The sequence below is a fragment of the Bacteroidales bacterium genome, assembly GCA_023228145.1.
GTDB lineage: Bacteria > Bacteroidota > Bacteroidia > Bacteroidales > CAIWKO01 > CAIWKO01.
Genome location: JALOBU010000021.1, coordinates 1 through 51464 on the forward strand (window position 1 = coordinate 1; position 51464 = coordinate 51464).

At 38.1% G+C, this 51464-nt stretch carries 44 protein-coding genes and 1 tRNA gene; 6 read left to right on the forward strand and 39 right to left on the reverse strand.

Annotated features, from left to right (window positions below):
* Positions 1-823 (forward strand): T9SS type A sorting domain-containing protein (locus tag M0R16_10180; protein MCK9613248.1); only part of this gene is annotated, 823 nt, incomplete at its 5' end.
* Between the two features lie 51 nt (positions 824-874).
* Here the strand turns inward: M0R16_10180 and M0R16_10185 are convergent.
* From M0R16_10185 to M0R16_10235, 11 genes are all read right to left on the reverse strand, one after another.
* Positions 875-2449, reverse strand: a complete 1575-nt coding sequence (locus tag M0R16_10185) for a B12-binding domain-containing radical SAM protein (GenBank protein MCK9613249.1) — start codon at positions 2447-2449, stop codon at positions 875-877.
* Between the two features lie 4 nt (positions 2450-2453).
* Positions 2454-3563, reverse strand: a complete 1110-nt coding sequence (locus tag M0R16_10190) for a 3-oxoacyl-ACP synthase III family protein (protein ID MCK9613250.1) — start codon at positions 3561-3563, stop codon at positions 2454-2456.
* Positions 3544-4224, reverse strand: coding sequence for an enoyl-CoA hydratase/isomerase family protein (locus tag M0R16_10195; protein ID MCK9613251.1), 681 nt, complete (start codon positions 4222-4224; stop codon positions 3544-3546). Before M0R16_10195 ends, M0R16_10190 begins: the two co-directional genes overlap by 20 nt.
* A 6-nt stretch (positions 4225-4230) precedes the next feature.
* Positions 4231-4971: an enoyl-CoA hydratase/isomerase family protein gene (locus tag M0R16_10200; GenBank protein MCK9613252.1), complete on the reverse strand. Its 741-nt coding sequence runs from the start codon at positions 4969-4971 to the stop codon at positions 4231-4233.
* On the reverse strand, positions 4968-5369 hold the full coding sequence (locus tag M0R16_10205) for an acyl-CoA thioesterase (protein MCK9613253.1): 402 nt from the start codon (positions 5367-5369) through the stop codon (positions 4968-4970). Before M0R16_10205 ends, M0R16_10200 begins: the two co-directional genes overlap by 4 nt.
* 34 nt (positions 5370-5403) lie before the next feature.
* Positions 5404-5799, reverse strand: a complete 396-nt coding sequence (locus M0R16_10210) for a hypothetical protein (protein ID MCK9613254.1) — start codon at positions 5797-5799, stop codon at positions 5404-5406.
* A 16-nt stretch (positions 5800-5815) separates the two neighbouring features.
* The gene (locus M0R16_10215; GenBank protein ID MCK9613255.1) at positions 5816-7081 is read right to left on the reverse strand and encodes a radical SAM protein; all 1266 of its coding nucleotides are present in this window, start codon (positions 7079-7081) and stop codon (positions 5816-5818) included.
* Positions 7082-7271: 190 nt separating this feature from the next.
* A complete protein-coding gene (locus M0R16_10220) occupies positions 7272-8774 on the reverse strand; it encodes an NAD(P)/FAD-dependent oxidoreductase (protein MCK9613256.1) in 1503 nt (500 codons plus the stop codon).
* Between the two features lie 29 nt (positions 8775-8803).
* On the reverse strand, positions 8804-12661 hold the full coding sequence (locus M0R16_10225) for a 1-acyl-sn-glycerol-3-phosphate acyltransferase (GenBank protein ID MCK9613257.1): 3858 nt from the start codon (positions 12659-12661) through the stop codon (positions 8804-8806).
* Positions 12662-12679: 18 nt separating this feature from the next.
* Positions 12680-13885, reverse strand: a complete 1206-nt coding sequence (locus M0R16_10230) for a DUF2062 domain-containing protein (protein MCK9613258.1) — start codon at positions 13883-13885, stop codon at positions 12680-12682.
* The gene (locus tag M0R16_10235) at positions 13882-15489 is read right to left on the reverse strand and encodes a C45 family peptidase (protein ID MCK9613259.1); all 1608 of its coding nucleotides are present in this window, start codon (positions 15487-15489) and stop codon (positions 13882-13884) included. Before M0R16_10235 ends, M0R16_10230 begins: the two co-directional genes overlap by 4 nt.
* A 366-nt stretch (positions 15490-15855) precedes the next feature.
* Between M0R16_10235 and M0R16_10240 the strand changes: the two genes are divergently transcribed.
* Positions 15856-16371, forward strand: a complete 516-nt coding sequence (locus M0R16_10240; protein MCK9613260.1) for an isoprenylcysteine carboxylmethyltransferase family protein — start codon at positions 15856-15858, stop codon at positions 16369-16371.
* Between the two features lie 49 nt (positions 16372-16420).
* Positions 16421-16494: transfer RNA gene (locus M0R16_10245), tRNA-Arg, on the forward strand.
* Between the two features lie 314 nt (positions 16495-16808).
* Here M0R16_10245 and M0R16_10250 read toward each other — a convergent pair.
* The 3 genes from M0R16_10250 to M0R16_10260 all read right to left on the reverse strand — a co-directional run bounded on the left by M0R16_10250 (position 16809) and on the right by M0R16_10260 (position 19813).
* Complete coding sequence (locus tag M0R16_10250) at positions 16809-18248, reverse strand: hypothetical protein (protein MCK9613261.1); 1440 nt, start codon at positions 18246-18248, stop codon at positions 16809-16811.
* 100 nt (positions 18249-18348) lie between these two features.
* Positions 18349-18993: a DUF6266 family protein gene (locus M0R16_10255; GenBank protein MCK9613262.1), complete on the reverse strand. Its 645-nt coding sequence runs from the start codon at positions 18991-18993 to the stop codon at positions 18349-18351.
* 346 nt (positions 18994-19339) lie between these two features.
* A complete protein-coding gene (locus M0R16_10260; GenBank protein MCK9613263.1) occupies positions 19340-19813 on the reverse strand; it encodes a hypothetical protein in 474 nt (157 codons plus the stop codon).
* Between the two features lie 214 nt (positions 19814-20027).
* On the opposite strand from M0R16_10260, the gene M0R16_10265 reads away from it, so the two are divergent.
* Positions 20028-20264: a hypothetical protein gene (locus tag M0R16_10265; GenBank protein ID MCK9613264.1), complete on the forward strand. Its 237-nt coding sequence runs from the start codon at positions 20028-20030 to the stop codon at positions 20262-20264.
* A gap of 1064 nt (positions 20265-21328) precedes the next feature.
* Here the strand turns inward: M0R16_10265 and M0R16_10270 are convergent.
* The 25 genes from M0R16_10270 to M0R16_10390 all read right to left on the reverse strand — a co-directional run bounded on the left by M0R16_10270 (position 21329) and on the right by M0R16_10390 (position 50600).
* Entirely contained in the window at positions 21329-22624 is a 1296-nt protein-coding gene (locus tag M0R16_10270; protein ID MCK9613265.1) for an efflux RND transporter periplasmic adaptor subunit, read from the reverse strand.
* A gap of 11 nt (positions 22625-22635) precedes the next feature.
* Entirely contained in the window at positions 22636-24081 is a 1446-nt protein-coding gene (locus tag M0R16_10275) for a TolC family protein (GenBank protein MCK9613266.1), read from the reverse strand.
* A 4-nt stretch (positions 24082-24085) separates the two neighbouring features.
* Entirely contained in the window at positions 24086-27904 is a 3819-nt protein-coding gene (locus tag M0R16_10280; GenBank protein ID MCK9613267.1) for an efflux RND transporter permease subunit, read from the reverse strand.
* A 28-nt stretch (positions 27905-27932) separates the two neighbouring features.
* Complete coding sequence (locus M0R16_10285) at positions 27933-28817, reverse strand: T9SS type A sorting domain-containing protein (GenBank protein ID MCK9613268.1); 885 nt, start codon at positions 28815-28817, stop codon at positions 27933-27935.
* An 8-nt stretch (positions 28818-28825) separates the two neighbouring features.
* The gene (locus M0R16_10290) at positions 28826-29068 is read right to left on the reverse strand and encodes a hypothetical protein (GenBank protein ID MCK9613269.1); all 243 of its coding nucleotides are present in this window, start codon (positions 29066-29068) and stop codon (positions 28826-28828) included.
* Between the two features lie 23 nt (positions 29069-29091).
* A complete protein-coding gene (locus M0R16_10295) occupies positions 29092-29640 on the reverse strand; it encodes a cation transporter (GenBank protein ID MCK9613270.1) in 549 nt (182 codons plus the stop codon).
* A 230-nt stretch (positions 29641-29870) separates the two neighbouring features.
* On the reverse strand, positions 29871-30239 hold the full coding sequence (locus tag M0R16_10300; protein MCK9613271.1) for a hypothetical protein: 369 nt from the start codon (positions 30237-30239) through the stop codon (positions 29871-29873).
* 134 nt (positions 30240-30373) lie between these two features.
* Positions 30374-30556 (reverse strand): ArsR family transcriptional regulator, encoded by a 183-nt coding sequence (locus M0R16_10305; GenBank protein ID MCK9613272.1) that lies wholly within the window; start codon positions 30554-30556, stop codon positions 30374-30376.
* 180 nt (positions 30557-30736) lie between these two features.
* Positions 30737-31636: a cation diffusion facilitator family transporter gene (locus tag M0R16_10310; GenBank protein ID MCK9613273.1), complete on the reverse strand. Its 900-nt coding sequence runs from the start codon at positions 31634-31636 to the stop codon at positions 30737-30739.
* 75 nt (positions 31637-31711) lie between these two features.
* Positions 31712-32341, reverse strand: a complete 630-nt coding sequence (locus M0R16_10315; GenBank protein MCK9613274.1) for a hypothetical protein — start codon at positions 32339-32341, stop codon at positions 31712-31714.
* A 10-nt stretch (positions 32342-32351) separates the two neighbouring features.
* Positions 32352-32690 carry a P-II family nitrogen regulator gene (locus M0R16_10320; GenBank protein ID MCK9613275.1) on the reverse strand — a complete coding sequence of 113 codons (339 nt, stop codon included), beginning with the start codon at positions 32688-32690 and terminating at the stop codon, positions 32352-32354.
* Positions 32691-32714: 24 nt separating this feature from the next.
* On the reverse strand, positions 32715-33917 hold the full coding sequence (locus M0R16_10325) for an efflux RND transporter periplasmic adaptor subunit (protein MCK9613276.1): 1203 nt from the start codon (positions 33915-33917) through the stop codon (positions 32715-32717).
* A gap of 19 nt (positions 33918-33936) precedes the next feature.
* A complete protein-coding gene (locus tag M0R16_10330) occupies positions 33937-38310 on the reverse strand; it encodes a CusA/CzcA family heavy metal efflux RND transporter (protein ID MCK9613277.1) in 4374 nt (1457 codons plus the stop codon).
* Positions 38311-38510: 200 nt separating this feature from the next.
* Positions 38511-38651 (reverse strand): hypothetical protein, encoded by a 141-nt coding sequence (locus M0R16_10335; protein MCK9613278.1) that lies wholly within the window; start codon positions 38649-38651, stop codon positions 38511-38513.
* Positions 38652-38793: 142 nt separating this feature from the next.
* Complete coding sequence (locus M0R16_10340) at positions 38794-39099, reverse strand: hypothetical protein (GenBank protein MCK9613279.1); 306 nt, start codon at positions 39097-39099, stop codon at positions 38794-38796.
* Between the two features lie 53 nt (positions 39100-39152).
* A complete protein-coding gene (locus tag M0R16_10345; GenBank protein ID MCK9613280.1) occupies positions 39153-39557 on the reverse strand; it encodes a transcriptional repressor in 405 nt (134 codons plus the stop codon).
* Entirely contained in the window at positions 39554-39811 is a 258-nt protein-coding gene (locus M0R16_10350; protein ID MCK9613281.1) for a hypothetical protein, read from the reverse strand. The genes M0R16_10345 and M0R16_10350 overlap by 4 nt, the downstream gene beginning before the upstream one ends.
* Positions 39792-42608 carry an N-6 DNA methylase gene (locus M0R16_10355; GenBank protein MCK9613282.1) on the reverse strand — a complete coding sequence of 939 codons (2817 nt, stop codon included), beginning with the start codon at positions 42606-42608 and terminating at the stop codon, positions 39792-39794. Before M0R16_10355 ends, M0R16_10350 begins: the two co-directional genes overlap by 20 nt.
* A 208-nt stretch (positions 42609-42816) precedes the next feature.
* Entirely contained in the window at positions 42817-43344 is a 528-nt protein-coding gene (locus tag M0R16_10360) for a DUF4411 family protein (GenBank protein MCK9613283.1), read from the reverse strand.
* A gap of 4 nt (positions 43345-43348) precedes the next feature.
* Positions 43349-44500 carry an XRE family transcriptional regulator gene (locus M0R16_10365; GenBank protein MCK9613284.1) on the reverse strand — a complete coding sequence of 384 codons (1152 nt, stop codon included), beginning with the start codon at positions 44498-44500 and terminating at the stop codon, positions 43349-43351.
* An 81-nt stretch (positions 44501-44581) separates the two neighbouring features.
* Positions 44582-45937 carry a DUF6371 domain-containing protein gene (locus M0R16_10370; GenBank protein MCK9613285.1) on the reverse strand — a complete coding sequence of 452 codons (1356 nt, stop codon included), beginning with the start codon at positions 45935-45937 and terminating at the stop codon, positions 44582-44584.
* A complete protein-coding gene (locus tag M0R16_10375; protein MCK9613286.1) occupies positions 45924-47447 on the reverse strand; it encodes a phage/plasmid primase, P4 family in 1524 nt (507 codons plus the stop codon). Before M0R16_10375 ends, M0R16_10370 begins: the two co-directional genes overlap by 14 nt.
* 3 nt (positions 47448-47450) lie before the next feature.
* The gene (locus M0R16_10380; protein ID MCK9613287.1) at positions 47451-47786 is read right to left on the reverse strand and encodes a helix-turn-helix domain-containing protein; all 336 of its coding nucleotides are present in this window, start codon (positions 47784-47786) and stop codon (positions 47451-47453) included.
* A gap of 73 nt (positions 47787-47859) precedes the next feature.
* Positions 47860-49323 (reverse strand): hypothetical protein, encoded by a 1464-nt coding sequence (locus M0R16_10385; protein MCK9613288.1) that lies wholly within the window; start codon positions 49321-49323, stop codon positions 47860-47862.
* Between the two features lie 29 nt (positions 49324-49352).
* On the reverse strand, positions 49353-50600 hold the full coding sequence (locus M0R16_10390) for a site-specific integrase (GenBank protein ID MCK9613289.1): 1248 nt from the start codon (positions 50598-50600) through the stop codon (positions 49353-49355).
* Positions 50601-50831: 231 nt separating this feature from the next.
* Between M0R16_10390 and M0R16_10395 the strand changes: the two genes are divergently transcribed.
* Together M0R16_10395 and M0R16_10400 are read left to right on the forward strand one after the other, a co-directional pair.
* Positions 50832-51122, forward strand: a complete 291-nt coding sequence (locus M0R16_10395; protein MCK9613290.1) for a GIY-YIG nuclease family protein — start codon at positions 50832-50834, stop codon at positions 51120-51122.
* 46 nt (positions 51123-51168) lie between these two features.
* Positions 51169-51459 (forward strand): GIY-YIG nuclease family protein, encoded by a 291-nt coding sequence (locus tag M0R16_10400; GenBank protein ID MCK9613291.1) that lies wholly within the window; start codon positions 51169-51171, stop codon positions 51457-51459.
* Positions 51460-51464 lie beyond the last annotated feature (5 nt).

Consider the following 51464-nt stretch of genomic DNA (forward strand, 5'->3'; position numbering starts at 1 on the left):
TTCGGCTAACTGGGTAAGTGTCTTTGTAAAAGAATTACCAACAGCTATAGTGCAAGTGGATGACGATACTATATGCATAGGAGATACTATAACCATAAGTATTTCTTTGTCTGGTTCAGGCCCGTGGTTGCTTAAGGGATTAACAAAAACTGAATTTGGTGGCTCACCCGAGAGCTTGCCCGACACTCTTGTTAATACAAGCCCTTTCATCATAAAAGATACTCCTCATGTAAGTGCATATTACCATATTGAAAGCTTTGAAGACTATTCTACGGGTTGCTCCAATGACAGCGCCAACTGGGTTACAGTTTTTGTGAATCCATTACCTGATGTTAATCTGGGAAATGACACAACAATCTGTGCAGATCAATACATTACACTTGATGCAGGCAATATCGGCGCTGAATTCTTATGGACTCCCGGCGAGTCGATTAATCATGCAATCACATTAGATGGCAGTGTTCTGGGTACAGGTTCATTTACATACTCTGTAGATGTAAACTTAAGTGGATGCGTAACTTCAGATACAATTGTTGTTACCTTTGATCCATGCACAGGCATAAATGAAAATGGTGAAGGGGTTAGTATCAGCATTGTCCCCAACCCTTCAAATGGATTATTCCATCTCAGTGTTGAAGGAATTGAAGGTAATTCACTATTGACAATTTATTCCATCAATGGCCAGATAATTTTCAGTGAACAAGTAGATAATTCAGGCTTGGTTAATAAACCTATTGATTTGAAATCATTCCCGAAAGGCATGTATTTCCTTCACCTGATAAATAATAATCTGAACCATACAGAAAAAATTATCATTGAATAACAAAACTTCTGTAACAAAAAAAGCGGTGGTAATTCACCGCTTTTTTTATGCTTATATATTTCTGCTGTTCTTTACATGCAACTCCCACGGGCCAATATCATAACGCCTTATCATCTGTCTGAAGTGTTCTGATTCTGAGTTAAGTTCATTTATGTACTTATGATAACTTACCATTGACAAGATGTGCGACAGGCCCATATCTACAGCTGTTTTTTTCTTTCGGATAAAAGAAATCATTATCAAAAAGAACTTTCTTTTATAGGGTTCTGAAGTAAAAATAAACTCTTTGAGCAGTTTAAAAACAAGCTTTGCACGAAAGGCAACACTTGGGTTTCCATCATTATATTTTTTAGTAAAAAACCCATCACCAAAAAGTATTTTAGCTTTATGATATATTGACTCATAAGAATACATTCTTATAAGAGTTTCCAGATACTTGTCGAACAATTCAATCTGAGACATCTTTTTATAATGAATGCATGGAAACAATCCACCCATCATATCCCTGTCAATATCGTACATCCGCCCTTCAGCAGTCAGGCGTTTTTCAAGTTCTGATCCATAAGGCGCTCCAAGTATGTTAAAATTTATGTACGACAATCCTGTTTTTTGTGTGAAATAGTATAAACTTTCAAACTCTTCCGGAGTATCATTATCAAAACCGATGACAAAGGAAGCTGTGATATGAATCCCGTATGAATGTATTTTCTTAATAGCATCTTCATAAATCAGGGCATCACGGTTTTGCCTTTTCTTTGTTTCGTATAAGCTCCCGGCATTTAAGGATTCAAAACCTATCAAAATGTTAAAACAACCGGCATCGTTCATTGCTTTCAGCAGGTCCTCATCTCTGGCAATATCAATACTTGCCATACATCCCCAGGATATTTTCAGGGGTTTTAAAGCCGTCATTAATTCGTGAGCATATTTTTTGTTTGCAGTCAGGTTGTCATCCACAAACAGCATTTTTCTGACCGGTAACGATTTTATTTCTTCTATGACATTTTCAATATTCCGATAGCGCATTTTGTTGCCAAAAAGATTGGTTACCAAACAAAATTCACATTTGTAAGGGCAACCTCTTGAAACCTGTATCCCAACCTGAAAAACTTTTTTCATATCAACAAGGTCCCATCTTGGTAAAGGAATATTTTTAAAATCGCAATAATTGCCAGGGTTATAAACCGATTTTAGTTCATTCTTTTCAATATCCTGCAGGCATTGCTCCCAGGAACCTTCTGCCTCACCAACCACAACTGCATCGGCATGCTTGCTTGCTTCTTCAACCATATATGAAACATAAGGCCCTCCAAGTATAACTTTTACGCCGGCAGACCGGTATGCATCACATATTTCGTAAGCGCGTTTTACAGTGGTTGCCAATGCTGAAATACCTGCAATATCAGGCAATTCTTTAGGTAATTTTTCTATATCCTCATCAATAATGCGTACCTCATATTCGGGGGGAGTTAAAGCCGCAATCATGGGCATCGCAAGGGAAAGCATAAACTTTTTCTTCCCCATCATTTTACATAGCTCCGTCTGCCCGTAATAATTTACATATTGCTGTTTCGGCAAAATGAGGTATATCTTTTTTCTTCCGTTTTGCTTCTTTTTTGAAGTCATAATATCAGTAATACCTTAATGTAAAACCCGCCTGCATAAATTTGCTTACTTCTGTAACAAAACTGAGAATTATATCATTTTCTGAAAGTTTTTCTTCGCGGATAATTTTATCAAGACAAATGAAAACCATAGGCGGGCCGACATATCCCATGTCATTCATTTTGGTGTACAAAGCTTCCCTTTTGATACCCAGAGACTCGCATTCATCCATGATTAACTCAGCAATATGCTTGGATGGGAAATTCACCTGAAAATACTTCACGCTCGTAGCATCAATATCGTATTTTTCCATCATTCTTCGTAACCCTTTATAAAACACAGAACCATCGACATCATGAAAATGCAACCGTAATTGCTCGTTGAACATCTGAGCAAGATGGTGAGCTCCGGTTTCAAACTCCTTCTTTGGATTTTGCCAGTATGCCGGGCGTCTGTTCAGCATGGCTGCAGGTTTATTACCTCCTATTGACTCGATATAGGCATTCTCGACAATAAGTCCTGATTTTTCTGGTGTATTTTGCAGTACCAATGCGCCTGCGCCATCACATAAAAAATAACGGAGAAAGAGTTCTTCTTTCTTTATCAGTGGCTGGTTATAATATTCGGCGATAAGTTCGGAAGAGGAAATACCTGAGGATATTACCAGTGCATTATCGTACCGCCCTGACTTAATAAATTCGTAAGCAACAAGAAAAGCTTTATAGGCAGAAGTGCAGTTGGCATGTATTGATATTTCGCTGCAGGAAGTAATACCTAATGCTTCCTGTATCCTGACACTGGCAGTAGGCATTTGATGCTGGTGAGCGCTGCCGTATGCAATAAACTGTATGTTTTCAGGAATAAGGCCTGCATGATTCAAAGCTTCTTTCGCCGCTTTCACCGACATGCTTACGTTGTCTTCAAAAAATTCACGGGTATCCGGATCTATAGCAAAGTGATAATAGTCAATATCCAACATTTCTTTCATCAGAGGTTTAATCCGGGTAAACCATTTCGCAACAGCAAATGGAGCCTCTGATATTTTGCCCAAGTATCTTTCAACATCATCAAAAGCAACAGCATTTCCCGGAAGAAAACGCCCCGTGCCGCATATTTTAACATTTCTGTTTTTCATGACAGAATTGTTTTAGGTATTTGTACAGATACGCCTGCCGTAAGCTAAAATTGTAATCAACTGAAATGTTTTTTGCAAAAGATACTGCAGCTTCAAAAATTAAACTTTTATTAATAACAATATCCACTATGCCTAATTCCAGTGCCTCCCCGGCATTAAGGTTTTTCCCCCCTAATAATATTTCTATAGAGTTTTTTTTATCAACAAGTTCAGATAAATAGTAAGTGCCCCCGCAGCCCGGCATAAGATTGAACCCTGATTCAGGAGATCCTATAATGATATTGGGAGCTGCAAAACGAAAATGACAAGAGAGTGCCAGCTCAGTGGCAACACCAATGCAAACCCCTTTAATTATAGCAATTACAGGTATTTTTAATTTGCGAATGGTTTCAAACACAAAACTGTTGATCGTAAAAAAATCCTCTGCAGAAGAAAAATCGCTACCTGGATGAGACAGCAAATCATCCACATCTGCACCCGAAGAAAAATGCCTTCCCGAACCACTGATAATAACAGCCTGCAATGAAGTATTTTTTTGAATCTTTTCACATATAATTTTGAGCTCATGAAACATCGTTTTACCCATGCTGTTTGAAGGAGGCCTGTTTAATTCAATAAAGCATAGGTTATCATTGATATTACAAGATACAAAATTTAGCATAAACCATTATTTTTTTCTTCGTTCAATTTCTTTGGCTGCCAGTTGGCAGAACAATCTGGTTTCCGCACGCAGCGCATCTTCCATCGGAAGTGTTGCCGCGTTAGCAAGAGCTTCCATTATAGACACAATAACTTCTTTGGGCTTACTATCAAGCAATTGTTGCAAATAGTTAACAGAAAATTCAAGAACATTTTTCCCGGGGATGTTATCTACAACACCAATAGATAGAGCTTTCTCTGCACTAATAATATCTCCGGATAATAATGTCTGCACGGAAAGTGATGTGCCGATTTTTTTGTTAATCCTGAATATGCCTCCCAGTCCAGGCATAAGATTGTTAAGAACTTCAGGAAATGCAAAAACTGCCGTAGGTGTTGAAAAACGCATATGACAGGATAATGCTATTTCAAGCCCTCCTCCAAAGCATGCTCCGCTGACAGCCGCTATAACAGGTATGTTCAGATTGGATATAGCGGTAAGCAATTCCATACCTTTACCCATCTCTTGATTTAATTTGTTTTCATTTGATGCAAGTATAAATAATTCATCAAGGCCGGCACCTGCAGAAAAATGCCTGCCGGAACCCGAAATAACCATACCCTTGATATCTTTTTCATCAGCTATCTTTCTTATCCGATGAACAGGGATAAACTCCGGAGTCAAAATAAAATTCTGAGGAGGGTTGTTTATCAGTATTACCGCTATGCAACCTTGTTTTTCAATGATATAATTCGCTTCCCGTTTCAAGATTTCTGATATTTATGTATCAATGTTTCAAAATATTCAGGAATGCTGCAGGGTGTTCTGGTTTTATCAATGGGTATTAGTTTAACTTCAGAGGATGAGATTTTAATTCCTGAATCTGTATTAATCATTTTATGTACAAATATCACATAGGGCCCGCTAAACTTAATATTTGTTTTAATCATCAGGTTGTCAAAAAGACAAGCCTCACGGGAATACCTGATATGAATATCAGTTACAACCATCATCAGCTCTTCTTTTTGAAACTTTTCCAACAGGCCGGTTTTTTTCATGATATCCCAGCGAGCTTGTTCAAAATAATTCAGATACACAGCATTGTTAACATGATTATATGAATCAAGCTCATAACCTCTGACCGATAAATGATATTCAAAATCCATTAGTTCATATAATTACAAATAACAAAATAATACCTTACTTATTTCCAATAAACTCATCTACTTTATCTTTACTAATCTGCTCCCAGCAAGGGTTTTGAAACGACTCTCCATTCCATGTAAGCTTTACACGAAAAAAGTCTTCATTCATAAAGGTTAATTTTGATTGGGTATCAGGCGTACGAACAATAAAAATTAATTTTTCGGGGTTGATATTCCTTTGGTTACATAAGCGTGTTGCAAGTTGAACACAAAAGTTAGTAACGGAAGTGCCCGGATTTTCAGCATATAACTCCGTAGCAATAATTACTGAATGTTCACTACCATACACAATTTTTATTCCACAACGGGAAGGCACATCCCATTGTCCTTTAAAATCATAAATTTCATCAAAGTATGCAGATTGAATATCTTTGTTGAATTGTTTGAGCATAAAAAATTTTTTCTGTTTATCTTTTTATCTTCTTTCCAAAGCTATTGTTAGCAATTTCTTCACGTATAGGTTTATACGTTCCGTCAGCAATTTCTTTCATAATTACAGAACGGAATAATTTGAACATTTTTTCGGCCTGTGTTTCTTCTTTATAAAAAGTATCCCAGGCATAATGGTACAATTCCTGAAGGCGTTCGGGGGACATGTGTTTGGGGTTAATAACAACTTTTCCTGCATTGTAGTGATTCCAGTCGAAATCGATGATGCGGTTTTGTCTTAGCAGGTCGTCATAAGCCTTGGTATGCGGAAATGGTGTAAGGACCGTAAACTCAGCAAGGTCGAGGTTTATTTCCAATAAGAAATCTATCAGGCGTTTAATATCGTCTTCTGTATGGTCGTCTGTTCCGAGCAAAATGGTTCCTTCAACGGCAATGCCATGGTCGTGGTATCTTTTCACTCTGTTCCGGATATAATCGGAAGTATCGAACACTGCCTGATAAACAAACCATGCCCCGGCCTGTGCGGCAAGGTCAAGCACTTCATCATCATCTTCTATCGGGTGAGAACACCATTTTTTCTTAAAGGGTATCATCTCACGAAAAAGATCTAATTCCCATTGTTTATCCTGCGCCAGGGAGTTATCAACTATGAACAATCGGTTATTATTAATGGTTGCAAGTTCTTCCACAACCCTTTCTATCGGGCGAGGACGAAACTTTTTACCTCCTAAATAGGCAACCGCGCATGGGTAACAATTGTATTTACACCCTCTCGAAGCGTGAAAAAGGTCAACCATACGTAGTCCTTTATGATAATACTTTTCATCATTCAAAATACTTCTTCTGGCAGGCCCGACAAGATTTATATCGGGGTTTTCAGTCATGTAATTGTACACTTTCTGAAGCTTATTGTTTTTGAAATCATCAAAAACCTTGTCAAGGCGCCCTTCAACTTCTCCCAGGAAAATAGAGTCTGCATATTGCAGGGTTTCCTCTGCATGCAGCATGGTTGAAATCCCTCCAAAAATAACTTTCTTGCCTCTTTGACGATATTCTGCGGCTATTTCCCAGCCTCTTTTAATCTGCCCTGTAAGCATCATTGAGATGCCAATCAAATCCGCGTCATCATCATAAGTCAACGTATCAACATTTTCATCAATAAAGTTAATTTCAACATCTTCTGGCAATGCTGCGGCCATCACAACCGGCCCATGAGGCGGGAGGTTAAATGTAGTCTGTCCTTCAAGTTTTTCCCATTTAGGGTAAATTAGTTTAAATTTCATATTTGATTACAACGATTAAAAGCAGTAATTATTTAGCATTTTTTTCACTAACCTTAAAAAATTATAATTTTTAGCTTAATATATTCAGTTAAATTGCCAACAAAGATAATTTAAAAAATTAAAAACATCCCATTCAAAGTTGACACTAATACATATTAAAATATTATTAATTAAAATTAGGTTCCGAAAATTAACAAGCATCATTAATACTTTTTACAAGGTACTTCATGCCCAGCAATTCCGAACAGGTAGTTATGGAACCAATAGTTACTCCCAACACCCCGTGTAATATAATATTTTGTCCTGCCAAATATAGATTGGGGATTTTTGTTCTCGGAGAAATAAGTGTTTTTATAGGGTCGTTGCTATCTTTCAAAATTCCATACATTGAGCCGTCAACGGTACCTGTATAATCCCGGTATGTAAGTGGTGTTGACGTATAATATTTCTTGATGCATTTCCTGAAACCCGGGAATTTCCTTTCCACCAAATCTAGTAAGGATTCTGCTCTTTCTTTTTTAAATTCAAGATATTCAAGCCCCCGGTTTCTTTCTTGAGTATGTTCCCATTTTTTTACTTCATCCATATGCATATAAGTCATAATCATTGCATTGCTTGCATACTTTGTACTAGCAGAAGTTGCAGGGGTTATAAGCAAAAAGTTGCCCGGCCATTTAAAATCCGTTGAAGTTTCTGATATCCAGACATTATCATTAATGTAATAATAGTGATTATAATTTAAATATTCCAGAGAATCTGGCTGACAAACAATATACACTGTAAAATTGGAAATAGTGTTTTCAAGGGAATTAATTCGCTTGCGATAAACGTACCTTAAATACTTTTCATCAATCATTTTGATTGTATTCACAGGGTGAATAGTTGAAATAAAAGTTTTGCCTTCGACAATTTCATTATTCCCAAGTTTGACAGCAATAAGTTCATCACTATTATTAAAAATAAAATTTGTAACCCTGTTATTTGTTATGATGGTGCCCCCGTTTAACTTGATTTTACTTGCGAGTATGTCGGCAACCTGAGAACTACCATCCACAATGCGCCACGTACTTTCAATAAATGAATTGTTAACCAAAGCATGAACATACAGGGGGGTTTTTTCTTTCACTCCAGCGTATAGAGGGTTTATCCCCGCCAAAACTTTTTGAAGTTTCACATCCTTAGTAATATTTTGAATATAAATATATGCATTCTCATAAAAAAAACTCATCTCCGGCAGATTCAGCGCATCATTAGAAATGTTATATAATGGGAAATGTTCACAAATATTTTTAATTTTTTCAAGATAAGTATGAATGGCGTTCTTCTCTTTAGGGAAATATTGCGTCAGTGTATCTGCAAAACGCTTATGTCCCATGGCGTAACGATATTCCTGAGGGTCTCCATCAAAAGAAATGACATCAAACGAATTTTCATCCATTCTTTTCAGTTTAAGATTTTGCATCAGCTCAAAATACTTAAAATATTTATTCAATACCTGGCCTTCGTCCAGGCTGCCAATGTAATGGATACCCGTATCGAAAACACAATTATCCCTTTTGAAATTCTGCAGACAACCCCCAATCTGAGAATGTTGCTCCAAAATACAAACATTATATCCTTCTTTGCTCAAAATATACCCGCATTGAAGCCCACTCAGGCCGCTTCCAATAATCACTACGTCGTACTTTCCCACTTCTAAAGGTTTATTTTTTTATGCGAATATTACAAATCGTTTTCTTTTCTGTAAAGCTTAATCAAAGAGTTTGATGTATTTTTTTGTTGGGAAATCACTTCCATCCCCATCCCCAAATTCCTTACGAGTTCTGTTAACCAATTGATAGTAATAAAATTCATTTTCTTGTTTTCCATTTTATTAAATCCAACATTAGTCGAAAACAATTCTGTTAACCTTGTATTTTTATGTTTTTTGCCGATATCCTGAAATCCGTCACGAATCAAAATTATTCCATTCCGATTCAGCGAGTTAACAGATTTCTTCAAAAGTTCCACCTGGGAACTTTCATTAAGATAATGCAAAACATCACTTAATATTACAACATCATATTTTTCAAACCCGAAATTTCTCACATCCGCATAACTAAAATCAACATTTGGAGGTTTTGACATGCAATGTGTTGCTACTTTAATTTTATCTTCATCATAATCAATGGCTGTTATTTGTCTTTCTGGGCAAACCAATGAAAGCATTAAAGACATATGCCCGTATCCACATCCTGCATCAAGGATTTTTGCATTCTCAGGTATCAGACTGTTGAATAATTGATAATTCTTTTCTAAAATAAGTTTAATTCTTGTGTACCATTCAAGGATAGGTCCTTTATATATGAAATTTTTAATGACAAGATCCTTAATCTGTTTGGTATCATAATAATATTCGGTTAGAACTTTGTTATACTCCTTCCGGAAATATTGCTGAACTGTTTTTGTTTTTTCGGTATAATCATTGCCCCATGATGTATCATCATGTTGAATTTTATTTAAAAATTTAATCGTCAACAGGCTTTTTCGCCCTAACAAATCTCCTTTAGAAATATAATTACCCGAACCATGTACTACAATCGGTTGAATGTCCAGTTTCAGTTTTTCAGCAAGATAAAAGGCCCCTTTATGAAAACGATGTACTTTTTGATTGTTTGAGCGTGTTCCTTCCGGGAATATTACAATTGAATATCCATCTTTTACAGCATCTGATAGCTTATCAACGATGGTTTGAAAGCCTGCTGATGCCGGCATAAAATTCGCCATACGAATTATTACCCCTATTGTTTTAGAATAATAAAAAGCATCGTTTGTGATCATAATTATCTTTGGCGAAAACATCATGTGAAGAGGTATGTCGATAAAAGACTGGTGATTCGGAATTATAATGGAAGGTTTTTTAAAAATATCAGGAGAATAATTAATTATGTTCTTTCTGGTAAAATACATCAGGTACATAGTTGTTTTGCAAACGAAATACAGGCAATAATGGAAAAGATATTGTTTGAACTTTCTGGTTACAGGTAATATCTTAATCAAAGTTGCTCCCAGCAATGCTGACATGATGCTTCCGGATGTAAAATACGTATAACATACAGCGGCGTAACATAAGTTATATATCGTTACAGGGAATCTTCTTAATTTATTTTTTTGATAAACCAGACAATTAAATAAAGCCGGAATAATTGTATAAGATAAAAATACCACCGAAAACATCCCGACAATTGTCAAAACAGCGATGGATTTTAGTACAGGGTGTTTTGCAAAAATAAGCACTCCGATACCAACCAGCATAGTAAATGCAGAAAGAAGAACCGCAGTTTTGTGAGTAGTGAGGACTTGCTGTCCTTTTTTATATTTTTGCAGAAGCCCATCCATAATAAATATGCTGTAATCATCTCCAAGCCCAAAAATGAAAGCAGATATTACTACGCTGAAGATATTAAATTCAATCCCGAACAAACTCATAAGCCCTAATATCCATATCCAGCTCACAAGCATTGGGATAAATGCAATAACAGCAAGCTCTATTCTTCCATAAGAAAGCAAAAGAAATGTAAATACAAGCAGGGAAGATAAAATTAAAATTACATTAAAATCATCCCTGATGACATCTAAAAATTGTGTAAAAAGATTTTTATTTTCAATCACAGATGTACTCCTGTCTGTCGGTATGGCAGACAAGACAACATTTTTATTTTCCGGTTTTACTCTTATCATTGTAATCACAGAAGTCTCCTCATTAACTTCATCTATATAATCCTGAACCTGTGTTTGTTTTATCTTCTCAAAATCATTTTTGTTCATCCGGATATAATCTTTGTCGAGCATAGCAAAGAACTCATCAAATGCATTACTTCGAAAATGATATTGCCCTGTGCATAAAAGGAAATTCTTTTTTAGGATTTCCCTACGATTGCTGTCCCAGAATGATTCCCATGTTGACAGTTTTACTTTTTGTAATGAATCTGAAAATAATAGATGGGAAGCCCCGTAAACCTGACCTATCAAGCTGTCATTCTTCAGTAAGTTTATTTTTTCCTTTATTTTTTCACTATTCTTCAAGGCCTCATTTAATGTTTTTCCTTTGCTAATAATAAATATATCCTCTAAAGTGCTATCAGAAAATGAGTTCAGTTTTTGCTCTGCTTCTTTAAGGCCTGCAGTAAAGAAACTAAGTTTCTTCATATCGCTTTCAAATCCGACATTCTTTGTCAGAAATAAAAAAATCATAGTAAGCAAAACAATGCCGATTATTATATACTTATTTTTTTCAAAGCTATAAGACAAAATCTTTGTCAAATAAGATTTTCTCTGAACATTAATTTCAGTATTTAGTTTGCTACCGACAAAATGAGGAAGAAATATCATGGAAAAGAGCAAAGAGCCCAAAATAACCAATGCTGACATCAAACCGAAATCGTTTAATATCGGTGACTTAACAAACAATAAGCCTAAAAATGCCCCGACAGTTGTAATGCTGCCAATCATCATCGGCATAGTAATATCTTTCAGCGTTTCCCTTGCAGAGCCGGCAAAATGAAAATGAGTAAAAAAATGGATGGAATAGTTTATAGCAATACCTAATATCACAGAACCTGTACCAAGAGCAATAGTCGAAATATGACCTTTCAGCAAATAAACAAGTGCCAATGAAAATAAACCTCCGAATAATACGGGAAGTAAAAGAAATAAAAATGTTCTTTTCTGCCTGAAGAAGTATGCAAAAAACAAAAACAATATTATTAGTGCAGCTCCCATGGTTATTATAGTATCCACAGTTAGTTGACGCGAATTACATACAGATACAGGGGTAGCTCCGAAGGAATGTATTTGCACTACACCTTTGCTGTTCTGTTCTGCAATTATCTGGTCAAGTTTTTTAATAAGTATGGAATTTTTTGATGACTCACTTGCAGAAAACACAGAGCTTAAGAACATCAAAAGATTTTTTTTGTCTTTGCTGAAAATCCTGTCATTAAATAACAAATAATCATTACTTATGTTGGCTGACATGTAGTTTTTGAGTGCAAGGTTTGTAAATCCAAAGGGGTCCCGGGTTATATATTTTTTTGTAGCAAAGCCAGCGAATGAAACCAACATTTTATAATTAGCATCTAATACGGCAGATACATTTTCAGGGGTAATAAGCTTTTCAATATGTTCATAATCCTTTTTTTCGAGAAAAAAAGGCAAATTCCTGTATATCATTTCATACGTTTCTGCCGCAAAGCTGTCAGAAACACTATATATCAATTCCCTGGCATGTTCAGGGATAAGCTGTTGTTTTATTTTCTCAGAAACTTCATCAGCAGAATAAATCAAATTATTGACGGCAACTGTTGAAGTGTCGTTGGTGCTAAAAATAATAACAATCTTATCGTTGGATTTAATTTTATCAAAGATTAACCTTTGATCTTTGAGTGCCTCATCATGCGAAAATAATTCAAAAATATCTTCATTTAAATATAAACGAGATGACAGAAATGAAAACAAAGCTACCAAAAGAAATATCAAAATAAACAGCAAATGTTTCCGCCCTTTAAAGAAATCATATATTTTTAAAAAAATAACCGACAAAACAATATTTTTTAATAATTAATTTCCTGTCTTTTTTTGCAATGTAACTTTTTTTCTGAAAAACCTTAACAATATGTAAGTAACTATTCCGATTACTAAGGATGTGATGGTTGCAAGAATAAAACTTCCAATGACATACTGAATGATATTTATCTTTATCGAATGAAGCCCGATATTCTGAGAGTATTCAAGGGAAACGGCATCATAATGGTATGCATATCCCCCAATGATATAGCTTAAATAAATTACAACAGGAATCATGGGAGGTACACTGATATTTGTTGCTACAACAGAAAGAACTTTATTCAACTTAAACAAAAAAGCGAGCAACAATGCCAGACCCCATTGCCATCCCCATACAGGCGCTATACCTGAAAAAACACCCACCATCACGGAAGCAGCAATTTTAAAATTTGAATCGTTACTATTGACAACATATTTCTGTAGAAATGTCTTTACTTTTTCTTTCTTAAGCGAATTAATAAAAGAAAATGGTTTGATGAAAAGGAATGCAATCAACACCAAAAATGTATTTAATATTGAAATGCGAAAAAAATCCCAAAATGGCCTGAAATGAGAAATGCGTTCCTCTTTTGGGTAGTAAACAACATTTATAGGAAGATGAATTATATTTACCCCTGACCATGCAGCTCTTACCAAAACTTCAACTTCAAATTCATATTTGAGCCCGAAATAATGTTTTTTATTCAACAAAAACAAGGGATAAGCCCTGTATCCTGATTGAGTATCGGGAATTTTCCTCCCTGTTTCAATATAAAACCAGAAATTTGAAAACTTATTTGCAAAGCTATTCTTTCCGGGCATATTAATGCTTTTCATATTTCTTGAGCCTATTATCAAAGCTTCAGGCTCTTCTTTAATTTTTTCAATGAAAAGCATCAAATCATCGGGAGAATGTTGCCCGTCAGAGTCAAGGGTAATGCAATACATATATCCTTGTAAACAGGCTTGCTTAAATGCTTTTCTCAACGCATAACCTTTTCCCTTATTTTTCGTGTAACTGATAATATTCAAATGGTTGTACCCTTGAAGAATCTGCACTGTTTCATCTGTAGAGCCATCGTTTACTACAATTACGTTATCCGTATATTTTAGTATGCCATCAATTACCTTTCCCAAAGTTTGTACATTATTATATGTTGGAACAACAACGCAACACTTCATCTCATCAAATAAGGCTTTATTATTGGCAAGCTCCGTCATACTTTTCCTTTTTGCTTTTTTAAACAAGCCATCCTGTTTTTTTCTATTTCGTTACGTTCCTTTTTATTAGGTATGATTTTCTCCAACGCTTGATTGTAATATTCAACAGCAGCTGAATATTGTTTTTTACTCTTATAATAATCCCCTGCAATGTTGTATGAATAAAAGTAATCCGAATTGAGATAAATCATTTCCTGTATGATGCTGTTATCCACAATGTCATTCTTTTTACATTCCGTAATTTTTTTTGACAGTAATTTGAATGTTTCAAATTCATCATTACCACCGTCGGTAAGGAACTCATCACAAGGTATAACGTCTTCTGATGACACCAAATTATATGATTCGGAAAATTTAACAGCCTGCTCAAATACATCATCAAGTTTGTAGCATACAAATTCACCCAGACAATTCGGGCCGGATGAAATCCAGAATTTCAATTCAGAAGGTTTAAAAACAATGGAGTGATGCGCCAGTAATTGATTCACTGTTATTTCGTTGCCCCGGCCGATGGGTTCATCATTTAGCCCGCTCCTGTTTCGCAATATGTCAACAGCATCCTTTACATTCACTTTATCAATACGATTAAGCAACTCTTCCACCCTTTTATATCTTGCCATTGAGGCACTTTCGTTTTTTTGTTTAATATTAAGTGCGTCATTTTTTAGCTTATCTGATTGAAAATGATTTGTACAAATGATTTGATTTTTGCCCGTATCGTAAATTTCAGTTTTATAAGGTGTTTTTTCAACAATCAATGCCTTATTTTCCATGCCGGAACTAATCAGAAATGATTCCGAAACAGATATTTTTTTATTGCTTATTATTCCAATGGCCTGGTGTATATCACAAGCATATTGCAACACCTCTCTTACAAGAATGGTAACAGGGGTTGTGATACTAAAGGGCATTTTTGATTTTGCAGCATTCACAGTAATTACCAATCCATGAATGTTCATTCCTGAAGCCGTGCCTATCAAGCCTCCCCATGTAATCATCACGAATTTACTTCCAAACTCGGGAGCATAAAATGTTACAATTTTTTCTCTGGAAAACTGATCACCAAGATAGAAATCAAAATTTCGCGCATGCATGATTTTACCATCTGAAGTTTTTTCCCCGGATAATGCAAAAGAGGTGCAACCGACTAAATGCGAATTTTGCAATGCATGCCCAATATCATGAGCCGCATGATATCCCATGATGCGGTTATAGCCCGGGCCAATCATCCTGAATTCCCTGGATGCGCTTGCGGCTATTCCACGAATCTCCATGCAATATTCGTTGCCTATATGCTTTTTAATATTCCTTATCATCCAAATTATTATCAATTTTAAAAGAAAAAGATAGACTTTCCCAGGCACCCTTTTCTTTATTTCCCCGACAAATAAATTCTCCTGTCTGTACATCAGTTTTTCCGTCAGTTTACCATTCACAATACCACGCTCATTAGCTGTACCTTCAATGTACATTTCAAACAAACCCCACTTGTTTTTACTCAGCCAGCAATTTCCCATCCTTGATAAGCCGTAATCCGACACAACAGGAGAATTATTCAACAAAGTATCGTTGGAACTTTTAAACTTAATCGTATGAAACAACATCAAATACCCTGCTAATAAAGCTATACAAATGAATATAAAAACAAATAATATATACCAAATCATCCTTTACCTTCAAGCAACAAATATAAAATAATTTCCCAAAATGTGAATGCTGCATACAATTTGTTGACCAGAAGCTGCCTGTGTTGATTTCGCTAAAGTATCTCAATCCCTAAAAATGAAATTAGCATTTATTTATATCTTTTTTAGTGTGTTAATTATTTCCAAAAAATCTATTTTTTTTACATTAACATTTATGATAAAATCATTTTTATAAAAAAATTTTCTAAATAATTTCACACTTTTTATTCTTAAATAAATTTCTGAATAAATCATATAAATTTGCACACATAAAAAGATGGTTAAATGTTTAATAATATTCTCAAATTCACAGTAAAAATAATTGACGGGTGCTTATATGGGTTTGTTGGTCCATTCAGTATTGTTTTCATCATCCCGCAGTTTTTAGTGCATTTGTCAAATAAGTACGGGATGCCGTATTACAGTTTTTCAGGCAGCGAAATGCTCAGTAAAATTTTAATGTGGTCAGGTGCGATAATTGCCATTTACTGTGGGTTTCTGATGATATTTACCAGCAAAGGAACTCCAGCCGTTACTTCATCGCCTCAAAAGATTATGAGAACAAATATTTATGCTTATGTAAGGCATCCGATGATGTGGGCGCTGACAATCACACTGGCGGGTGAAGTGTTTTTTCATGGAATACTTTTATTGTTGTTATGGTTTTTTGCATGGTTAAGGATAAAACATCTTTATGTGGTTAACTACGAGGAGCCCCAGCTGGAAAAGCGATTTGGAGATAGTTGGAAAGATTATTGTTCAAAAGTTCCGCGATGGATACCGACATTCAGAAAAAAATAATTTTCTTCTTCGGCATGTTGTTAAAAAATTGTAATTTTGCAACCGCATTGGCCCCGTAGCTCAACTGAATAGAGTATCTGACTACGGATCAGAAGGTTACAGGTTTGAATCCTGTCGGGGTCACACAGAAAATCAGCCACTTACAAATAATAAAAGTAAGTGGTTTTTTGTTTAGTACACACAAAAGTACACACAAGGTAAATTATATCCGAACTAGGTGCAACGAAGCCGCGACGAAGCCCGAATAAAAAAAATCATAACTGCGAACAAGCCGCGTCAAACCTGAATTTTATAACAAAAATGGAACAAGAAGTGAATACAAGGGGAATTATTGGGGCGTGCCAATATGGTGCAAAAATGGTGTCAAAATACATAGAATAAAATAAGCCCCTGGTCACTTATGATACAAGGGCTTATTAAATGAAAGACAATGAAGTTTATTTCACTTTTGCTGCCAAACCACTACCTGCTCGAAATCTAACAACAAAACGAGGCCTTGGGTGTGCCATACTAAAAGAATAATCTTCATTAATACCTATGACAGTAAACTCAGCTGCTATTGTCAACCCATCTTTAATTGTTATGGTATAAACCTGATTACGTAAAAGCTTAGAGCAAAGGAATAGGTTGTCTGAACTTATAACATGCTGCCTTTCCTCTCCTGTAGTATCGTTTTTAGAGTGGATCGTATATGGAATAGTGCCAATCAGGTCCGGAGGAATAAAGTCTTTTAAATCGCCCCAAATTGCCATATACGGGTCATGAATCTTTATGCTTTCAGGATGAGCCATCCCATGCTTTATAATCAGCTCTGCAAAAGTGTGCGTATCCGGGAGGTTAAAATAAAATCTTGCCGGTGCTGATTTTACTACGCCTGCAGCATCGGTCACGAAATATAAAAAAATAAAAGGCTTTGTTTCATCACCTTCCAGCAAAGGAAAATCAGTTAAGCCGGTCTGTGCTGTAAAAGTATAAGGGCCTTCATATTGATTGGCGTTCGCTGTCAACACAAAAGGTAAAATATAGATAATATCATCAGGGAGAAGGCCGGGGATGCCTGCATAAGGATCTATGCCAATCTTAATGAAAAAAGTGCCATCATCCTCAACAATTAATACATTGAAGTTGTTAGGCATTAAAATACGGTTGGCAATATTGAAGTTAAAATTATAACTATTATAAAACGTACTGAAATAAACACCCACTGATGGAGTATTTACAATATTGGCCGGCCTATATGACCTAACATCCCGGGATGGGTCTTTAATGATATTATAAAAGAACATGCCTTCCGACCAGGCATTTTCGAAATCAAAATTCAATGGCCAGTCAGGAAGTACCATTTCATTGATGTAAGTTGAAAAACTATTCTTAAACGGTAGTTTGCAGATATTTTCGGTATTGAATGAACGGTCAATAAGACTGCGGCCAACGGCTGTTACACGGATGCCCCCACTGCCAATGTCCGCCTGATTTTCAAGGTCAAAATTAATACTGAACTGATTAATGAAGGGATTGTAATACGATTCAAGGATAACCGGGGGCAGCAAGTTACCGCCCGAAAGGATCATGTCCTGAAAGCCCAGGTGCCCATTATCATCAAGCAAGGGATAATTTGCCCGGACAGCTTCAGCCCATGTGGTTGATCTCCCCTGGCGGTTTTTAAAATTCAAAGGAATAATACTGTCTTTGAAAGGCCTCAATAATTGGGAAAGATTTTTGATCTTGTACCGCTGCAGCTGCTGTAAAGGAGTGTTCGGATTTGAAACCAAGGGCTGATATTTGGAAGCTGTGATTAATGCGTTCCACTTGCGGAAAACTACGTTGCCAAGCTTGCCGATAGCATCGCCAAGAAAACCATTTACTATAAGTGCCATAATTATAAAATTTTAATGATTACAAAAGTTTTGATTTATAAGCTACAAAAAAGGGCTTACCATGCAGGATAAGCCCTTTGAAATAGCTGCCGATAAAAAATTACAATGTAATTTCCACGGTGCCACTATAAACACTGTCGCTGCTTTGATTGCCGTCAGGGTTAACAAAGAATGAAAAAACATGAACGGTATCGCCGGCCCAGGTTGCAGGAATATCCTGCTGATCAACACCGGTTATTCTTGTGGTTGTGGTAGCACTGTAAAACCATTCTTTCTTGTCTTCGTTGTAGGTAGCAACATATAACAGGTCGAGGTTTGCAGGATCAACCGGATCAATGGGAGGAATCCATGACCTTTTGACTTTACTTGCCAATTCGTTGCCTGCCGTGATGTTTGAGGTTTTGTAAAGAGGGCCTTTAGCAATAAGGAGTAGCGAATAATCGATTGCATAGCTGCCCGGCAATCCGGTGATTGCTGTCTTGATGTTGTTTTTGATAAAGACATTGAAAGCAGACATATCAGTTGTCATGTTCTGAAATGAAACCTTGAGCATGGTAAGCAATCTGCGGCCTTCGGCTACCATCAGTGAAAACTTGTTTCGCTGGTTCACCTGGTCAGGGGTTCTGGGATTCTTTACTTCAATGGGCTTGGTGCGCATTGTGTTCTTGCTGAACTGTTTTGAAAATACAGCAGTACCGAATTTCTGTTTGGTTCTGCCGGTGATCGGATTTTGTACAATTGCCATGATAATTAAATTTTAATTGTTTATACTATGTTTATTTAAAAATAAGCGGCCTTGATACGGAGTTGATGCGGACTTACCCCATCCTACTTCCGGGTAAAAATTCTTGAAAAATTTTGATTTTTGATTTTTCATCAAGTTTAAATATTTCACAAAGATATGATAAACAATTACTAAAAGCAAGTTATTTGAAGTGTTTCTTTAGGTATATTTTATATTATATTGATATACTGTGTATTAAATTTTAATAATTTTTTATTTTTTTGAAAATTTTCAAAAAATCTGCTTTTAGACGGTGTTTATACCGGATAAAGAATAAAAAAGGGAGCTACTTTGCTCCCCCTTACCGTTATGACAGAATAAAATTCTCTTTTCGGTTTTCGATTATATCACTGCCGTATTTGTTGCGGATGTGTTCAATGGTTTTGGGCTGCTTATTTGCACTTTTGTAGTCGGGAGGCCTGTAATACCACATTACTTTTTTTGGTGCGAAATAGAAGCCCGTTTGCTTTAATTGTGCCCGGTGCGGATAAGTGTTACCACTCAGCCAGATCCAGTTACCAATTAACTCGATGATGATACCTTCCAGGCCGATGATCTGGCTGATGATCTCCGGGTACCGGATAAATTCTTCCTGGTCTTGTTCGGACTTTTCCGCAAAGGAAAAGAACGGATTCTTCATGATGTTTTCATACTGGAGGTTTATCTCCTGCATGGTGGCAGTATCACCGCCCCGGTCGGGATGGTGCTGTAATGCTAATTCTTTGTATCTGCGCTTCACTTCTTCGAGTGTGCAACAGTTTGAAAAGTACTGTGTTTTCATGGGTTTTGTTTATAAATATTGATAACTATTTCTGAATTTCCCGGCTCGCTTTGCGCTCGCCGCCACATAAAAAAAATATATCATTAATAAACCTGTATGCAGTAAAAAAGCGGTGCGGTTGCTGAATTGCAATGTTTTTCGAATAAAAAATTTTATACCACTAAAAAGAAAATCTATTGGTAAATAAAAATTTTTATTTGAAAACCCGGAGGGCTTGACATTGCAAGAGCGGTGGCAGCTTAACTTTGCGGAAGGTTTTATTAATGAACTTCAGAAAAAAACATTGTGGCTTTTTGAAGATATTTTTTTTGCTCTTCAAGGGTGGTTGGGTGGGGGTTGGTGGACGCTGGGGTTTTGGCGTGTTTTTTTGATGTGTGTAGGAAAAGATAATATAGCTGTCGGAAGTATGGAGCTGCTTTATTATGTGGGGCTGCGAAAGGATAGCGAGTGAACTGAGTGCAGCGTAACCGAGATCAGGAAGCGTAGCGGACTGTCGAGGTGGAGCAAAACGAAGTGAAGGAGCTTTGCTTGTAGCAGCATGGCTTTCAAAAAACATGACAAAACCGTAGCGTTGGAGTGCTTGGGAATAATAAAATAAAATACATTATTGGTGCGTTGGAAAATACCCAAAAGAGGGCTGGCATTGTTTTGTGCACGTGCTGCGGGAGTATCGGTGTGCTGATGGCAATAATACCGATCCGGTTTCTGTATATCCGATTGCTACGCATCGTATAACAGAAACTCTTTCGGCATTATAACCGAAAATCTTTACCGAATCAGGGATTATTGCCAAGTTATAAAATCAGCGGACAGCATGGGCAGCCACAAAGGAATAAGCTGCAATGCCGACGAAAGGACTTGAAGCTTTGCGGGCAAATGCAATTATGAGTGAAATGAATGAAACTGAAATGAAATGTAGCGTTGCTGTAATGTAATGGAAGCGTCAGCGGAATGGAATGAAGGTGTAATGAATGAACTGATAATGCCTTTTCGGCGGTGAGTAAAAGTTTTCTTTTTTACGGGAATTATTATTGCTGCTTATGTATTTGTGACCGGGAGGTGCTGTCCTGCTGATTTTATTAAGGTTGGAAAACCGATACTATTGGGCTTGGCAAAAACCATGACAGCCCTCATGAATCATATCAAAAGAATGCGCAGGGACGGCTTTTTGCGGGTGGCGGAAAGTGCGGCAATTTTACATAATAGCTGTTATAACTGACAGGCAGCAACTATGTTCAACTCGCCCAGCGGCGAAGCTCGTGCATCTCTTTAACCTGTAGCTTACGCCTGCCTGTTTTATAACTCCTATTATGATATAATTGCAACGATACTAAATCAACCAAAATAGCGAAATGTCCGCCGGCAAAATATGTAGGGCGCATTAGCATTTTGTCCGGCGGACATAAAAGAAATTGCTTTACTTAAAGAAATACTGAACTTGCCAAATTTTCTGAAAGAATACAATAAAATGGAATTGGGAAAGAATATTTTCATTAAAAATATGATTGAAAATAATTACATTTTCATTCCATCCATGGGTTTTGGGCTTTGGGTTTTGGTGCTGTCACTTTTAGGATTCATCATGCTTGGCTTACCGGCAAGCTGGGCAGCAGCATCAACACTGAAAGTTCCATTAGTAACTATCTCTTCGCCTTCTTTCAATCCATCCAATACAACATACGAGTCTTTTAAAGATGCCCCAAGGGTAATCTCCCGCATCTTAAATGCTGGCGGGTCGGTATTTGGAAGTTTAACATACACCAGAGACCGAGTACCTGTCCAAAGAACAGCAGATTGGGGAACAATTAACTGATCATTTGGACCTATAGATTTAGCCTGAACAATTCCATTAAGAAACATTTCAGGTTTGAACTGCATATTGTAGTTTGCTATTTCAATTCTTACTCTTGTAACTCTGGTAACAGGATCAATGACAGGATCAATGAATGAGATATTTCCTTTGAAAACTTTACCTGGTATTGCCTGTGCTGTAAAATCTATATTCTGCCCCATAGATATCCAGGCAAGATCAGATTCATAGGCATCAAAAACTCCCCAGACCTGTGACAAATCAGCTACATCAAAAAGTACAGAGCCTTTATTCACGTAATCACCTTCATTTACTTTTCTGCGTACCAATACACCTGAGGTTGATGAATAAATATCAAATGAGGAAATTACAACACCTGATTTTTCAATGGATTCAATCTGCTTATCGTTCAATTTCCAAAGGCGAAGTTTTTCACGGGCTGCATCAAGAATAGCGGGGTATTTATCTTTCATCGTAACCGCTTCGAGCAATTCTTTTTGTGCAGTCACCAATTCAGGAGAATATATTTTGGCGATTAACTGACCCTTCCTAATATTCTCACCAGTAATATTGATGTAAAGTTTATCAATTCGTCCCGAAATGTTTGCCGTTTGGGACTGCAATAAGGTTTCGTCTGCCTGTATCTTTCCAAATAGTTTCACTTCTTTTATCACGCGACCACGGCCAACAATAGAAGTCTGTACTTCAGCAAGCTTCATTGCCGATTCACTCATTGCAACTGCATTACTATCCACAGCTTCACCCTGATTTTGCAAAGGAATCAGATTCATGCCGCAAATGGGGCACTGGCCTGGCTTATCCTTTCTGATCTGCGGATGCATTGAACATGTCCAGATGTAATGTTTTGAATCTGTTTGCTCTGATACTGTATTTGTATTTGAGGAAGAATGATAAAAGAATAACCATCCAAGGAATAAGCCGACAAACAATAGAACTATTCCGATGGTATATTTATTAAGAAAGATTTTTTTTGCTTTCATAGCCTATACAATTAATAATTGACCGAGTTCATGAGTTTTTCCGCCCTAGCCACGGCAGTATTATAATCTATTATTGCATCGATATATTTAAAGTTATAATCAAGAACTTTATATTGCGTCCGCAAAACTTCTTCATAACTAGTGCCCCCGGTGGTATATCCTGAAAGCAAAAGTGAAGAGGTTTTCTTTGAAAGAGAGACCAATTCAGTGTATAACCGGACACGTCTTAATGCATCCGTTAAATCTTGTATTACCTGTCGTGACTGAACCTGCAACATGTTTTTCGTATTTTCCTTTTCCAGTAAAGTTGCTTCATACATGTACTTTGCCTCGTTTTGCATTGCATTGTATTTTTTACGATAGATGGGCAAGGTTATACTGAACATAGGCATTACCATATCCTTACCGTTCATCATGGAAGAGTTGCCATCACGTTTTTGAATTAAGCTATAATCGACCCCGATGCCATACATAGGCAGACCCATCTTGCGGGCTTTTTTCTGCATTAAGAGATAAGACTGGCTTTCAGCATCAAGCATAGCAAGCATAGGGTTTTTTGAAAGGGTAGTATCAATTAATGCTATTTGCCCGAGAGATAGTGTATTCAACTGAATAGAATCATTAATTTTTACTTCGATGTTTTGATCCCGATTCAGGAGTGCATTAAAATTGGCTTCTTCAGTTTTTTTCTGATCCAACAAAAGCGCTAACTGATCTTTCTGTTCAAGGATCTCCATTTTTACCCTCAAAACGTCAGTTAAACCCGACTGGTCATTTCCCCCCATGCTAGATGAAGTTCCTGAAGGCATTATATTGCCGGACTGCTGGTTATTACCAGAGCCGGTCTGCATGTTGCCCCCCCCCATGCTTCCAACACTATTACTCTGGGTATTTGGAGGGTTGACCGCATTACCAGAAGTCGATGGAGATTGCTGATCATTACTACTTCCTGCCGGATTTTGAAATTTAATCATCGCAATTTGTTCCAATGATTCGAGCAGTGTTATATTCTCCCGCTGCAACTTTATTTCCTGATCGTACTTTAATATCTGGTACCAGCTAGATTTTACCCTGAAAAACAAATCGGCTTTTACTGTATTGAATTCTTCGTATTTTGCTTTTGCCATCATGGATGCTTCATCCTTCGCTGTTTTGAGCGTACCGAACCAAGGGAACATCTGCATAAGACGAAAATCAGCAATTTGGTTGCCGTCTACTAATTCCATAGGCTGAATGAATACACCCATAGAAAAAGTGGGGTCGGACAATGAGCCAAGCTGTGGGACCTTTTCTAAAGCGGCCAGGTACATATTGAAAGCTGCCTTTAATTCGGGATTATTTTTTGCAGCTAGCACAAGGTAGGTATTTAGAAAAGCAGTATCTGGTTTCTGAGAAAAACAGCGCTGATCAGTAACAATAACAGCAAGCAGGATGATATAGAATTTCAGGTTTTTCATATTATTAATTTTCTGCAATAAGATTTTTTGCCTGAAGTTTTTTTGCTGCTCTTTCGCGCCAGATGCATTGCAGAATGGGTACTACAAACATTGTCATGAGCTGAATGACCATACCACCAAAAGCTGGAATTGCCATAGGGACCATGATATCGGAACCTTTGCCCGTGGAAGAAAGTACCGGCAATAAAGCTATAATGGCACAAGCAGCGGTCATCATAGCAGGGCGCACTCTTTTCTTACCCGCAATTACAACCGCATCACGAACTTCCTGAACCGAAGCAGGATGCATTTTCTCAAAAACCTGATGAATATAAGTGCCCATTATGACCCCATCATTTGTGGCAATACCAAAAAGGGCAATGAAGCCAACCCACACCGCCACGCTCAGATTGATGGGGTGTACCTGGAATAAACGCTGCATATCAACACCTGCAACAGAGAAGTTCAAAAACCAGGGCTGGCTATAAAGCCACAGCATGATAAAACCGCCGGCAAACGCAACGAATACACCTGAAAAATGTATCGAAGATGCAGTAAATGTTTTGAACTGGAAAAACAGGATAAGAAATATCAGTAACAGACTGATAGGGATTACAATAAGAAGGCGATTGGTTGCCCTGATCTGTTGCTCATAGTTGCCAGCAAATTTATAGGTTACACCAGCAGGTAGAACAATTTCTCCTTTGTCAATCTTTTCTTTTAAAAACTTTTGAGACTCTTCGACCACATCAACCTCTGCTTTACCGGTAATTTTATCGAAAATAACATAACCGTTAAGGAATGTATTCTCGCTACGGATCATTTGTGGCCCTCTGGTGTAATTTATATCTGCTAATTCACCCAATGGAACCTGCACACCTGTCATGGAAGGAATAAGTATTTTCTTTATTTCCTCCGGGGTTGAGCGCAATTCACGGGCATATCTTACTCTAATGGGAAACCGTTCACGACCTTCAACTGTATTTGTGAGCGCCATTCCACCAACAGCCACTTGCAATACTTCCTGAACATCCTGCACTGTCATACCATAACGTGCAATGGCCTCACGATTGAGTTTTATTTCAAGATAAGGAGCACCTACAGCACGGTCGTAAAATACAGATGATGCCTGAATTGACGGAACCTTTTTCAATTCGTTTTCAAGAATAATACCTGCTTTTTCAATGGATTCAAGATCGGGGCCAAATACTTTAAGACCCATAGGAGCACGCATACCGGTTGAAAGCATTACCAAACGGGTTTGTATTGGCATCAGTCGAGGTGCAGATGTTAAACCGGGAATGTCTGTAACTTTTACAATCTGGTTCCAGATATCATCAGGTGTTTTGATCTCAGGACGCCACTGACGCATGTAATCTCCATTATTGTCGGGAATGAGCTGTTCCTTATTTATTTTTCTGAAACCATCACGGTCAGGATCATAGGTTGAGCCATCACGAAGAATAAATGCACCATCACGATCTGTTTTGAACTGCATACGATGTCCATCCTCATCAAGTATGTATTCAGGCAAATAATTAATTACATTCTCAAACATTTGTACAGGCGCAGGGTCTAAAGCTGAGTTTATACGACCCCATTTACCAACAGCCTGTTCAACCTCAGGAATAGCGGATAATCTTTTATCGAGCAGCTCAACATATTCCTGATTTTGTTCAATGCCAGCATGAGGCATACTAGTTGGCATCAATAAGAATGACCCCTCGTCAAGAGAAGGCATAAACTCTTTTCCAAATCCCGGGAATGTTCTGTCGAAACTTTGCCATACTGCCGTGTTCTTCACAAAGGCGGGTATGAACCCAAAAATCCGGTGCGCTCCCTGCCACGCCAAAATTCCAAAGAAAATGGTGAACAAGGGTATAGCAAGGAATTTCCATTTGTTGCGCAATGCCCACTTTAGTATGGGAACATAAAAATGAACAATCAACGATAGTAGTATTAAAATGAGAGCAATAAGAATTCCGGCAAAAAGGAAATTTGCAAAATTGCTGTTGTGCGCCCCCAGCGGCAACCACTCAATAGAAAGGTAGTACAATGCTACCAGCAAAGCGATAGCAATATTAATGTAGTTAGTGAATTTTTTGTATTTTTCAGGCCAGAGAAACGTAAGCCAATTATTTATCCCGACGGCAGTTAATGCCAGCGCTGCCCAAGTTCCCCAAAGGATGGCAAAAAATACACCTGTAACGATAAGTATCCCGTTAAAAATTTTGCGGACCTTATTTTTATCGAGACGAAAAGAAAACAGATAGTATGTCAATGTAGGTAAGGCAATCATACCTAAAATATAGGAAGCAAGCAAGGCAATTGTTTTTGTGAATGCCAGGGGAGTGAATAGTTTACCCTCAGCTGCCTCCATCGTAAACACAGGTAAAAAGCTTATTATGGTAGTGGCAAGGGCTACTGTAACAGCTGTTCTAACCTCAGATGTGGCCTCATAGATTACACGGATCATATTTTTACCACGCACGTTAATATTCTCCGGCATCTCAAGATGCCGGATGATATTCTCAACGTCAACAATGCCAATATCAACCATAACACCGATGGCAATTGCTATTCCGGAAAGAGCGACAATATTCGCATCAATGCCCATCCATTTCATCGCAACAAATGTCATTAGAACTCCTACAGGTAAAAAGAAAGATACTATTGCTGATGCCCGGAGATTTAAAACCAAAACAATAATAACAATGATAGCAATGAGAATTTCATGCGAAAGGGCATATTCAAGGGTTCCTATGGTTTCTTTAATCAATGCAGTCCTATCGTAAAACGGGACTATAGTTACACGGGAAACCTGTCCATTTGCTAAAGTTTTTGAAGGGAGGCCGTCAGCAATTTCTGATATTTTGTTTTTGACATTATTTATAACTTCCATCGGATTGGAACCAAACCTTGCTACAACGACAGCTCCCACAGCTTCGGCACCGTCTTTATCGAGACCGCCACGCCGGGGAGCCGGACCAAAACTGACATTAGCAACATCACTGATACGAACAGGAATATTGTTGCGAACTGTGATGACCGCCTGTTTTACATCGTCTAGATTTTTTACATAACCAAGGCCACGTATGACATACTCGACCTTGTTGAACTCAATAGTTTCGGCCCCAATATCAAGGTTGCATTTGCGGACTGCATTCATGACATCCATGACCGTTACGTTGAACGATTTCATAGCATTAGGATCAATATCTACCTGATATTCTTTTACGAAACCGCCTATTGTGGCAACTTCAGAGACCCCGTTGACTGATGAAAGAGCGTATTTGACAAAATAGTCCTGTATGGTGCGCAATTCCTGCGGGTCCCAACCGCCGGTCGGGTTGCCTGTTTTCGTATCCCGGCCTTCGAGTGTGTACCAGAAAATCTGACCGATGGCTGTAGCATCAGGACCGAGAGCAGGCTTGACACCTTCGGGCAATGTACCGGCTGGTAAAGAATTCAGTTTTTCAAGAATGCGCGACCTGCTCCAGTAAAATTCTACATTATCTTCAAAAATGAGATAAATGAAGGACATCCCAAACATTGAGGTGCTGCGTATGGTTTTAATACCAGGAATTCCAAGAAGAGCCGAACTGAGCGGATAAGTGATCTGATCTTCGATGTCCTTTGGGGAACGCCCCATCCATTCCGTTGCAATAATCTGCTGATTGTCGCCTATATCAGGAATGGCATCGACAGAAACAGGATCGCGGGGGAAGGAACCAGTTTGCCAGTTAAAAGGAGCATAAACTATACCCAAAACAATAAAGATGACCAACAAAAGCATGGAAATCATCCTGTGCTCGAGAAAATATTTGATTATCCTGTTTAACATGGTGGTTCTCTATTTTTGTAGATATGCCTTAATGCTGTATTGTAAATTTATCAGTATAATACTGCACGTTGTAGTTGTTGACAAGTTTGCAAACATAAGTGCCGTTTGCAAAATGAGATGTGTTGATTTTTACAGAACTTTCGCTGACCGGCTTATCGAAAACAACTTTACCATACATATCGGAAATGATCATCCTATCGCCGCTATGAAAGGAAGCTGAACAGGTAAACTCAATTTGATCGTTTGCCGGATTGGGGAATGCATTTAATGAAAATCCTGATCCTTCAGTTTCCGAAATACCTGATACCGAACCTGAAAAAGAAAGGTTATCCACCCAAAGATAATCGTTTGCCGTTGGGCTGGAACCGCTCGCCCTTAAAAAAATGACACAGGTATCCGGGAATTCGACGGACAGGTAATTAAAGTTGATGCTGAAATTGGCCCAACTCATCGCCATGTCGGATAAGCTGTAGTTAGCAAACGCAACCGTATCCCTTTGCACCAGCGAAGTATTCCATTTTGTGAGAAAAACCGTGACAGCGCCTGCACTGCTTCCATAGATCATGTGCTGCCACTTGCCCGTGAAAGTTTGAGGGCGTAATGCAAAAGGAAATCCAGATTTAGGTTTTTTCTCTATTGTGTCCAAAATGCCGCTAACAGCAATGCCATTAGCCACATTACCTCCTATGGTCTTTGAAGTAAGTTTCATGTAAAATGAACCAGGACTGCCCGGTGCAGCTTTTGTAGCAGTAAAAATTCCTGAAGGCGCAGTGGCATTGTTCATCGTACCCCATGAAGCCGGGTTTTCGTAAGCACCCATGTTTGTCCAGGTCTCAAAACCTGAATTAGGAATCTGGGAAAAGCATGAACTTGCAATAAATGCAAATAAAACAGATTGAATTACCCTTTTCATTTTAAAGTTTAATTTTTCACAATGGCTGTATCAGATTCCTTTTCGACTTTTACGAGATCCATGCCACATTTAGGGCATTTGCCCGGTTTATCGCTTCTGACCTCGGGATGCATAGGGCAGGTATAAAGCGCTTTTGCATTCGTTGAGTTTTGTTCGGTGGAGGTGGTTTTATTATCCTGCGAACCACAAGCAGTGAACGCAAGCATCAACACGATGCCAACGATGGCTAGGAAATTGAATTTTGTTTTCATAGATTTGATTTTTAAGATTATAATTAATTTCTTTGATATTGGCAGCAAGCGGGAAGCTTGTTGTATGCTTTATCGGATGCTTTTATTTTATCGGTATCATAGCCTGCATCGGCAACCAGTTGATGAATCTTTTCAATAGTAATGGTTTCAGGGATGTAAGTCACAGAGAGTTTGTTGGTTGATAAATCCCATGTACATGAAATGATGCCTTTTTTATTCTTCAGGGCACTTTCGATTGTTGTTTTGCACATGCCACATTTTCCTTTGACACCAAAGGTTTCGGTTATGCCATTGTTGTTTGAAGTTATAGACGTAATGCCTGATTTTTTCTCCAAGGCCATTCCGCATTTTGTGCAGTTAGCGGGAGTTTTTGAAGTAATATCCGCATGCATAGGACATTCATAAAATACTGCCTCAGATTCATTGCCTGCCGTGTTATTGGCGGAAGTTTTACATGAGGAGCGATTGCTACCCCCACAACATTGCGAGTAAGCCGTTCCGAAAGACAACAATAATATTGCAAGAAGAACCGAAGTTATCGCTGTTTTGTAAACTGATTTTTTTGTTTTCATTTTTTTATTATATTTCGAATTGATGTTAAAGATACTTTTTTAATTACGAATTTTATTTAAATTGATATTAAATGTGTTTAAAGAAAATAGTTTAAACTAATTTAATAAGTTACATTTAGGGGTAAATGTCAGACTAACGAAATTTGTTGATAAATTCAATAAAATGTAAGCCATAGAAAACGGCGTGTTTTTGATGATCTATCAAACAAAAATGTTAAAAAAGAAAAAGTTCAGAAGCGAAAAACCTGCAGAAAATCAATATTCCCAAGGAATTTCAATGGCGGAGAAATATAAGAGAAAATATAAAAAAAAGGATCTGATATGTATTCTGAAATCTTTGACGAATTAAAAGGTGTATTAAAAACGAAAAAATCCGGGATCACCTTTAAATCAAAAGTAGCCGTCTGAAAATAATCCTTTATTTTTATAAATTTTACATCGTTGTGGCAGTCCTTACAAGGGCCTTTGCAGCAACGAACCTGAATATCAACCGTAGTTTTATAGTAGCGAGTGCCACAATAATGCTTGTTTATGGTAAAACCGGTGGTGGATATAAACACCAGAATAGTAAGAAAAATATGGCCCACTTTCTTAAACATATACAAACAAATAATGACAAATATACTGCTTTTTAATCACGGAAAGAATGTTATGGTTTTGATTTACTAAATATTACAACGTGAAATTTATTGTTTTATTGTTATTCTAGTTGAAAGAAACTCAATTTTGGCCCTTAACTTGTAACCATGAGGGAGAGATGCTGCGATAAATTTGATTTCAAAACGGCTGTTTCGTTAAGAATATCTCCAAATGTCATTTCACGGGTGCTTAAAATATCTATAATTTCTAGTCTGATAGGATTTGCAATAGCGTTGCAGATATTTGCATGAAGGTTATAAAGGGTTTTATCTTTCATTGTTTAATAATTCATGTGTTTATTAGTTTACATAGATATAATCTATTTGAATGCAAAAAACATAATAATGAATAAAATAGTTAAAATTTCAGTACCAAGGTTGAATGATTAAATTGATTTTAAGATAGACGGAGCCAGAAGAATAAAAAAAAGAAGTTGAATTTAAGTCGAATGAAGCGTTTAATATTCATTGCAGTTGGCATCGTGGGTCGGAATTTTATGACTGAATTCGACCTGAATGGTGGCATGGTGGATGTTGAATTGCTGACTAAGGGCTTGTTGTATGTTAGTTATAAAGACGACATCGGTTGGTATAATGGTTGTCAAGTGTACTGTTAAAGCAGCATCGGTGGTGCTTAAAGCCCAAATGTGGAGGTCATGAATGTTCGATACTTCAGGTAGTTGTAGCAGATATTGGCGGACCTCGACAATGTTAATATTTTCTGGAACTGCATCAAGTGCCAGGTTGACAGAATCAATGAGTAAATGATAAGTAGAGTAAAGGATAACAGCAATAATGATGAAGGAAACGAGTGAGTCGATCCACATGAAACCTGTAAATGTCATTATTATACCAGCAACCACGACACCCATTGAAACCAATGCATCGGCAATGAAATGAACATAGGCACTGCGTATATTCAAGTCGTACCTTTTGCCTTTCAAAAACAGCCACGCTGTAAACCCATTGACTACTATGCCAATAGCAGCAACGATGATTACATTTTGAGAATTTATTTCAATTGGTTTGCCCAATCGTTCGATGGTTTCCCAAATAATAAATACCACGGCAGCCAAAAGTAAGAGTGTATTGAGCAATGCAATGAGAATGGTTGAACGGCGGAAACCATAGGTAAATTTTAGCGTTGGCTTGCGTTGTGAAAGAATTAAGGCAATCCATGAAAATACTAAAGCCAAAATGTCGCTGAAGTTGTGCCCGGCATCGGCTAGCAAAGCCATGGAATTAGAAAAAAAACCGTAAATTGCCTCAAAGATTATAAAAACGATATTTAAGGAAATGCCTATTTTAAAGGCAGTACTCAGATTAAAACCGGCAGTATGCTGATGTTGGTGTTCCAAAATAATGATACCTATTTTTTATAATCCATAAAGATAATTTATCCTGCCGTAATATCAGTTTTTTCGTGTTGTATTTTAATTGCGCCCTTTTCTTAATATTAACTGAAGAAACTGAACATTGATTGAAGGACTGACAGCAGGCGGAATATTTATACTGAAATCGGACAGGAGGAGTTTAAAAGATGCTTCCATTATGCAATTGTAAGAGAGCATACGGTCGACATGGCTGAACTTCATTTTGGATAATGCGACTACGCTGATTTTATTTGCAGAAATTTCGAGTGGCACATCTATGTTGTATTCCTGATGGTCCCAAGTGAGGAAATCGACCGGGATAGTTGCAAAAAGCGAGATAATTTGCGGCTCTGCAAAGAATATACTGTCAAGCACAGTAATACCGCTTGTAAGTGTGCGAAGATCAATACTGCCGTGAATGGCTTTGTTGACCGGATCATAAACAATGGCGAGTTTATGGCTTTCGGCAAAAAAAACGGAGTCGTTATAATTACCGGTCGCCAAGACATAGCCATTGGTTGTGCGATAGGCGGTTTGGGAATAACTTTTACCGTAAAGCAGGAGAATGAAAACAGGCAATATCCAGGCTGAGTGCTTGATGTACGAAAAAGTTTTTGAAAGCCAAGGGCTGTCATACAGGATTGAACTTCCTGCATGACAGACGGCCTTGGTATTAGAATGGATGAACATTGACTTTATTTTAAAGAAATAATTCAGTGCCCGTTTTTACACGGAAGGATTTAATGACGTCAGTAATATAAATGATGCCATCGCCGGGATTGCCCGTGCGGCCCTGCGTGGAAATAATTCCGACTACCTTTTCGACATCCGTATCGTGACAAACAATTTCAATTTTTGCCACTTCGACGTTTGTGAATGAAAAACAGGTAGAATTTGCCGGTTTGTCATCCGTGTCGTCGGTATAGCTGCCGGTGCCTTCGCCTAAGGATACGGTAATGTTGGGATAACCGGCATCGAGTAATTTGCCCAGAATGCTGTCGACCTTAAAAGGTTTTACGATTGCTTTTATCTGTTTCATAATTCATAAGTTTTAATGGATGAATTAACAAGCCATATCGCCTGCATTTTTCATTGCCGACAGTAAATTGTAAGCACCACGGATCACGATTTTGCTTGCAGGCAAAACGACATCCTCAGGCAGTATGACTTCTGTATATCCGCCCTGAGATACACCTTTTTTTACTTCAATTACTTTGTACAATGTGACCACTTTGTCGCCTTCGGGTTTCTTTTCATAAAAAATGAAAATGTAGTTCTTGTCGTCGAATGAAAGTACCGCCTCATCGGGCAAAGCTGAAACAGAATCATTGCGCGTATCAATAGTGGCATTAATGTACATGCCGGGCAATAAGTTCTTGTCTTCTTTTTCGACGGTTGCATAAACCTTGATGGTTTTGTCAGTATTGATTGCCTTACCAACCTGGTAGATGACCGCCGTCATTTTGTTTTCGGGGCGGGTAGGGATATTGAAACTGATCTGCTGGCCGATCATCACTTTATCAATGTCTTTTTCGAACAGGGTGAGTTCGAGAGTGAGGTTTTTAGTGTTCACAATCTCAACAATGACGTCGGTGGCATTGACATATTTGCCAACATTGACACTTACCGTTTTAACGTATCCACTGATAGGAGAAATAACAGGCACTGAACCGGAAATTTTTTCGACTTCAAGTTTTTTTGCATCTATGCCAATCATTTTTAATTTTTGCTCCAATGCAAAAACAGTGGATTGAAGAGTTTTGTATTCTGCAACTGCAAGCTGATATGTTTTTGCAGAGCTGACATTTTCTTTGTACAAATCTTTCTGCCTGTTGTACTCTGTTTCGGCATATTCAAGTTTGCTTTTGCTTTCAAGATAGTTGCGCTGAAGTTCGATAAACTCGGGGTTTTCGATGACTGCAATTACCTGACCTTTTGAGACCGGACTGCCAGGAACCAAGCCGGTGCTTTTGATATACCCGCCCATGATGGCAGATATTGAAACCAGGTTTTGAGGGGAAACATTGACCACACCATTAACTTTTAATTCGGTGCTCAGCATTTTATGCTCCATGCTGCCCAGTTCAATACCTGCCGAAGCGATCTGTGCATCGTTCATTTCAACAGTGTTTGGCGGGAGTTCTTCGTGCTCGCCTTCGTGCTCTCCTGTTTGATTGCCGCTGCCACAACCTGCGGCAAACAGTGAGGCCGCAAGGATCATAAAAAACATTTTTGCTTTCATTTTATTTTTATTTATTAAGTTCATAATTCTGTGTGTTTTTTAATTAATTTGTTTTGCCCAAGATTTTTTCGATAGCAATTATTGACTGGTTGTAATCATTTAATGTTTGCAGATAATTTGATTTTATATCCAGCGCTTTATCGAGGTTCATTACATATTCGACATAATCAATATCGCCGGCCATGTAGCTTTTGCCCGATTGTACCATGATGAGGTCGGATTGAGGAATGGCTGTGCTTTCGTAATAATCGAGATTAGCCCTGAATTGTAAGTATTGCTGTAAAAGAGTTTGAAATTCGCTTTTGACAACAGAGTTATAGTACTCGAAGTTGGTTTGTGCAATTTGCTCATTGACCTTTGAGGCGCGAATTTTTGCCGATTGCGAGCCAAAAATCAAGGGAATGGATATGCCCGCCTGAATACCCGTAAAACGATGGGCATTACTTAATTCTTTGTTGGACTGGTTGAAATAACCAATGTTTATATCGGGCATTAACTGCATTTTTTCAACCTGAGTTTCTCTTTTGGAGATCTCAATCTGATGCCTTATTATTGTAAGCGACGGATTGGCCGAAACGGCAGAGCTGTCGGTATTGAAAGCGAAATCGATCTTTTGAAGAACCGAATCGGAGATGTTGACCGCTTCATTTGAGTTAAGCAGAGTTTGCAGTTTCTGGCGGAAGATCAATATGTCAGATTTTGCCTGACTGATCTGCGTTTTTATTTCCATTAAGCGGGTTTCCGCTGTAACTTTTTCGAGCAGGGCACTTTCGCCCAATTTATTTTTAAGCTCAGCGGCTTTGAGAAAATTGGCATAAACCGAATCCTGATAAACAAGCCATTTAAGCCGGGAATAGTTGTAAGCAAGCTGAAAGTAAACGGATTTGACCCCGGCGATGATTTCGGTTTTAGAAAGTGACAAACCATATTCAGCATTCTTTACATAAGCTCCTGCCAGTTTGGACCGGCTGAGATTCTGAAAAACGGAAGGAAATGTCTGAGAAACCGAAATGTTGTTATCCTTAGCATAGGAATTGGTTTGCCCGTAAGATAAATCAATGTTCGTTTTTTCGAATTGCCAGCTTGCCGTTTTGAGCTTCTTCTGATAATCGACCTGAAGGGCAGAAGATTTTATGTAGCCGTTGTTGTTCAATGCCTGTTGTAAGGCCTGATCGAGCGTATAATACTTAGGACTTGCTGTTTGCGCCTGAAGTTCGTTAGAATTTCCGAAAAAGAAGAACAGCCCTGCCAGAACAATAACAGGTATGACATTAGCGACGGGTGCAATCTTTGCTTTCTTTTTGCCGGAAAAAAGAATGTATAATATAGGCAAAACAATAAGAGTAAGCAAGGTTGCAGAAATCAAACCACCAATGACGACAGTGGCAAGGGGTTTTTGAACCTCAGCTCCAGCGGATGTTGAAAGCGCCATAGGAAGAAAACCCATAGATGCAACAGCCGCCGTCATCAAAACGGGACGAAAACGGGATTTAATTCCTTTTCTTACCCGATCATATATATCTGTAATGCCCTCTTCTTTTTCGAGGCGGTTAAATTCAGCAATAAGCACAATGCCATTGAGCACGGCAACCCCGAATAATGCAATAAAACCAACGCCTGCTGAGATGCTGAAATTCATATCTCTCAGGTATAGTGCAATTACTCCACCAATTAAAGAAAGAGGCACAGCCGAAAAGATGAGCAGGGTTTGTTTTATTGATTTGAAAGCAAAAAACAGTAAAATGAAAATCAAAAGCAAAGCGACAGGAACAGCCACCGATAATCTTTTATTTGCAGCGACAAGATTCTCGAACTGGCCCCCGTATGTAACATAATACCCCGGAGGCATTTTAACTTTCTCATCAATCACCGGGCTGATCTCTTCGATGATGGACTGAACATCCCTGCCGCGAACATTGAATTGGACGGTAATACGGCGTTTTGTACTTTCCCTGGAAACCTGAGAGGTGCCGGTTTTAATTTCGACAGAAGCAAGCTGGTCCAGAGTGATCTGGTTGCCATTGGGCAAGGGCACATATAGACTTTTAATATATTCAATGTTATCCCTGAATTGTTTATCGAAGCGTACCACCAGGTCAAAGCGTTTTTCTTCATCGTACACTACTCCTGCGGTGCTACCGGCAAATGCAGTTTTGAGAAGCTGGTTAATATCTTCGATGTTTAAGCCGTACTGAGCAATCTTTTTTCTGTCGTAACGAACCTGTACCTGACCCGAACCCGTCACTTTTTCTACGTTTATGTCTTCGACACCTTTTACACCGGTAATCAGCCTTTCCACTTCTTCAGCTTTTTCGGATAGCAGCACGAGGTCGTCACCGAATATTTTCACAGCAACATCCTGCTTTGATCCGGTCATGAGTTCATTAAAGCGCATTTGAATGGGTTGTTGAAGTGTAAATACTACACCTTTCAAAACGGACAATTCCTCTTCCATTTTTTCCATCATTTCAACGCGGGTTTCAGCACTGGTCCAATCTTTCTTGTCTTTCATTACTATAATGTAATCTCCGGTCTCCATCGGTGTGGGATCGGTAGGTATTTCGCCAGTACCAATCTTACAAACTACATGCTCGACCTCAGGAAACTTAGACATGAGTATCTTATTGGCTTTTTCGACAACCTCTACAGAATTTGACAATGAGCCGCCCTGAAGGGTTATGACCCCTGCTGCAAGATCGCCCTCTTCAAGCTGAGGAATAAATTCGCCGCCAAGAGAATTAAACAAAAATATACTGGATATAAGCAGAACACCCGAAGCACTGACCACAGCAATTTTGTGCCGTAGCGAAAAATTAAGAACGGGGTCGAACAATTTGTGGAGGAACTTCATGATTTTTTCGGAGAAGTTGGGTTTGTGTTCTGTTTTTCTGCTCAGGAATAATGCCGATGCAACCGGCACATATGTCAAAGAAAGAATGAGGGCACCCAGGATGGCAAATGCAACGGTTTCGGCCATGGGACGGAACATTTTGCCTTCAATACCAACCAATGCAAGAATCGGAAGATAAACGATAAGAATAATCACCTGTCCAAAAGTGGCAGAGTTCATCATGCGTTTAGCAGAACCGAATACTTCACCGTCCATTTGCTGTCGCGATAATATTTTAACTCCGGGGTGATGCGTTTTACTTTGCGTGATCCGGTGGACCACGCTTTCGACAATGATGACGGCGCCATCCACAATTAAACCAAAGTCAATGGCACCTAAACTCATGAGATTGCCTGATACCCCGAACAAGTTCATCATTGAAATTGCGAAAAGCATTGACAGGGGAATGACGGAGGCAACGATGAAGCCAGCCCTGAGGTTGCCAAGCAAGAGGATAAGGATGAAAATAACGATGAGACCTCCTTCAATAAGATTACGTGAAACCGTACCTACTGCGCGATCAACCAGTTCTGTACGGTCATAGAAGGCCTCAATTTCAACACCTTCGGGCATTGATTTTTTTATCAATTCCATTCTTTCCTTTACCCCGTCAATGACTTCGGATGCATTTTTTCCTTTCAACATCATGACTACCCCTCCAACCGCTTCGCCAATGGTGTCGACAATGAATGCCCCGTAACGGGGAGCGCTTCCCATTTGTGTTGTCGCAACATCTTTGATTAATACTGGTAAGCCGTCATCCGTGGTTTTTACAACAATGTTTTCAATGTCTTCCAAAGAGGTGACGAGACCGATACCCCTGATGAAGTAAGCCTGCGGCTTCTTGTCGATGTACGCACTGCCTGTGTTCTGATTGTTCTTTTTCAGGGCATCAAAAATATCTGTAAGCGTTATATCCATTGATTTCAGCCGCTCGGGGTTTACCGAGACTTCATATTGCTGCATGAATCCACCGTAACTGTTGACATCAGCCACGCCCGGAGTACCAAGCATTTCGCGGCGGACAATCCAATCCTGAATTGTGCGCAGCTTCATTGGGTCGTATTCTTTTTCGAAGCCGGGCTTGACACGCAAAACATATTGATATATTTCGCTAAGGCCGGTGGAAATGGGGGCCAACTCCGGAGTAGTGACCCCTTCGGGAATCATTTCTTCAGCTTCTTTGAGACGTTCAGAAATCTGCTGCCGCGCCCAGTACATGTCGACATTGTCTTTGAAAACAACAGTGACGACAGAAAGCCCCAGCCGGGAAATTGAACGAAGCTCGACTTTGTCAGGAATGTTGGCGACTGAAACCTCAACAGGAGAAGTTATGAATTGTTCAACTTCATTTGCCGCCAGGGTCGGCGCAATTGATATGATCTGCACCTGATTGTTGGTAATATCAGGAACCGCATCAATCGGCAAGCGGGTGAGGGAATATGTGCCCCAACCGATAAGCGCCAATACAAATAAACCAATGATGAGTTTATTGTATATCGAGAATTTTATTATTTTTTCTATCATAGTTTGATAATTTAACTTCTATTTGAATCTATTTATTTGATATACTACCTGTATGACAATACCCACGATAGTCAATGCCCCAAGTATGATGTACAGAATACGCTTCCTTTTTTGGTTTAGAGTCAGTTTTTTATTCTTTTTCTTTTTGGTTTTTGCATTGTTCTGATTTCATACTTCTATTAAATGATTTTGTGAATGAGTTAATAACCCGGGCAATGGTAATAGTTGTAAATCTCTGCAATAACGTAGAGGATGACTATTGAACTTCCAAGAATGATGAGAAACCATAATATCAACCTTTCAGTAATGCGTTTTCTTTTCTTTTTCGCTTTTTTGTTCATTTCATTATTTTGTACTTTGAAACTAAAACAATGCCTATGCGCCCGAAACGGGAACATTGGAAGGAAAACATATAACTATTAAGACCTGACTAAACGTCAGAATGCCATAACAGTAAAGTTTCCTTAACGGGAGGAAAAGAAATTATGATTTGGGAGGGATCAGAATATCACAAAGGTCGATACTCAGGAATGATGATGAATACTCAAAGTATATTGTCTCGAAATATTCGCGTTGAAAGACAGCAATGAAATCAGAAACATAGAAAGTGGACTGGCAACACTGACATGTGCAAAATGGCGAACAATGGTCGGTTTCATTCTGATGATTATTGTTTCCGTTGTGAGATGTTTCAATTTTTTGCGGGGAACCATCCTTCATATCATCAATGCAGGGGGCGGCACTAAGCCCCAAAACAATAAAGGATAATATGACCGCTAAAAATTTCATTTGAGTATTTGCTGACAAAAGTAATGAAAATTTCGTGCAACTGAGTTGCAAAGTTACTTTTGGCAATTGGAACAGATGCCTTTTATGACCATATTTACACTTTCAAGAGTAAAATGGACGGGGAGATTTACCTCAGGGACAGGAACATCGTTTAAACAATAGGTCTTATTACATTTTGTGCAGAGAAAATGAACATGGAGGTCTTCGGGATGGCAATGACAGGTTTCTCTGCATAATGCATATTTGACAGAACCCGTGCCATCGTCGATGCTATGAATGAGCTTGTTTTCTTCAAAGGTTTTAAGGGTGCGATACAGAGTGCTTTTGTCGGCTTTTTCAAATTTTACTTCCAATTCGGCAAGACTAATGGCGGATTTTTGATCGGTTAACACCCGGAGGACCAGTTCGCGCATGGCGGTGGGTTTGATGTTTCTATTGTGGAGTTTGTCGTTTGTCATGATGTTGATTTGGTAACTGTGTTTTGATTCGTTGATGAAAGGTTGCGGCCGGTAGCAGAGATCAACGGCTTTGTCTTTTTTATATGGTACTTTTGTCTTGATACAAAAGTACCCAAAAAATCAAGAAAATATATCGCGAACCTTCGCCGCATGCCACTCGCTGACACCGCCATATTTTCGTGCCAACGCTCTGTTGCTGCCCCTTCGACTGCGCTCAGGGCAGGGCCGCAGCAATCAGGTGGTTCCTTCCTCATTTTTTGTTTTTCGCTTTGTTTTCTTGTCCGGGGCAAATATGCCGGCGGTGTATTTCTCGTAAAGTTCAAACAAAAATTCAATGCGCTTGGTTTCGTTGATGAATGGTTGAGGGCGGTAGCAGAGATCAACGGCTTTGTCGAGTTCGTTGTGGGCTTTGATGAGCGCCGGAGGCATGGTTAGCGGATCGTATAGATCGGCTAAGCTGCTGTTGGGGAATTCGGCCCGTGTATCGAGAACTTTTTGTGCAGCTTTTTCAATGGCTTCTTTTTGCTTATCGGTAGGATTTTCGGGCCAGGGGAAATTGTTATAAACAATATCTTTTGAATAACGAAAATCGCTTTTTAAACGACCACAAATGTATTTCACCCAAGCCATGTGCATCGCGGACATTAACATACCAAAGTGAAATAAATTTCCATTGGGTATAATCATACAACTATCACTAGGAATGCTGTCTTTTGTAAAAAAACCCATTGGAATGTATTTTCTATTCTCTGAACTATGCCGAGGAATAACAATAAACGAGTCCGGATTATTTAAATCCCTGAACAAAGATGGTGTAGATGCGTATTTTCTTGTTTCAGCTCCTGAGCTATTACTCCTAAATTCATAGACATTTTTTATTCTTTCCTGAACAAAAGGCATTTCACGTATTGCGCTTGGTTTTGCATTCAATAACCACAAACACCATCGTTTTTGTCCATTAAGAAATTCTTTTGCGCTGATTAGTTGTTTAAAATATTTGGAAGCTTTTGGCTCGATTTTAAGAAAGTTCTGTGCCTCTTCATCAGTAAAAATCAAATTACCCTGATCATAAGGAGAGTTACCCCTTGACATTTTAGGAATATTTGAAATAGGTTTATTTTGGGAAATCAAAGAAAAATCACTTCCTTCAATCAGATAGGGATTAATGTTTTTTACTTTTATTACATGTGGTTCGCCCTTAATATCCTCGTATTCATATACAAGCTTTTCAGAAATATCATAATTTGAAAATCCAATTATAACAACATGCACAGCGGCCTTACCACGTGCTTCATTTCCCCATTTAAAAGTACGATGTGCGAAATGTATCTTAATCTTGTATTTATTATACAGCTCGTTCCAAAGAATACCAACCTGTTCGCCTTGTGAGATTGAGTTTGTGGAAACAAAAGCAACTTTTGTCCGGTCTTGATTCGGGTTTTGATTTTCTGTTACAATAAATGAATACTGCTGCAAGTATTGTGCAGCCTTTATATACCAACATGTAACGTAATCAAGTACACCGGCGCCATTAACACCAGAAAATACTTTTTCAACATCAGCTTTTTGTTCAGCGTTTTGCAAGCTATTACCTATAAACGGAGGATTCCCCAATATATAATCAAAGCGTTGCTCGCGTTTCTCAAACGGGATGGGATCAATAAGGCTGTGCCAATCGGTTTGCAGAGAGTTGGCGCAAACGATAACCGCACTTTTGCGCAAGGGCAAACGCAGGAAATATTCTCCAAATTCATCACTGACACGCTGATTCATCTGGTGATCAATAAGCCACATGGCAACCTGTGCTATTTGTGCCGGAAATTCTTCGTATTCGATGCCATAAAACCTATCGACATTCAATTTTACGAGGGTTTCAATATCAATTACCTGCTGGCCTTTCTGCAGGGTTTTGATGATCTCTATTTCGAGTAAACGAAGTTCACGATATGCAATAATGAGAAAGTTTCCGCAACCGCAGGCGGGATCGAGGAAGCGCAAAGCTGCAATTTTCTCATGAAACCTCAGCAGCTTGTTCTTATTGTCCTTTACCGATTCAAACTCGTGGCAGAGGTCGTCGAGAAACAAGGGTTTGATGATTTTCAGAATGTTTTTCTCGGAAGTGTAATGTGCGCCAAGGTTGCGGCGTTCGGCAGGATTCATGACACTTTGAAATAACGAACCGAAAATTGCCGGGGATATCAGGCTCCAATCCAATGAGCAACATTCAAGCAAAAGCGTCCGCATTTTGCTGTCGAAGGATGCCGGGGGAAGGACTTCTTCGAAAAGTTTACCGTTGACATAAGGGAACTGTGCAAGGCTCTCGTCGAGATTGCGGAGGCGTTTGTCTTTATCGGTGTTCAGGATGAAAAATATCTGGGCAAGGTGCATGCCGAGGTCGGAGCCGTCGGGATTTGTTTTCAGGTCGAGATACTCATTGAAAATGCTCTTGTCAAAGATACCAGTATCATCAGCAAACATACAAAACAGAAGGCGGACAAGGTACATTTCAAGGGCATGGCCTTCGTAACCAACAGCTTTCAACTGATCATGCAAACGACCCATCACCTCGGCGGCTTTGATGTTGACAGGATCTTCTTCTTTGAACGTTTTTTTCTGATACCCGGCAATGAATCCGAAAAGCTTTACATTTTTGTGAAGTTCGCGGAGTTCGAATTCGTGATGGTGACCCTCGTCGAGATCATATAGCCGGAAACGTGCAAAATCAGATACAAGGACATATCGGGGCAGTTCAAATTCCTGCAGTCCGGGGAAATAGTCTTTTGCCTGAATCAGGGCTTTATCGAGGTTGCGGCCACGGGATTTGTGTTCGACCATTAAGGTACCTTTCCACAGCAGGTCGATATACCCTGTGCTTTCGTCTAATCGTTTTACCGGCTGCTCAAAGGTGGCAACTCTGCGGCGGCTGATACCGAATACTTCAAAGAATTTGTCCCAGAACGATTTTGCTTCTGCGTCTTCGGATGATGCCGTTTCCCATTCCTTGCTAAAGGCAATGGCACGGGATCGTATTTCGTTCCAGGAGAGGGGCATGGAATATGTTTAAGAAAATCAAAAATAAAAATATATATGGAGAATGAGGAAATAAAAAGAAAAAAAATAATGTTATTAGGGAATAAAAAAAATTATATTAGAGAAGACAATCGCCTTACATCATATTTATAATGACAAACCTGATGTTGTCAATGTTACGTGATGTCAATAAAAAACTATAATTATTCAGAATCTGAAGGTAATTATCCTATTTCTTTTTTCTTTCCATTCTTAAACCACGTTCATCAATGAACTCATAGATGTCGATGCAGGTAACACCATTTTTTTGGGATACGCCGGGTATTTTATTCTTTTTGAGCTTGCTTTCATTTGTAATCAAAACATAACTGTTTACTTTGCAATAGGCAATTAGGTAAGGATCGGCTTCTTCCTGACCATCGGCTAATTTACGAGCACTAAAAAAACCAGTGTTATATTCCTGATTAATAATTGGAATCGCTGCGTTGAAACATTCAGCATCGGTAGGATAAACGAATTGCTTTTTCCACTTCTTTACAAATTTTTTTAAAAAATCCTGTTCACCCTGGTAACGTATAATTTCATCTTCAACAAAGTCAATAGTTCTGAAACGACCTTGCTTTATCAAATCCTCAATTTCTTCCCAAATTGCAGAAAAAACAAGGCTGTTTGGCTGAAATGTTGATTCAAGTTTGATCAGCCCGCTTGTATCGATCACGTAAGTGACATTGTCCTTGTCCTGGAAAGCTAACTTCATTTTATCAAGCGTTCAGCAATTGACGGGCACGAGGGATGTATGATAGTCTTAAACCTAAGAAATCCGACAAGTCCTTTAAATCAATTTTATTTTGATCGTAAGCCTTAAAAGCAAGGCTAAAATATGTACGGCCTCTCTCATTAAGAGTCTCTTTAGGCAGATTTCTGCCTTCATGCGTCTTGCTGATACCAAAAGAAGGTTTGTTCCAGGCCTGATGCTTTTCTTTGTAATAGTTTGCGGTTGTGAGGTTATTGTCAAGGATACATCTGAGCATAGAAAGTAATCCTACATGAAATTTAGCAGCTAATTCAGATAAATCTTTTCTTGTCCAAAATTTCTGATTATTTGCAATATACCTTCTAACAATTTCTGAATTAAGCAACTCTGCAGTAGGAACCAAAATTTCTGCGGCAAAAGCATTGCACCATTTTTCGACCTGCTGCTCATTGATATTAAAATCAATGTTGCAAATACCACCTTCATTAAGGATAACATGGCCAAGCTCATGGAATAGAGTAAATATTTTTGCTGTATGTGGTTCACCACCACGCTTTATTGCAATAATCGGTATTGATTCATCAATAAGCGAAAATCCTCTAAGACCATCCTGTGGCATACTCAATTGAAAAACAGCAATTCCAAGAGATTCGATCTTTTCAATGTAAGCACCTAATGCCAAATTTGCATTATCAACCTGTCTGATTTCATCAAGACCCCATTGTTGACGAAGTGCCCTTGCCAATTCAGCCGGAGAATCATTCATTGTAGCATGTACACTGAATCGTTGTAAAGATAATCCTAATTCTTCACGGAGTTCCAATAATGAAATCAGCAATGCCCTTGCCTTACGAACAGCCAAAATGGTTTTATCATGAAATTTATTTAGAATTTCAGAATTTACAGTTCGGTGGTCTTTAGGCATCGGTTTTTCAGCCGGAACAGATTGAAGCAATAATGTAGCAACCGTGCGCTTGTATGCTTTTGCCATTGCCTTTAATTCATCCATCGAAGGAGATTTTTGACCACTTTCTATCTGATCAAGCCGATTAAGAGTAATTGCAATGCTTTTAGCGGCGTTAGGTTTGGAAATCACAAGAGATTCACGCGCCCAGCGCAGAACATCGGGATTAGTTTTGATGTGAATTGCATCAGTCATAATTGACAAAAATATACAAATTATTAATTCAATAAAGTTTAATGACTAAATTACTAAAAAAACCGTTAAAAAGCAAGAAAATCAAACACTTGATAACAAGATATTCCGCAAATCAACCAATCCATCATAATACAGGCGAAATTTCGGATTGCCATTGTTATGACGGACAAATTCAAGATTGGAAGAAACGAAAAGTGCAGAATCGACAATCAAAGTCCACGGATTGAGCCGGATTGGATGGGTGGGCAGCTTATGGGAGGCAAAGAAAGTTTCAATTTCAGATAAGTCCCAGGGTTCAGGTTTTGGCTTATTCACTATCGGGTTAATAAAGTTTGTTTTTACATTATCACTTTTTTCACGTTTTTCACTTGGTGGAACCGAAATGATTTTTGCTTTTTCCGGCGGGTAAAATACCGGCAGCCCATACGAGACATTGATTTCATGGTAATCAAAGCGAATTAGATAATCAGCGAGATCAAGTCCACCGGCACGATCAGATATAGCTGCTTCTTTTTCCAACAAATCAGATATTTCAAAATGAACATCATGTAATTGCAATGATATTTCAGCAGCCTTTGCCGACCATTTTTCAAAACAATTCAGGTCGGGAAATAAAAAGATTTTACGCTCATGAAGGCATTTGCACTTAGCAGCAGAAAGGTTTGTCAGACTTCCGACTGCCAACCAAATGAATTCAGGAAAATAGACAGAAGCGATCATCGCAGTCTTTTCGCTTTCGACAATAGCAACCGGACTATTTATGTCAGAGGCCAGCAAGTGTTCGCCGAAAAAACACTGCTGCAAGTTGTAATTTTTTAGTTTCAGGGCCTTATGTGCCCAAAAAATATGATTGAAGGATTCTTTAATGCGCCTGCCGGTTTCAGGATTATAAAGCATAATTTTACCAGTTCTGATTCTGCCTTCCCCATCAATCTGCCAAAATACGGTAGCACCGGGCCAATGATTTGATGTTCCTAGGTGATATCGGTGAATAAGATTATTCACAGTATCTTTATCAAACAAGGTTAAAAGAAAATGGACAAAATTGTTTTTATGGTATGCTGATAAACTTAGTTTATAGGTAACATAGGGGATAAATGAAATTTCTTTAGCAGAATTATTGGACGGAGATATAACAACTCTATGAGTATTCGATTTACATTTATGATTCTCAAATGTCGTGCTATCATTACTTTTATAGCCGTCTTTATATGGATTCAGGAAATAGCCACAATTTATCTCCCGGTCACAACGACCATAAATTTCAGGTAAGTACTCCCCTATTTCTGTGTTGAAATAACGAACGAACCTCTTTTTACCACAAGCCGGGCAGTCAAATTTTTTGCTACTGTTGTCTAGTTTATAAACAAATTCATCCATAGGTGAAAAAAGTGAAAAAGGTGAAGAGTGTACAAAAACATTTTTAAAAATTATCAAGCTGCCTTGTTACAAATACTACGTTTCCAATATTTTTCTTTTCTACAATATACCCAGAACAGGTAAGACGTAGAGAAAACTTGTGTTTGCTTACGGGTTTTAAACCATCATCAAAACAAAATGACCGATATGAACTGTAAAGGTCTCTCAGTGGTGTATAATCATCAGGATTGTTAATGTAATTGTAGTCTTCAATAAACATCAAAACACTATCGGATTGTTTCCGATATTGTTCTAACTGCTGCTTTACAGCTTCACATTCAGTAAAATTCTTCTGTTCTAAAAGACGATTTAACCCATCAAGCACCCAATTAAAAACACCGGATAATTCATGAGCAATAATTTTGGATGCAAGTTGCTTATCCTGTTCTTCCTCAGGTATGGTGATATCAAAAGGAATTATGAGAAACCTACGGAAAAATGCCAGCGTATGTTCGACATCCCAAGGTAACTCATTACAGTTAAAAATCAGTTTACCATAATTATCAATCAAGAACGGAGCACCATACGGCAGGCGGGCTTCAACTTTTTCACCGGAAACCAATTGTTTGAATATTGATGTTTCGAGGTTGACACCAATTTCACTTGCATAGTTCACCAGTTTGTTTGCCAACATGGCCCGGTAGTAGCCATCGTCATTGGTAAGGCTTTTCAATGAATAGGTAGAAACATTTTCGGAACCTAGCAACGCATTTACAATTTCAAAAAATACAGATTTACCATTTGCCCCTGAACCATAAAGAAGCAGCGCTTTCTCAAGTTTTAATGTGCCGTGTTTCATGAATACGTACCCAAGATATTCAGCAAGAATCTTCTGCCTATTGATATCAGGTAATACCCTATTGAGATATGCTTCAAATTTCGGTGCTATTGCTTTCGGGTCATAATTGAAGGGCAACTGATACGTAATAAAATCTTTACAATTAAAAGGCTTGAGATTATTACCATCAGGTGTGATTTCGAATGTGCCATTTTCAAGGTTAATCCGTACCGCATTCTCAGGTGTTACTGGTTTTGGAAGATTTGCAGTGGCTAAGAATTGTTTGTACAACTGATCACGAAAATTATAAAATCTGGCTTTGAATTTATCAACCCCCATCTTTTCAGCTGCATTACCCAAAAATGATTTGAGATCATCAGAGGAAAGTAAACTCCAAAATGCACCGTTATACACATAAATGAAATCATTGTTTTGACAAAGGTCCCATTTATTTTGCCTGGCAATTTTTATAATATTTTCAACTGTGATTATCTGGTAATGATTGTTTTTGGGATGCTCCTTGTCACTTAGTTCAGCAAGGGTGCGATAATCAATTGGCTTGATTTTTTCGGTCAACTGAAATAAAACTGTGTTGTGTGGTATCGGTTCAGTTTGCTTTAGCAATTCCTTCATATGGCCAAGAATTTTATCTTTGGTTATGCCCGACTGATCTGCATCCGGATTAACAGATAAATTATCTGCGTCACTTTTTTCAGTGGTTTTTTTTATGGCAACTTTATCTTTAGCCATGATTTATCTTTTTTTATTGTCGGATGCAAGGTTGTAAGCGCGTGAACCAATCTTCACCATGGAGCCGGACTGACGGCGGTCTTGTTGCATATATTCCGTTAATTTTTCACGTGAAAAAAGCAGACGTTTACCGGATTTCCAGCAAGGAATCTCCCCGCGTGACACCTTAGAATATAATGTTGGAATAGCTAAGCCAAGGAGGTCGGCAGCCTGACGAATGGTAAGGGGTTTGTCTGGATCGGGGGCTTCCTGAGATTTGTTGTCGTTTTGTTTGAGGTCAAGTAATAGATTTTCGATGTTCGATAATCTTGCCTCAATAATTTCAAATGGGTTGTTCATTGTGACTGATTTTTGTCACAAAGTTGCGGGGCACAAAAAATCGGTAACCGGTTATAACCGGTTACAATTTTTATTAATCTTCTTTCGCGACAGCCGCTTTTAAGGTATTAAGTTCCTCCGAAGCCCTCTGTTTTTCTGGGGAATCATGAGGAAGAAGATCTATCACTGACTCAATTAAAGAAATTTTATTTAAACTCTTTTTATGTGTGGGTTCTTTTGCAATTCTGTTTTGGCGACTTAAATAAAATGAATAATGTTGAAACAATTTTTCACCAGAATTTAAGCCATATTCTTTTGCTATTTCATTACCATTTTCCCGTGTCACACGCCTTCCCTTATAAAAACATAACAAAGCGATCTGACGCAACGTGAGTTTATCTATATCGGGTTCACTATTATGATCAGATTCAGAATTTCCAGGTTTAGCAGTATAATTAACAAGGTCAATAGAATCAATAAATTCAAATATTTCCTTACAGAAATTAACCAAAGAGAAATTATTTTGTGAGTAACCTATTTCAAAAGACTTTACTACTCGGACAATATTTTGACTTTTCGCATAACTACCAATGAAAATTGTGTTTAAATTCAAAGAGGAGGATATTAAAACCGTTGCGGTATTCATAATAAATCCATCATCATTTTCCTCATCCTTTTTGTCTTCTTTCGGTGCAAAAAAATGAGCATAGAATTTTTTAAACATTTCCGTATCAGGCCCAAGATGGGTATAATAATAAGTAAGAATAATCGCAGCAATTTTTTTAATTTTAATAAGCTGATTAATCAATAATGATGGTCTAAGGGCAGTTTCAAACCTTTTTGTAATATCAGCTTTAAAGTCATGTAGGTTGAATAATTCAATTTGTGAATAGATGTATATAAAAGAAAAATAGCAACCATCAATTCCCTTGTTACCTTTTCCATCCATAATTGGAAAATCAGTAAAAGTGTCAGGATGATATTTTGATAATTGAGCCCGAAAAATCTTATCTATTATCAGTAATTCCATTAAGACTTTGTCGGTAATTGAAAATTTCTGATTATATACCTTATGCGTCGTAATATCATAATTGGACTCAGTATTCGGGTCAATTAATGTTTGTTTATATTCCGATTGATCTGTGAAATCTGAATCATTGTCTAATTTGAGATTTTTCTCACTATAAAGGTGCATGAGGTATTCCTGAAAAGCGTATGCATAAACATGGCTGTGCCGCTCAGTTATATCGGTTTTAACATCTTTTGGCGGGAAGTATTCATACTCATATAAAATGGATTTTTGGTGTAATACATGATAAACCTTAAGTTTTGAAGCTTCCTGAGATGTCATGTCAAATCTTTTGATCCAGCTATGATAAAATTTCTCATCCCCAATGTCTTCACCATATAATAATTTTTTCACACACTTTATCTCATTTACATAATCTGTGAGAGTCGGATCAGGGTGTTGTTCATTAAAAAGGCGTTTCAGTTCCCTGAAGTAAAGGACAACTTCATTTGATTCCGGATTTAATTTAACAGATTTGCGAGGACTCATTTTTGTTCAAATTGGAACATGCAATAATATTAAAAATTTGCCAGTTTCTTGGCCCACTTCTTTTTTTCTGCTATTTCGAAATCAGCAAGATAGTTTTCTGTTGTAGCCAGATTACTGTGCCCCAAGCTTTCGCTTATAAACTCCATAGAAGCCCCTGAACGTTTTAAAACAGTGGCAAAGCTGTGGCGTGCCGTATAGCTTGTAATCCTGTTGGGCAGCTTTAATTCTTCAGCAATTTCGTTAATGTACTTGTTTATCATCTTTGTAGTTTGCTGCACCCTGGCATATTGCTGTTCAGGAGTCAGGCCGGGTTCCAAAATAGGAAAAATATAATTGTCAGGTTTTTCAGATTTATTGCCCCAACGATCAATAATATTACGAATCAGGGGCGTAATAATTATGGTGATTGGCCGAGGATCCTTTTTTTTCTCCCTCGCAGTTTTGGATCGAATAAAAGTTATTACATCCCCTTTTATCTTACCATAGGTTAAGAAAGCCATATCCTTTACATTCATACCATTGCATAAATAGCTGAACAGCCAAAGATCACGATATTTCTGTTCATTTCGGCCTTCTTTCGCCGGATAATTGGCAATCAAACCGACCTCTTTTTGTGTCAATGCTTTTTTAATATTCCTTCCACCAGGTATCACATATTTCCCTTCACCAAAAGGATAGTATTCTGCACTGATTTTACCATTTTTTACTGCTTTGTTAAAAAGCGCCCTTACATTGCGCAAATATATCCCTATGGTAGTTGAGCTTTTGTCATTTGCTAACATCCACTTTTCATATTTATTAAGAAACTGAATATCGACATAAGAATAAGGCAAAATTTTTTTTACGTGGAAATCTTCCAGAGAATTTTTAGTGCACTCATAAGCAACAGCAGTTGAAATACGACCTTCTTCTCTCAATGCTTTAGCAGCAGTATCAAGCCCGGAAAACAAATCTTCGTCATCTTCCAAATCGGTAAAGTATTTTTTTTCAAATGCAGGAAATGAGAATGCCGGAACTATTTTTTTTATTACATCACGTGCATGTTGTTCCTCAGAACTGAAGTAAAGGGCAATTTTTTTAAACGGATCACGTGGCCTCTCCCCCATAATTTTTGCAAAATCGCTTTCGGATAATGCAAAAGTTTTCCCGACCTCATCTTTTAAAGTATAATATCTCCGATCTCTTTTATAAGTGACCCTGAGTTTTACAGGATAAAGATTATCTTTACGGGGCTTTCTTGTTTCAAGAATTATGGCAGTAGTTACTTCGTTTTGCATAAAGAAATGTTTTATATGGTACACACAAAAGTACACACAAAATAACAAATAATCGCAAAAATAAGCAAAAAGATATTAACATAAAAACGCTGAAAACCCTATATTTCACAAGGTTTCATAACAAATTCACAAAAAATCGCTGAAGGGTATTTTTATGACTACGGATCAGAAGGTTGCAGGTTTGAATCCCGCCGGGGTCACTACAAAGAGGGAAATGCCCTCTTTTTTATTATGTACTACGTTTACGTTATTCAAAGTGAAAATTACGGAAAAAGGTATACAGGGTTTACAAAAGACCTCTATAATAGAATTAATGAACATAACAACGGAAATACAAAATCAATAAAACCTTACATCCCTTACAAGTTAATATATTTTGAAACTGTCGAAAATATTGCTCTCGCAAGAACACGCGAAAAATATTTGAAAAGTGCTGCAGGAAGAAGATTTATTAAGAAAATCAATCCTGACGGATCAGAAGCCCGCCTGAACGACTTCAGTCGGGCAGGGTTGCAGGTTTGAATCCCGCCGGGGTCACTACAAAGAGGGAAATGCCCTCTTTTTTATTATGTACTACGTTTACGTTATTCAAAGTGAAAATTACGGAAAAAGGTATACAGGGTTTACAAAAGACCTCTATAATAGAATTAATGAACATAACAACGGAAATACAAAATCAATAAAACCTTACATCCCTTACAAGTTAATATATTTTGAAACTGTCGAAAATATTGCTCTCGCAAGAACACGCGAAAAATATTTGAAAAGTGCTGCAGGAAGAAGATTTATTAAGAAAATCAATCCTGACGGATCAGAAGCCCGCCTGAACGACTTCAGTCGGGCAGGGTTGCAGGTTTGAATCCC

What these genes read in the sequence shown, in the direction of transcription:
- M0R16_10185 (MCK9613249.1), bottom strand. Translation starts at nt 2,449, where the DNA reads ATGACTTCAAAAAAGAAGCAAAACGGAAGAAAAAAGATATACCTCATT.
- M0R16_10190 (MCK9613250.1), bottom strand. Translation starts at nt 3,563, where the DNA reads ATGAAAAACAGAAATGTTAAAATATGCGGCACGGGGCGTTTTCTTCCG.
- M0R16_10195 (MCK9613251.1), bottom strand. Translation starts at nt 4,224, where the DNA reads ATGCTAAATTTTGTATCTTGTAATATCAATGATAACCTATGCTTTATT.
- M0R16_10205 (MCK9613253.1), bottom strand. Translation starts at nt 5,369, where the DNA reads ATGGATTTTGAATATCATTTATCGGTCAGAGGTTATGAGCTTGATTCA.
- M0R16_10210 (MCK9613254.1), bottom strand. Translation starts at nt 5,799, where the DNA reads ATGCTCAAACAATTCAACAAAGATATTCAATCTGCATACTTTGATGAA.
- M0R16_10215 (MCK9613255.1), bottom strand. Translation starts at nt 7,081, where the DNA reads ATGAAATTTAAACTAATTTACCCTAAATGGGAAAAACTTGAAGGACAG.
- M0R16_10230 (MCK9613258.1), bottom strand. Translation starts at nt 13,885, where the DNA reads ATGACGGAGCTTGCCAATAATAAAGCCTTATTTGATGAGATGAAGTGT.
- M0R16_10235 (MCK9613259.1), bottom strand. Translation starts at nt 15,489, where the DNA reads ATGTTGTTTCATACGATTAAGTTTAAAAGTTCCAACGATACTTTGTTG.
- M0R16_10240 (MCK9613260.1), top strand. Translation starts at nt 15,856, where the DNA reads ATGTTTAATAATATTCTCAAATTCACAGTAAAAATAATTGACGGGTGC.
- M0R16_10250 (MCK9613261.1), bottom strand. Translation starts at nt 18,248, where the DNA reads ATGGCACTTATAGTAAATGGTTTTCTTGGCGATGCTATCGGCAAGCTT.
- M0R16_10255 (MCK9613262.1), bottom strand. Translation starts at nt 18,993, where the DNA reads ATGGCAATTGTACAAAATCCGATCACCGGCAGAACCAAACAGAAATTC.
- M0R16_10260 (MCK9613263.1), bottom strand. Translation starts at nt 19,813, where the DNA reads ATGAAAACACAGTACTTTTCAAACTGTTGCACACTCGAAGAAGTGAAG.
- M0R16_10270 (MCK9613265.1), bottom strand. Translation starts at nt 22,624, where the DNA reads ATGAAAGCAAAAAAAATCTTTCTTAATAAATATACCATCGGAATAGTT.
- M0R16_10275 (MCK9613266.1), bottom strand. Translation starts at nt 24,081, where the DNA reads ATGAAAAACCTGAAATTCTATATCATCCTGCTTGCTGTTATTGTTACT.
- M0R16_10280 (MCK9613267.1), bottom strand. Translation starts at nt 27,904, where the DNA reads ATGTTAAACAGGATAATCAAATATTTTCTCGAGCACAGGATGATTTCC.
- M0R16_10285 (MCK9613268.1), bottom strand. Translation starts at nt 28,817, where the DNA reads ATGAAAAGGGTAATTCAATCTGTTTTATTTGCATTTATTGCAAGTTCA.
- M0R16_10290 (MCK9613269.1), bottom strand. Translation starts at nt 29,068, where the DNA reads ATGAAAACAAAATTCAATTTCCTAGCCATCGTTGGCATCGTGTTGATG.
- M0R16_10295 (MCK9613270.1), bottom strand. Translation starts at nt 29,640, where the DNA reads ATGAAAACAAAAAAATCAGTTTACAAAACAGCGATAACTTCGGTTCTT.
- M0R16_10300 (MCK9613271.1), bottom strand. Translation starts at nt 30,239, where the DNA reads ATGTTTAAGAAAGTGGGCCATATTTTTCTTACTATTCTGGTGTTTATA.
- M0R16_10305 (MCK9613272.1), bottom strand. Translation starts at nt 30,556, where the DNA reads ATGAAAGATAAAACCCTTTATAACCTTCATGCAAATATCTGCAACGCT.
- M0R16_10315 (MCK9613274.1), bottom strand. Translation starts at nt 32,341, where the DNA reads ATGTTCATCCATTCTAATACCAAGGCCGTCTGTCATGCAGGAAGTTCA.
- M0R16_10320 (MCK9613275.1), bottom strand. Translation starts at nt 32,690, where the DNA reads ATGAAACAGATAAAAGCAATCGTAAAACCTTTTAAGGTCGACAGCATT.
- M0R16_10325 (MCK9613276.1), bottom strand. Translation starts at nt 33,917, where the DNA reads ATGAACTTAATAAATAAAAATAAAATGAAAGCAAAAATGTTTTTTATG.
- M0R16_10330 (MCK9613277.1), bottom strand. Translation starts at nt 38,310, where the DNA reads ATGATAGAAAAAATAATAAAATTCTCGATATACAATAAACTCATCATT.
- M0R16_10335 (MCK9613278.1), bottom strand. Translation starts at nt 38,651, where the DNA reads ATGAACAAAAAAGCGAAAAAGAAAAGAAAACGCATTACTGAAAGGTTG.
- M0R16_10340 (MCK9613279.1), bottom strand. Translation starts at nt 39,099, where the DNA reads ATGAAATTTTTAGCGGTCATATTATCCTTTATTGTTTTGGGGCTTAGT.
- M0R16_10345 (MCK9613280.1), bottom strand. Translation starts at nt 39,557, where the DNA reads ATGACAAACGACAAACTCCACAATAGAAACATCAAACCCACCGCCATG.
- M0R16_10350 (MCK9613281.1), bottom strand. Translation starts at nt 39,811, where the DNA reads ATGAGGAAGGAACCACCTGATTGCTGCGGCCCTGCCCTGAGCGCAGTC.
- M0R16_10355 (MCK9613282.1), bottom strand. Translation starts at nt 42,608, where the DNA reads ATGCCCCTCTCCTGGAACGAAATACGATCCCGTGCCATTGCCTTTAGC.
- M0R16_10360 (MCK9613283.1), bottom strand. Translation starts at nt 43,344, where the DNA reads ATGAAGTTAGCTTTCCAGGACAAGGACAATGTCACTTACGTGATCGAT.
- M0R16_10365 (MCK9613284.1), bottom strand. Translation starts at nt 44,500, where the DNA reads ATGACTGATGCAATTCACATCAAAACTAATCCCGATGTTCTGCGCTGG.
- M0R16_10375 (MCK9613286.1), bottom strand. Translation starts at nt 47,447, where the DNA reads ATGGCTAAAGATAAAGTTGCCATAAAAAAAACCACTGAAAAAAGTGAC.
- M0R16_10380 (MCK9613287.1), bottom strand. Translation starts at nt 47,786, where the DNA reads ATGAACAACCCATTTGAAATTATTGAGGCAAGATTATCGAACATCGAA.
- M0R16_10385 (MCK9613288.1), bottom strand. Translation starts at nt 49,323, where the DNA reads ATGAGTCCTCGCAAATCTGTTAAATTAAATCCGGAATCAAATGAAGTT.
- M0R16_10390 (MCK9613289.1), bottom strand. Translation starts at nt 50,600, where the DNA reads ATGCAAAACGAAGTAACTACTGCCATAATTCTTGAAACAAGAAAGCCC.
- M0R16_10395 (MCK9613290.1), top strand. Translation starts at nt 50,832, where the DNA reads ATGTACTACGTTTACGTTATTCAAAGTGAAAATTACGGAAAAAGGTAT.
- M0R16_10400 (MCK9613291.1), top strand. Translation starts at nt 51,169, where the DNA reads ATGTACTACGTTTACGTTATTCAAAGTGAAAATTACGGAAAAAGGTAT.